Origin of the sequence: Vreelandella venusta, from assembly GCF_015689495.1 — a bacterium.
In the GTDB taxonomy this organism is placed as follows: Bacteria; Pseudomonadota; Gammaproteobacteria; order Pseudomonadales; family Halomonadaceae; genus Vreelandella; species Vreelandella venusta.
This window is the reverse complement of sequence record NZ_CP065135.1, coordinates 1,668,871-1,726,541: the sequence shown is the minus strand read 5'-3', so window position 1 is coordinate 1,726,541 and position 57,671 is coordinate 1,668,871. Positions and strand designations below refer to the sequence as shown.

General features: G+C 51.9%; 49 protein-coding genes (2 of these 49 only partly in view). 18 read left to right on the top strand and 31 right to left on the bottom strand.

All coding sequences use genetic code 11. The features are described 5' to 3' along the window. The 5 genes from IR195_RS08120 to IR195_RS08100 form a co-directional block, all read right to left on the bottom strand. A protein-coding gene (locus tag IR195_RS08120) for an NADH:ubiquinone reductase (Na(+)-transporting) subunit D (protein ID WP_125747345.1) crosses the window boundary here: on the bottom strand, positions 1 to 657 show its 5' portion. Its footprint begins 12 nt before the window's first position; only the first 657 of its 669 coding nucleotides appear in the window; its start codon is at positions 655 to 657; the stop codon falls past the left edge of the window. Between the two features lie 2 nt (positions 658 to 659). Then, the gene (locus IR195_RS08115; protein WP_125747343.1) at positions 660 to 1,481 is read right to left on the bottom strand and encodes a Na(+)-translocating NADH-quinone reductase subunit C; all 822 of its coding nucleotides are present in this window, start codon (positions 1,479 to 1,481) and stop codon (positions 660 to 662) included. After that, positions 1,481 to 2,707 (bottom strand): NADH:ubiquinone reductase (Na(+)-transporting) subunit B, encoded by a 1,227-nt coding sequence (locus tag IR195_RS08110; protein ID WP_125747341.1) that lies wholly within the window; start codon positions 2,705 to 2,707, stop codon positions 1,481 to 1,483. Before IR195_RS08110 ends, IR195_RS08115 begins: the two co-directional genes overlap by 1 nt. Further along, positions 2,707 to 4,056 carry a Na(+)-translocating NADH-quinone reductase subunit A gene (locus IR195_RS08105; protein WP_125747339.1) on the bottom strand — a complete coding sequence of 450 codons (1,350 nt, stop codon included), beginning with the start codon at positions 4,054 to 4,056 and terminating at the stop codon, positions 2,707 to 2,709. Before IR195_RS08105 ends, IR195_RS08110 begins: the two co-directional genes overlap by 1 nt. Before the next feature lie 317 nt (positions 4,057 to 4,373). Then, positions 4,374 to 5,828, bottom strand: a complete 1,455-nt coding sequence (locus tag IR195_RS08100; protein WP_206049251.1) for a glyceraldehyde-3-phosphate dehydrogenase — start codon at positions 5,826 to 5,828, stop codon at positions 4,374 to 4,376. A 251-nt stretch (positions 5,829 to 6,079) separates the two neighbouring features. Between IR195_RS08100 and mfd the strand changes: the two genes are divergently transcribed. Next, positions 6,080 to 9,529, top strand: a complete 3,450-nt coding sequence (gene mfd, locus IR195_RS08095; protein WP_206049249.1) for a transcription-repair coupling factor — start codon at positions 6,080 to 6,082, stop codon at positions 9,527 to 9,529. Positions 9,530 to 9,635: 106 nt separating this feature from the next. Then, positions 9,636 to 10,760 (top strand): L,D-transpeptidase family protein, encoded by a 1,125-nt coding sequence (locus tag IR195_RS08090; RefSeq protein WP_146943798.1) that lies wholly within the window; start codon positions 9,636 to 9,638, stop codon positions 10,758 to 10,760. A gap of 88 nt (positions 10,761 to 10,848) precedes the next feature. On the opposite strand, the gene IR195_RS08085 is transcribed toward IR195_RS08090, so the two are convergent. The 5 genes from IR195_RS08085 to IR195_RS08065 all read right to left on the bottom strand — a co-directional run bounded on the left by IR195_RS08085 (position 10,849) and on the right by IR195_RS08065 (position 18,069). After that, positions 10,849 to 11,112 carry an Lpp/OprI family alanine-zipper lipoprotein gene (locus tag IR195_RS08085; RefSeq protein WP_009723517.1) on the bottom strand — a complete coding sequence of 88 codons (264 nt, stop codon included), beginning with the start codon at positions 11,110 to 11,112 and terminating at the stop codon, positions 10,849 to 10,851. A 222-nt stretch (positions 11,113 to 11,334) separates the two neighbouring features. Then, positions 11,335 to 11,967 (bottom strand): L,D-transpeptidase family protein, encoded by a 633-nt coding sequence (locus tag IR195_RS08080; RefSeq protein ID WP_206049247.1) that lies wholly within the window; start codon positions 11,965 to 11,967, stop codon positions 11,335 to 11,337. Between the two features lie 154 nt (positions 11,968 to 12,121). After that, positions 12,122 to 12,583, bottom strand: a complete 462-nt coding sequence (locus IR195_RS08075) for a DUF6586 family protein (protein WP_206049245.1) — start codon at positions 12,581 to 12,583, stop codon at positions 12,122 to 12,124. Next, entirely contained in the window at positions 12,580 to 15,207 is a 2,628-nt protein-coding gene (gene topA / locus IR195_RS08070; protein ID WP_125747327.1) for a type I DNA topoisomerase, read from the bottom strand. The genes IR195_RS08075 and topA overlap by 4 nt, the downstream gene beginning before the upstream one ends. Before the next feature lie 303 nt (positions 15,208 to 15,510). Next, on the bottom strand, positions 15,511 to 18,069 hold the full coding sequence (locus tag IR195_RS08065; protein WP_206049243.1) for a DUF3141 domain-containing protein: 2,559 nt from the start codon (positions 18,067 to 18,069) through the stop codon (positions 15,511 to 15,513). 227 nt (positions 18,070 to 18,296) lie between these two features. Between IR195_RS08065 and IR195_RS08060 the strand changes: the two genes are divergently transcribed. Beyond that, positions 18,297 to 19,283 (top strand): LysR family transcriptional regulator, encoded by a 987-nt coding sequence (locus IR195_RS08060; RefSeq protein ID WP_146943804.1) that lies wholly within the window; start codon positions 18,297 to 18,299, stop codon positions 19,281 to 19,283. Positions 19,284 to 19,531: 248 nt separating this feature from the next. Then, entirely contained in the window at positions 19,532 to 20,590 is a 1,059-nt protein-coding gene (lipA, locus tag IR195_RS08055; RefSeq protein ID WP_146943806.1) for a lipoyl synthase, read from the top strand. Positions 20,591 to 20,704: 114 nt separating this feature from the next. On the opposite strand, the gene lipB is transcribed toward lipA, so the two are convergent. From lipB to IR195_RS08000, 11 genes are all read right to left on the bottom strand, one after another. After that, positions 20,705 to 21,298 carry a lipoyl(octanoyl) transferase LipB gene (lipB, locus tag IR195_RS08050; protein ID WP_423250121.1) on the bottom strand — a complete coding sequence of 198 codons (594 nt, stop codon included), beginning with the start codon at positions 21,296 to 21,298 and terminating at the stop codon, positions 20,705 to 20,707. A gap of 68 nt (positions 21,299 to 21,366) precedes the next feature. Continuing rightward, positions 21,367 to 21,678 (bottom strand): HP0495 family protein, encoded by a 312-nt coding sequence (locus IR195_RS08045; RefSeq protein WP_206049239.1) that lies wholly within the window; start codon positions 21,676 to 21,678, stop codon positions 21,367 to 21,369. A 136-nt stretch (positions 21,679 to 21,814) separates the two neighbouring features. After that, positions 21,815 to 23,014, bottom strand: coding sequence for a D-alanyl-D-alanine carboxypeptidase family protein (locus IR195_RS08040; RefSeq protein WP_146943808.1), 1,200 nt, complete (start codon positions 23,012 to 23,014; stop codon positions 21,815 to 21,817). Positions 23,015 to 23,083: 69 nt separating this feature from the next. Beyond that, positions 23,084 to 24,046, bottom strand: a complete 963-nt coding sequence (locus IR195_RS08035) for a septal ring lytic transglycosylase RlpA family protein (protein WP_206049237.1) — start codon at positions 24,044 to 24,046, stop codon at positions 23,084 to 23,086. 2 nt (positions 24,047 to 24,048) lie between these two features. Then, entirely contained in the window at positions 24,049 to 25,065 is a 1,017-nt protein-coding gene (gene mltB / locus IR195_RS08030; protein ID WP_206049235.1) for a lytic murein transglycosylase B, read from the bottom strand. 47 nt (positions 25,066 to 25,112) lie between these two features. Beyond that, positions 25,113 to 26,276 carry a rod shape-determining protein RodA gene (rodA, locus tag IR195_RS08025; RefSeq protein WP_206049233.1) on the bottom strand — a complete coding sequence of 388 codons (1,164 nt, stop codon included), beginning with the start codon at positions 26,274 to 26,276 and terminating at the stop codon, positions 25,113 to 25,115. After that, the gene (mrdA, locus tag IR195_RS08020; RefSeq protein WP_206049232.1) at positions 26,276 to 28,183 is read right to left on the bottom strand and encodes a penicillin-binding protein 2; all 1,908 of its coding nucleotides are present in this window, start codon (positions 28,181 to 28,183) and stop codon (positions 26,276 to 26,278) included. The genes rodA and mrdA overlap by 1 nt, the downstream gene beginning before the upstream one ends. Positions 28,184 to 28,218: 35 nt before the next feature. Then, positions 28,219 to 28,686, bottom strand: coding sequence for a 23S rRNA (pseudouridine(1915)-N(3))-methyltransferase RlmH (gene rlmH, locus IR195_RS08015; RefSeq protein WP_125747306.1), 468 nt, complete (start codon positions 28,684 to 28,686; stop codon positions 28,219 to 28,221). Further along, positions 28,683 to 29,069 carry a ribosome silencing factor gene (gene rsfS / locus IR195_RS08010; protein WP_009723533.1) on the bottom strand — a complete coding sequence of 129 codons (387 nt, stop codon included), beginning with the start codon at positions 29,067 to 29,069 and terminating at the stop codon, positions 28,683 to 28,685. The genes rlmH and rsfS overlap by 4 nt, the downstream gene beginning before the upstream one ends. A gap of 107 nt (positions 29,070 to 29,176) precedes the next feature. Further along, positions 29,177 to 29,836: a nicotinate-nucleotide adenylyltransferase gene (gene nadD, locus IR195_RS08005; protein WP_164517078.1), complete on the bottom strand. Its 660-nt coding sequence runs from the start codon at positions 29,834 to 29,836 to the stop codon at positions 29,177 to 29,179. Beyond that, complete coding sequence (locus tag IR195_RS08000; RefSeq protein ID WP_206049231.1) at positions 29,833 to 31,140, bottom strand: glutamate-5-semialdehyde dehydrogenase; 1,308 nt, start codon at positions 31,138 to 31,140, stop codon at positions 29,833 to 29,835. Before IR195_RS08000 ends, nadD begins: the two co-directional genes overlap by 4 nt. 186 nt (positions 31,141 to 31,326) lie before the next feature. Here IR195_RS08000 and IR195_RS07995 point away from each other — a divergent pair, with 186 nt between their 5' ends. The 3 genes from IR195_RS07995 to IR195_RS07985 are packed head-to-tail and all read left to right on the top strand — an operon-like array spanning position 31,327 to position 34,528. Further along, complete coding sequence (locus tag IR195_RS07995) at positions 31,327 to 32,184, top strand: hypothetical protein (protein WP_206049230.1); 858 nt, start codon at positions 31,327 to 31,329, stop codon at positions 32,182 to 32,184. Next, positions 32,177 to 33,109 (top strand): diguanylate cyclase domain-containing protein, encoded by a 933-nt coding sequence (locus tag IR195_RS07990; protein WP_206049229.1) that lies wholly within the window; start codon positions 32,177 to 32,179, stop codon positions 33,107 to 33,109. Before IR195_RS07995 ends, IR195_RS07990 begins: the two co-directional genes overlap by 8 nt. 27 nt (positions 33,110 to 33,136) lie before the next feature. Then, positions 33,137 to 34,528: a bifunctional DedA family/phosphatase PAP2 family protein gene (locus tag IR195_RS07985; protein ID WP_206049228.1), complete on the top strand. Its 1,392-nt coding sequence runs from the start codon at positions 33,137 to 33,139 to the stop codon at positions 34,526 to 34,528. 10 nt (positions 34,529 to 34,538) lie between these two features. Here IR195_RS07985 and IR195_RS07980 read toward each other — a convergent pair whose 3' ends face one another. The 3 genes from IR195_RS07980 to mpl are packed head-to-tail and all read right to left on the bottom strand — an operon-like array spanning position 34,539 to position 37,212. After that, a complete protein-coding gene (locus IR195_RS07980) occupies positions 34,539 to 35,162 on the bottom strand; it encodes a LysE family translocator (protein WP_206049764.1) in 624 nt (207 codons plus the stop codon). Next, a complete protein-coding gene (locus IR195_RS07975) occupies positions 35,162 to 35,830 on the bottom strand; it encodes a flavin prenyltransferase UbiX (RefSeq protein WP_206049226.1) in 669 nt (222 codons plus the stop codon). Before IR195_RS07975 ends, IR195_RS07980 begins: the two co-directional genes overlap by 1 nt. Then, positions 35,827 to 37,212 carry a UDP-N-acetylmuramate:L-alanyl-gamma-D-glutamyl-meso-diaminopimelate ligase gene (gene mpl, locus IR195_RS07970; protein WP_206049224.1) on the bottom strand — a complete coding sequence of 462 codons (1,386 nt, stop codon included), beginning with the start codon at positions 37,210 to 37,212 and terminating at the stop codon, positions 35,827 to 35,829. The genes IR195_RS07975 and mpl overlap by 4 nt, the downstream gene beginning before the upstream one ends. Positions 37,213 to 37,454: 242 nt before the next feature. Here mpl and IR195_RS07965 point away from each other — a divergent pair, with 242 nt between their 5' ends. The 8 genes from IR195_RS07965 to pepQ all read left to right on the top strand — a co-directional run bounded on the left by IR195_RS07965 (position 37,455) and on the right by pepQ (position 46,297). Next, on the top strand, positions 37,455 to 37,841 hold the full coding sequence (locus IR195_RS07965; protein ID WP_206049223.1) for a glutaredoxin family protein: 387 nt from the start codon (positions 37,455 to 37,457) through the stop codon (positions 37,839 to 37,841). Between the two features lie 326 nt (positions 37,842 to 38,167). Then, complete coding sequence (locus tag IR195_RS07960) at positions 38,168 to 39,739, top strand: ABC transporter substrate-binding protein (protein WP_206049221.1); 1,572 nt, start codon at positions 38,168 to 38,170, stop codon at positions 39,737 to 39,739. A 151-nt stretch (positions 39,740 to 39,890) separates the two neighbouring features. Beyond that, positions 39,891 to 40,940 carry an ABC transporter permease gene (locus IR195_RS07955; protein ID WP_089038088.1) on the top strand — a complete coding sequence of 350 codons (1,050 nt, stop codon included), beginning with the start codon at positions 39,891 to 39,893 and terminating at the stop codon, positions 40,938 to 40,940. Further along, positions 40,937 to 41,881 (top strand): ABC transporter permease, encoded by a 945-nt coding sequence (locus IR195_RS07950; protein ID WP_146943816.1) that lies wholly within the window; start codon positions 40,937 to 40,939, stop codon positions 41,879 to 41,881. Before IR195_RS07955 ends, IR195_RS07950 begins: the two co-directional genes overlap by 4 nt. Positions 41,882 to 41,888: 7 nt before the next feature. Beyond that, positions 41,889 to 42,905, top strand: a complete 1,017-nt coding sequence (locus IR195_RS07945) for an ABC transporter ATP-binding protein (RefSeq protein WP_206049219.1) — start codon at positions 41,889 to 41,891, stop codon at positions 42,903 to 42,905. Next, complete coding sequence (locus tag IR195_RS07940; RefSeq protein WP_206049217.1) at positions 42,902 to 43,963, top strand: ABC transporter ATP-binding protein; 1,062 nt, start codon at positions 42,902 to 42,904, stop codon at positions 43,961 to 43,963. The genes IR195_RS07945 and IR195_RS07940 overlap by 4 nt, the downstream gene beginning before the upstream one ends. Before the next feature lie 49 nt (positions 43,964 to 44,012). Further along, entirely contained in the window at positions 44,013 to 44,924 is a 912-nt protein-coding gene (locus tag IR195_RS07935; protein WP_125747280.1) for a LysR family transcriptional regulator, read from the top strand. A gap of 83 nt (positions 44,925 to 45,007) precedes the next feature. Continuing rightward, the gene (gene pepQ / locus IR195_RS07930; protein WP_206049215.1) at positions 45,008 to 46,297 is read left to right on the top strand and encodes a Xaa-Pro dipeptidase; all 1,290 of its coding nucleotides are present in this window, start codon (positions 45,008 to 45,010) and stop codon (positions 46,295 to 46,297) included. Between the two features lie 83 nt (positions 46,298 to 46,380). Here pepQ and IR195_RS07925 read toward each other — a convergent pair whose 3' ends face one another. The 5 genes from IR195_RS07925 to IR195_RS07905 all read right to left on the bottom strand — a co-directional run bounded on the left by IR195_RS07925 (position 46,381) and on the right by IR195_RS07905 (position 51,990). Next, the gene (locus tag IR195_RS07925; protein WP_171880227.1) at positions 46,381 to 46,989 is read right to left on the bottom strand and encodes an OmpW/AlkL family protein; all 609 of its coding nucleotides are present in this window, start codon (positions 46,987 to 46,989) and stop codon (positions 46,381 to 46,383) included. Positions 46,990 to 47,482: 493 nt separating this feature from the next. After that, complete coding sequence (locus tag IR195_RS07920) at positions 47,483 to 47,980, bottom strand: GAF domain-containing protein (RefSeq protein WP_206049214.1); 498 nt, start codon at positions 47,978 to 47,980, stop codon at positions 47,483 to 47,485. 284 nt (positions 47,981 to 48,264) lie between these two features. Beyond that, positions 48,265 to 49,314, bottom strand: coding sequence for a 2,3-butanediol dehydrogenase (locus IR195_RS07915; RefSeq protein ID WP_206049763.1), 1,050 nt, complete (start codon positions 49,312 to 49,314; stop codon positions 48,265 to 48,267). A 26-nt stretch (positions 49,315 to 49,340) separates the two neighbouring features. Continuing rightward, positions 49,341 to 50,117, bottom strand: coding sequence for an SDR family NAD(P)-dependent oxidoreductase (locus IR195_RS07910; RefSeq protein WP_125747273.1), 777 nt, complete (start codon positions 50,115 to 50,117; stop codon positions 49,341 to 49,343). A 58-nt stretch (positions 50,118 to 50,175) separates the two neighbouring features. Next, positions 50,176 to 51,990, bottom strand: a complete 1,815-nt coding sequence (locus IR195_RS07905) for an NAD(P)/FAD-dependent oxidoreductase (protein WP_125747271.1) — start codon at positions 51,988 to 51,990, stop codon at positions 50,176 to 50,178. A gap of 375 nt (positions 51,991 to 52,365) precedes the next feature. On the opposite strand from IR195_RS07905, the gene IR195_RS07900 reads away from it, so the two are divergent. From IR195_RS07900 to IR195_RS07890, 3 genes are all read left to right on the top strand, one after another. After that, positions 52,366 to 54,351: a sigma-54-dependent Fis family transcriptional regulator gene (locus IR195_RS07900; RefSeq protein ID WP_206049213.1), complete on the top strand. Its 1,986-nt coding sequence runs from the start codon at positions 52,366 to 52,368 to the stop codon at positions 54,349 to 54,351. A 102-nt stretch (positions 54,352 to 54,453) separates the two neighbouring features. Next, entirely contained in the window at positions 54,454 to 55,308 is an 855-nt protein-coding gene (locus IR195_RS07895) for an AAA family ATPase (RefSeq protein WP_125747267.1), read from the top strand. 3 nt (positions 55,309 to 55,311) lie between these two features. After that, the gene (locus IR195_RS07890; RefSeq protein ID WP_009723564.1) at positions 55,312 to 56,490 is read left to right on the top strand and encodes a vWA domain-containing protein; all 1,179 of its coding nucleotides are present in this window, start codon (positions 55,312 to 55,314) and stop codon (positions 56,488 to 56,490) included. A 111-nt stretch (positions 56,491 to 56,601) separates the two neighbouring features. On the opposite strand, the gene IR195_RS07885 is transcribed toward IR195_RS07890, so the two are convergent. Together IR195_RS07885 and IR195_RS07880 are read right to left on the bottom strand one after the other, a co-directional pair. Beyond that, positions 56,602 to 57,132 carry a cytochrome b gene (locus IR195_RS07885; RefSeq protein WP_125747263.1) on the bottom strand — a complete coding sequence of 177 codons (531 nt, stop codon included), beginning with the start codon at positions 57,130 to 57,132 and terminating at the stop codon, positions 56,602 to 56,604. 119 nt (positions 57,133 to 57,251) lie between these two features. After that, positions 57,252 to 57,671 carry the 3' portion of a hypothetical protein gene (locus IR195_RS07880; protein WP_125747261.1) on the bottom strand. The gene runs 153 nt beyond the window's last position, so 420 of the gene's 573 nt are visible here — the last part of the coding sequence; the start codon falls outside the window, past its right edge; its stop codon occupies positions 57,252 to 57,254.

Below are 57,671 nucleotides of genomic sequence, written 5' to 3'. Positions count from 1 at the left end.
CTTCGGCTTGGTGTTGTGCTTCATTTTGAACTCGTTCTCTTCTACCTGCTCAGGATTAACTGAACGTAAAACCCAGATCAGCAAACCGATAATGAAGAAGGCAGAGGGCGGCAGGAGCAATAGACCATTGGGCACATACCAACCACCATTTTGCACTGTAGGCAGGACGGTAAAGCCAAAGATACTGCCAGCACCCAGTAACTCACGGAAGAAGCCAACAACCATTAGGATAAAACCGTAGCCCAAGCCGTTACCGATCCCGTCAAGGAACGACATGCTCGGCGTATTGGACATCGCAAAACCTTCCGCGCGGCCCATTACGATACAGTTGGTGATAATCAGGCCCACAAAGACTGACAGCTGCTTAGACATTTCGTAAGCGTAAGCTTTGAGGATCTGGTCAACCACAATAACCAGCGACGCAATAATGGTCATTTGAACAATGATACGGATCGAAGACGGAATATGGTTCCGGATCAACGATACGAACAAGTTCGAAAAGGCCGTTACAAAAGTAACCGCTAGCGCCATTACCAGCGATACGCTCATGCTAGTCGTAACCGCTAGAGCAGAACAGATCCCCAGGATTTGTAGCGCAATGGGGTTGTTCTTAAAAATCGGCGCCGTTAAAACACTTTTTGCATTTACATCCGCCATGATCAGGCCCCCTCAACATCGTCGAAGTCGGTATCGGTGTCTTCGGCATCTTCTGGTTCAGTACCACTGCGGAAGTTAGCCAAATACGGACCGAAAGCCTCTTCGCTGAACCAGAACTGCAGCATGTTGGTCACGCCGTTACTGGTTAGCGTTGCACCAGAAAGCGCGTCAACCTCGTGCTCGTTGCTTGCGCCGCCTTTGGTCAGGTGGATTTCCGGAGAGAGGTCGCCCTCTTCATCGTAAATCTTCTTACCTTCCCATTGAGCTTGCCAACGCGGATTATTTACCTCAGCACCAAGACCCGGCGTTTCGCTATGGTCGTAGTAAGTGATACTAACGATGGTATTACCGTCGCCTTCAACCGCGAGGAAACCCATCATGCGGCCCCAGAGTCCTTGCCCACGAATGGGCAGAACAATTTGCTCGGGGTTTTCAGCATCGCCGACAAGATAAACAGTCGCGAAGTTCTCAACACGAGACAAGCCTGCAATGTCACGATCACCGGAAAGCGTACGCCCCGTTGCAGGATCACGAGATGCTTCGAAACCGTCGAAGGTCGCTGGGTCGAATTGATCGGTGTACTCACCGGTATCAAGCTCAACGACACGTGCCGTGATTTGCGTGCTGAACGCTTCCTCAACATCCATGCCAGGCTCATAGAGACCTGCCACATTTAGAATGTTGGTTTTACGATCCAATTCCTGGTTGAGCTGCTGCATAGGGCGCAACGCTACGGCAGCCGTCGAAACGATTACCGAGCACACGATACACAGCGAAAACGCTACGGTTAGGATCTTTTTGATGGAGTTGTTACCTTGAGCCATTAGGCATTCTCCTCGGCCGCTACGCCAGTCCGCTTGAGACGGCGTTTAATATTGGCCTGGACGAACATGTGGTCAATCAGCGGCGCAAATAAGTTAGCGAACAGAATGGCCAGCATGATGCCCTCAGGGAAGGCAGGGTTTACCACGCGGATCAGCACGGTCATCACACCGATCAACGCGCCAAACACCAAGCGCCCCTGGTTAGTCATGGAAGCAGACACCGGGTCCGTTGCCATAAACACCATGCCGAAAGCGAAGCCACCAATCACCAAATGCCAATACCAGGGCATTGCAAACATGGGGTTGCTGTCAGAACCAATCAGATTAAACAGCGTACTGGTGGCGATCATACCCAGGAGAACCCCCAGCATGATTCGCCATGACGCGATACGCGTCCACAGCAGTACTGCCGCACCGATAAAGATCGCCAGCGTCGAGACCTCACCCACTGAACCTGGGATAAAGCCAAGGAAGGCGTCCCACCAGCTCATAGTATCAGTCAGCGCAGTCATGCCGTCTTGGAACGCCATGGAGAGCGCAGTTGCACCCGTGTAGCCATCCGCGGCTACCCATACGGCATCCCCTGAGATTTGCGCTGGGTAGGCAAAGTAAAGGAACGCACGTCCAGTCAGCGCGGGGTTCAAGAAGTTTTTACCCGTGCCGCCGAAGATCTCTTTACCGATTACCACACCAAAGGTGATACCCAGTGCAACCTGCCAAAGCGGAATAGTCGCCGGCAGAATCAGCGCAAACAGCACCGAAGTGACGAAGAAACCTTCGTTAACCTCATGGCCACGTTTGATAGCGAACAGTACTTCCCAAAAACCACCCACCGCAAAGGTGACAAGATAGATTGGCAGGAAGTAGGTCGCACCGAGGACAAAGTTAGCCCATAAGCTGCTGGGGTCATGTCCACCCGCCAGGGTCATCATGATCGCTTCACGCCAACCGTTCATTGATGCATAGCCTGCATCAATAGCGGTATTGGCCTGCCAGCCGGCGTTCCACATGCCGAAGAACATCGCCGGGAAAGTACACAGCCAAACGGTGATCATGATGCGCTTTAGATCGATACCGTCACGCACGTGGGCAGTGGTTTTTGCAACGCTGGGGGGCGAATAGAAAATAGTATCTACCGCTTCGTAGAGCGGGTAGAACTTTTCGTACTTACCACCTTTATGGAAGTGCGGCTCGAGATTATCGAGTGTTTGTCGAATACCCATCATCAGGCCTCTTTCTCGATCATGGTGAGATTGTCACGCAGGATAGGGCCGTACTCGTATTTGCCTGGGCAAACATAGGTACACAGTGCCAAATCCTCTTCGTCTAACTCAAGACACCCAAGTTGCATGGCAACTTCAATGTCACCCACGATCAGCGTGCGCAGCAGCTGTGTTGGCATAATATCCAGAGGCATAATGGCTTCATATGCACCGATCGGCACCATGGCACGTTCAGAGCCATTGGTTGACGTGGTTGGTGCATAGTTGCTCAGGCCTTTAATCTTAGAGATGTAAATGCCCATGATTGAGTGCCGATTAGCGCCCGTAGACATCCATCCAAAGAAGGTGCGCTTGTTACCTTCCTCAAGCAAGCTTACTTGGTTATGGAAACGTCCCAAGTAAGTCAGGCTTCCTTCGGCAGAAACACCAGAGAACACAGAGCCTGAAATAACACGGGTGTCATCGGGCTTGATGACCTCACCTGCTAAGAGCTCCTCCGTACTGGCACCAATGCGGGTGCGCAATAAACGAGGATTTTCAGCACGCGGGCCGCCGACAGCAATGATACGGTTCGTATCAAGTTTGCCTTCAACGAACAGCTTGCCGAACGCAATCACATCCTGATAGCCGATGTGCCACACTTTCTTGTGCAAGGCTACCGGTGAAAGATAGTGAATATGCGTCCCTACCAAACCTGCCGGATGTGGGCCAGCAAAGCTCTCAGTCTTTACACCGCTGACATTACCACCAGGAATGGAAGCATTAGCCCCCGTGCACAGAAAAACGTTGCCCTCGGTCAGGCGGGTTAGCACCTTGAGGCCGTCTTCAAATGCTTGAGGGTTTTCGTTGATCACTACCGCAGGGTCAGCGCTAAGTGGATGAGTATCCACAGCAGTAACAAAAATATCGGTAGGTGTGCTGTCGATAGCTGGCGTGCGAGAGAAAGGACGGGTGCGCAAAGCAGTCCAAAGCCCTGACTCAACCAGTTGATCAACAACAGACTGACGTTCAAGCTGCCCTAAAGCGTCACGATCATGAGAAGCAAATGTCATCGCTTCTTCATTTTCATCGACTTTAATAACGACAGACAGCAGACGTCTCTTTTCGCCACGGTTAATAGCCACGACTTCACCGCTGGCGGGCGCGGTAAAGCGCACACCATCAATTTTCTTATCGGTGAAGAGTAATTGGCCTAGTTTGACCTTATCCCCTTCCTGAACTTCCATCGTCGGCTTCATGCCAACGTAGTCGGTGCCCAGGATTGCCACGTGGCGCACAGGCCGCGCATCTTCAATACGCTGCTCGGGCGCTCCCGTGATGGGGAGATCCAGGCCTTTTTTGACTTCGATCATAGTCTCGCCCAGTTGATGGATCGGATATACGAAGGTAAGGGGTTCGAATGCTTATTTCTGTTCAGTAAATTCTTATTGTCTGTTCAGATTGTTACCAGTCAGGCTCAAGCACGCTTGAACCACCCCGAAAAATCCATCGTATTATAAAGATAAGCGCGGCCAATGACCACATCCGTGACAGTCGCCTAAAGTGCTATAGACGCTCTAGCAGGCCTTGTTTTGAACACAAAAAAAGCCACCCGGAGGTGGCTTTTAGTACGACTTAGCGGTTAAAAGCGCTTTAACTGCTGCTTAAAGGCCATTAATGCTCAAACGACTCAATGCGGCAACTTCAAAAACTTCACATTAGACATGTGCTGAAGAATGCGAATAACTTGGCAGCTATAACCAAATTCATTGTCATACCACACATAAACGACGGCGTGATTACCGTTTGCGATGGTGGCTTTAGCATCGACAATACCCGCATGACGATTGCCGACAAAGTCAGACGATACAACTTCCGCTGAATCAACGAAGTCAATCTGCTTCTGGTAGGAGGAATCAATCGATACGCGGCGCAGATAATCATTCAACGCCTCAGCATCAGTGCCCTTTTCCAAGGTTAAGTTCAAAATAGCCATAGAAACATTGGGCGTAGGAACGCGAATGGCGTTACCTGTGAGCTTACCTTCAAGTTCAGGCAGCGCTTTTGCGACCGCTTTTGCCGCACCTGTTTCGGTCAATACCATATTCAGCGCCGCACTACGTCCACGACGGTCGCCTTTGTGGTAATTATCGATCAGGTTTTGGTCATTAGTGTAGGCGTGCACGGTTTCTACGTGCCCTGTCACCACACCAAACTCATCATTTAGCGCTTTTAGCACTGGCACGATGGCGTTGGTAGTACAGGAAGCGGCCGACACGATACGGTCATTATCGCCAATTGTTTCATGATTAATGCCGAATACGATATTTTTGATATCGCCTTTGCCGGGAGCCGTTAATAAAGCTTTCTTCGCCCCCTTGCACTCAAGGTGCTGACCCAAGCCTGCTTCATCGCGCCAGATACCGGTATTATCAACAATCACCGCGTTGTCGATACCGTAAGCAGTGTAATCAATTTCACTCGGTGAGTCGGCGTAAATAACCTGAATCACATTACCATTGACAATAAGTGTACGCGCTTCAACGTCGACGGTAATGGTGCCATCGAACGGCCCATGCACCGAATCGCGACGCAGCAAGCTGGCACGCTTTTCAAGGTCTTTTGCCACATCACCGCGGCCACGCACAACAATGGCCCGCAATCGCAACAGATTACCGCCGCCCGCTTTTTCGACCATTACGCGTGCCAACAAACGGCCAATACGGCCAAACCCGTAAAGTACCACGTCTTGAGGCTCGCCCTTACTACCATTCGGCTGAAAGCCATCAATAATCTCAGCAAGCTCTTTACGCAGGAAAGCATCAAGATCACCACCACCCTGGCGCTTAAAGTTAACCGCCAGCTTGCCAACGTCAACATGCGCAGGCCCGAGGTTCAGCTCACTCATCGCTTTTACGATAGGGAACGTATCTTCAACAGATAGCTCAGTGCCTTCAATTTTGCGTACAAAGCGGTGATCTTTGAGGATGCGAATAACTGACCGCTTAATCAGGGAGCGACCGAACATAGTGGCAACAACATTGTTCTGGCGATACAGCTGACCCACCAGCGGAATCATTTGCTCAGCCAGAGCTTCGTTGCTTTGCCATTCCTGAAAAACGTTTTCGAGAGCTTGCTGACTCACGTGCGGCCTCATTGGGTAGTGAAAAGAAATTTCTTAGAACATTATCCTGGGCTTACCAACATGCCGCAATGAATGGATAGTCGCACAACATGTAGGGGTATTACAGAAAAAGCGGATTGACTACAAACCACAATAGTGCATCAAAACCACAAAACTCACTTAACGAGTAGTTGCTTTGCACAGCCCTCTGCCTGAAAGTACTGATCGTGTATGATCCAGATTCCGTTTCAGCACAAAACGATACCGTGACTATGTCCTCTTTCTCTCTGCTCGAACCACCCCAGCCCAAAGGGATTCGCGATACGCTTTACCTGACAGCGCCGCCGGGCAGTGCAACTGCCCTGGCTCTGGCTCAGGTTGCGCTAAGCGCACCATTATTGGTGATTACGCCGAACACTGCCAGTGCGCAGCGCCTGGAACAGGATCTGGCGTTCTATAGCAATGTTCCCGTGCTACCTTTTCCAGATTGGGAAACGCTGCCTTATGACAGCTTCTCCCCACATCAGGATATCATCTCGTCACGCCTACGCACGCTGCGCTTACTGCAGGATGGCGTTCGCGGCATTGTGCTGGTGCCAATCAATACGCTGATGCAGCGCCTATCTCCCGTATCATACATTGCTGGGCGCGTTATGACGCTAAAAGCGGGCGCTACGCTAAATCGGGAAACATTTCGCGAATCGCTATCGCGGGCGGGTTATCGTGCCGTTGAAACGGTCTACGAGCCTGGCGAATACGCCATGCGCGGCGCAATCATCGACCTTTTCGCCATGGGCATGGATGAGCCAATTCGTATTGACTTGTTCGATGACGAAATCGATACGCTACGCCATTTTGACCCTGGCAATCAACGCTCTACCAATAAAGTTGATGTGATTGAGCTACTCCCAGCCCACGAGTACTCACTCAGCCGCAGCGCCATTGCTTGTTTTCGAGAACAGTTTGAGACGCTTTTTGATGTTGATCCACGCCAGTGCCCTCTTTATAACGATGCACTGAAAGCAATTCCCTCCCCGGGTCTAGAGCAATACTTGCCACTGTTCTTCGAAGAAACCGCTTCTTTATTTGAGCATGTTACCGATGACACCCGTGTGGCACTACTGCCCGGGGTATTCGAAGCCGCTGAACAGCACTGGCAGTCTATTGAGTCACGCTATGAAAACTTAAGGGTTGATCCAACACGCCCTCTATTACCCCCCGCTCGCGCGTTTATCCCCGTTAATGAAGGTTTTTCAGCGATCAAAGCTCGCCCCCGAATCGAGCTAACCGAAGACAACACGCAACGCCATGCCCTGCAGCCAAAAGCCCAAGCACTCCCCTCGCTGGCTATTAACGCTCGAGCCAAAAACCCCCTTAACGAACTGGCTACTTTTCTGGATGAGCAGCACGCCACACGGGTACTGTTTGTTGCCGAGTCACGGGGACGCAGAGAAGCGTTGGAAGAAGTACTGACGCCGCTTAAATTAAACCTGCCCCATATCGACAGCTTCCAGGGCTTTTTAAGCAGTACTGATAACATTGCCATCACTGAGAGCTTGGTAGGTAGCGGCTTGTGGCTTACCGAGCCGAACGTCGCCGTTATCAGCGAGACTGAATTATTTGGCGATGTAGTACGCCAGAGCAGACGGCGAGAAAAAGCCACCGACGACAACGAATTGGCCGTGCGTCATCTATCGGAATTACGAGAAGGCGCACCGGTTGTTCACCAAGCACACGGCGTCGGCCGCTACCTGGGGCTGGAAACCCTTGAAGCTGGCGGTCAAGCTAACGAATTCCTGGCGCTTTCATATGCCGACGGTGCCAAGCTTTATGTTCCAGTCGATAGCTTGCATCTTATCTCTCGCTATAGCGGCGCCGATGACGAACTCGCCCCGCTGCACCGACTAGGCTCAGATCAGTGGGAAAAAGCACGCCGTAAAGCGGCTGAGAAAATCCGCGACACTGCCGCCGAGCTGCTCGACATTTATGCTCGGAGAGAGGCCCAGGAAGGGTTCGTTTATGATACGCCGGGCGATGAATATGTTCGCTTCTCTGCCAGCTTCCCGTTTGAAGAAACCCCTGACCAGCAGGCAGCCATTGAAGCAGTGATAAACGACATGGTCTCTCCGCAGCCCATGGATCGCGTCGTGTGTGGCGATGTAGGCTTTGGTAAGACCGAAGTCGCCATGCGTGCCGCCTTCCTGGCCGTTCAGACCGGTCGCCAGGTAGTGGTGCTTGTGCCCACCACACTGTTAGCTCGCCAGCACTTTGAAAACTTCCGCGACCGCTTTGCCGACACTGCTGTGAATATTAGCCTTATTTCACGCTTTACTAGCGGCAAAGAAATGACGCAAACCTTGGAAAGCATCAAAAATGGCCAAACCGATATCGTAATCGGCACCCACAAACTGCTATCTAAAAGCGTTGAGCTGCCCAAAATGGGGCTTTTAATTATCGATGAAGAGCACCGCTTTGGGGTCGCGCAGAAAGAGAAACTCAAAACGCTGCGCGCCGAAATCGACATTCTGACGCTTACCGCAACACCGATTCCGCGCACCTTGAATATGGCCATGAGCGGCATCCGAGACCTCTCAATTATTGCCACCCCGCCTGCGCGGCGTTTATCGGTCAAAACCTTTGTGCAACAGCGAGATGACAGCGTCATTAAAGAGGCGCTGCTGCGTGAAATATTACGCGGCGGACAAGTCTACTTCTTGCATAACGAAGTTAAAACGATTGAAAACACTGCCGAACAAATCCGCGAACTGGTGCCAGAAGCGCGGGTTGCTGTTGCTCACGGCCAATTACCCGAGCGCAGCCTTGAGCGGGTAATGTCAGACTTCTATCATCGCCGCTTCAATGTGCTAGTGTGCTCTACCATCATCGAAACTGGCATTGATGTGCCCAGCGCCAACACGATTCTGATTGAGCGCGCCGACAAGTTTGGCCTAGCCCAGCTACACCAGCTGCGTGGCCGGGTTGGGCGAAGCCACCATCAAGCATATGCTTACCTACTAACACCTCCCCCCAAGGCAATGACACGGGATGCCGTGAAACGCCTGGAAGCGATTAGTGCTTCTGACGATCTCGGCGCTGGTTTCACTCTAGCAAGCCACGACATGGAAATACGTGGCGCAGGCGAGCTGTTAGGCGACGAGCAGAGTGGCCAAATGGAAACTATCGGCTACTCGCTTTACATGGAAATGCTAGATCGCGCCGTAAAGGCGATCCGTGCAGGCAAAACACCTAATATTGATGCCCCCTTCAACACTGGCGTCGAGATTAGCCTCAACCTGCCAGCGTTGATTCCAGATGACTATCTTCACGACGTACAGCAGCGCCTGGTGATGTATAAGCGTATCGCTAATACCCAGAGCGACGCTGAGCTTAAGGAACTACAAGTCGAGCTTATTGATCGCTTTGGACTCCTTCCTCAGCCCTTGAAGAACCTGATACGCCAGACCAGACTCCGCCAGCGCGCTGAACAACTAGGCGTAGCGCGTATTGAAGCCGGTGAAAACCGTGGACGAGTTCTTTTCAACAGCACAACTCAGGTCGACCCATTAACGCTTGTTACCCTCATTCAAAAATCGCCACAGCACTACCGATTGGATGGCTCAGACACTTTACGATTTGAATTCCCAATGGAAACTAGCGAACAGCGTTTTGACAAAGTCGAAGCTTTGCTGACAACACTCAATCAAAAAGTAGCGGCGGCGTGAACCTTGGGGCAAACTTGTATGAAAGCCCTACGCACGGCCCTTTAACTGCCGCCCACGACAATGCTAGTTTGCAGTGATGTGGCGCATACATTTATTAGGAACCACCATGAATATTCGTAAGCTATATAACGCCTGGGGCCCGACAAGCTTAGCTGTCTTACTGACAGCAAGTCTCTCCACCCCCATTTATGCACAGCAGTCAACTGACGCGGCTGAAAGCGCTGCCTCTCCTTCAGAAGAGACGCTGACCAGCGCTGACCAACCCGCAGAGCAAAGAGAACTCCCCCGCGGCCATTTTCGCCTTCCTGAAGAAGGCGACATTATTGGAGAACACTACACCGTCGTCGTAGAAGACCCTGAAGACACCCTCATCGATATCGCACGACGCCATAACATTGGCTACGAAGAGATTCGTATGGCCAATCCAGGCGTCAGCATGTGGGTACCTGGGGAAGGCACAGAAATCGTTATACCGGCGCGCTATATTTTACCCCCCGCCCCCCGCGAAGGCGTGGTGGTAAACCTGTCTGAACTGCGGCTTTATTATTATCCAGCTGACAACCCCGGCATTGTTGAAACCTATCCTGTCAGTGTTGGCCGTGAGGAGTTTGCCACACCGGTCGGCATTACCCGCACGACAGTGAAGGTAAAAGATCCTGCCTGGGCGCCGCCAGCCTCTATGCGTCGCGAAGCCGCTGCACGTGGCGAGCCAGCACCTTCTATTGTGCCTGCCGGCCCCAACAATCCACTGGGGCGTCACGCTATATTGCTGGCGATGCCTAGCTACCTGATTCATGGCACCAACCGCCCTGAAGGCGTGGGCATGCGAGTTAGCCGCGGCTGCATTCGCATGTACCCTGAAGATATTGAGTCGCTCTATGAGCGCATGCCTAGCGGCACGCAGGTTAACTTGATGGATGCACCGTTTAAAGCAGGCTGGGCAGCAGACGGCACACTATTCGTTCAGTCTTACCCTCAGCTTGAAGAAAACGTTGGCGATTTTGAGCCCCTGCTCAACGCCATCGAACGAGTAAGCGAACTTGCTGAAGACCAAGCAGAAATTGACTATGCCCAGGTAAAACTTGCGGTGGAAAACCCGGATGGTCGTCTTATAGCGCTTTATGGCCCCCAGGCACCAGCGCCAACGCCTACTGAAGAGCCTGTCGAGCTTGATGGATTATTCGAAGAAATTGAACTCACCACAGCGACACAAGCCGAGGAAGAGGCATAACCTTAGTAAAAATAAAAAACCCCGCCGAGGCGGGGTTTTTTTACATCTACAGCAACTCTAAGTTTTAACACTTAGAGTCCAGGCAGAATTACTTCTGCATGGAACGCTGGAACATGCGGTTCATTTCTTCACGGTTCTGCTGAGACATCTGCAGAGCAGCTTGCGCGTCGCGCTGAGCTTGGTTAGCAGTGTTCATTGCTTGTGAAGCCATGCTGCGTGCTTCTGCGGCATCAGCCTGTGCAGATTCAGCAGTCATGCGAACTTCTTCCAGGGCGCTGGTAGAAGCACAGCCAGCCAGGATTGCCAGAGAAGCGGCAGCGGCAGTCATCTTCAGAGCAGTCTTCAGAGTCATAATGTTCTCCTTGAGTCTTCCTTGGGTACAACGTTAAGGGTATGACAAATTTAAGGCTAAAGCGTTAGCTCAATTTTGTCTACCTGCGGTGCAGGTTCTTTACAGCGACTTGTACCATGGCATTACACCAATGCACGCAAGTCAAACGCTGTTTTATAATAGACCACAGCGCTTGTCTATAGCCACGTATTTAAAACCTTTAACTTCCTTCAGCGACATAGCCTATCGGATCACTACGCGAGTGCCAACACCTACCAGCGATGCAACACGCTCAATTTGCTCGTTGGTGACAGCAACACAACCCTGAGTCCAGTGGAAACGGCCATGAATATCTGGATCACCCTCACCAATGCCATGTATGCCAATGGCGCCGCCCAGCGCCGTATTCTGAGGCGGTGAGCCGTGACGCTGATAGTGATCAAAATAAGCATCGTAATCTGCTTGGGAATAAATGCCTTTTTCGAGCGCCATTCGCGCATGAGGTGGCGTAGGATAGTCGATACCAATAAAGATATGCCACTGACTTTCGTAATTAAATCGATTAATTCGAAACTCACCAAGCGGTGTCACGTTATCACCACGGACACGCTGGGTTTTCGCCCCGCCTCGCCCAAGGGATATGGGCGCGTAGTGCTCAACCAATGCATTACCACGGTAGACACTCAACGTGGCGTCTGTGTCATCAATTAACACCCATAGTTCATTACTGTGACGCGGAATACTCGCACGCGAAAGAAGCGTCTCAACCAGATCTGTGGGTTCATAATTATTTAAGGTACCGGAAGCTGCTGCACTGGCCACAGCAGGCCAGCCCAGCGCCAACGCTAAAAAACGGCGACGATCTACAGGCATCATTATCGCTCTCTATACAGGCCAGCATCACCAGCCAACAAAGCATTTGTGGAAGTTGTTATACCTTATTCTCACACCAAATGTCAGCGCTTTCAAAAAAGCCCAATCACCCAGCAATAATTCTACGTAAACATGATGCCAAACAGCTCGCCAAGCATTACCACTCTTGGCTAGTTTCACGTAGCGCTGCAATATCTCGCTTTGCAGCATGAAGGTTAACTAACAGCTGGTCAGCAACACTCTCTTGACTGCCGACAGCAATCATTGAGGGGTTCTGTACGGTGTGCTTACTGACCCCTTCGTCACTGTGCAGCTTCTCAACGAGTCCTATCAACCAGTGCAACCAGCTATCCGGCTGGTGCAACAAATCTCTTAAGCGTTGCAGTTCAGCAACGGCGGGGCCTTGCTCATTAAGGAGCACTTGCCAGCCATGCTCGTTAAGACGTGCATGCTCGGTCACTTCTTTGAGCAGCGAATTTAATGCCAGCTCAAAGAGCGCCAAGGCGCTCTCTTCAATCGCCATTTGACGAGCCTGAGCATGTTCGTCATCACCTGTTGGAAGACCAACCAAAAGCTCAGCCTGATAAAGCAGTTGGTTGGTACGAGAACGTGGGCTCACTTGCGTTTATCCTCCACGTGCCACTTACCCGCCTCAAACGTCGCTTTCCAGCCGGTTGCTTTGCCTTCTTCATCGGTCATCACGTACTGCTCTTTATTTTTCCGTGAATAGCGAATTTGCGCAGGACGGCCATCCGGGTCTTCGCTGGGCGCCTTCAAGATAAAGTGATACTTTTCCGGCAGTTCGTCGGCATGGGCTTTTAACTCTTTTACCAGCGGTGGACGAGTTTCACGGTTTTTAGGGAACTTGCTAGCCGCTAAGAACAAGCCGCTGGCACCATCGCGCAGTACGTAGTGATCTTCTACCTTCTGGCAGGCCAGCTCCGGCATGGGAATGGGGTCCATTTTGGGCGGTGCCACTTCACCACTACGAAGCAACTTGCGGGTGTTTTTACATTCACTGTTGGTGCAGCCGAAATATTTGCCGAATCGGCCTGACTTAAGCTGCATCTCAGAACCACACTTATCACATTCGATAATGGGGCCGTCGTAGCCTTTAATTTTAAACTTACCGGCTTCCACCTCATAACCATCACAATCAGGGCTATTGCCGCAAATATGCAGTTTACGCCCCTCATCGATGAGGTAGTTATCCATGGCAGTTCCACACTTCTGGCAACGACGCTTGGCACGGAGTGCGTTGGTTTCTGCTTCTTCGCCCGCATCTTCTGCAACAGCTTCTTCACCAGGAATTAAATCAATGGTGGTTTTACAGCGCTCTTTGGGCGGCAAGTTATAACCACTGCAACCCAAGAACACACCGGTGGAGGCCGTCCGAATCTGCATTTTACGGCCGCAGCTTGGGCAATCAATATCCGTAGGAACTGGCTGATTAGGGCGCATTCCTTCGTCGCTCTCGGCTTTGCTAAGCTCCTGGCTGAATTCACCATAGAAAGCATCGAGCAAGGCTTGCCAGTTACGCTCACCTTCCGCAACTTCATCCAGGCTATCTTCCATTCGAGCCGTGAACGAATAATCCATCAAATCGGGGAAAGACTCTTTCAGTCGTTCGGTGACAATATCACCCAGCTTTTCAGCGTAGAAGCGGCGATTTTCAAGCTTTACATAGCCACGATCCTGAATCGTGGAAATGATGGCAGCATAGGTAGAAGGACGGCCAATGCCCTGCTTTTCGAGCTCTTTTACTAAGCTGGCTTCCGTGTAACGCGGAGCCGGCTTGGTAAAGTGCTGTTGAGGGTCAAGCTTTTCAAGCGCCATCGCCGTACCCTTCGGTAAATCAGGCAGGCTTTGGTCTTCATTTTTACCCGATGGCTTCATCACCCGCGTGTAACCATCAAACTTGAGCACTCGTCCTTTGGCGCGCAAGTCGTAGCCATCAACCTCAACGCTCAGCGTACTGGAAAGGTACTCAGCAGGCGTCATCTGACAGGCCACAAATTGACGCCAAATCAGCTCGTAGAGGCGCTCTGCGTCGCGCTCCATACCAGAGAGATCGCTTGCCTTGCGCTCAACGCTAGAGGGCCTGATCGCCTCGTGGGCTTCCTGGGCGCTCTCTTTACTGCTGTAGCGATTAGCAGACTCTGGCAAATAGCGTGCACCGTACTCATCACCAATAAACGAGCGAACACTCTCTACCGCATCCTTTGAAAGATTGGTGGAGTCGGTACGCATGTAGGTAATGTAGCCAGCCTCGTAGAGGCGCTGGGCCATGGTCATGGTTTTCTTAACAGAGAACCCTAACCGACCACTGGCAGCCTGCTGCAACGTTGAGGTAATAAACGGCGCGGTAGGTTTGGAGCTTGTCGGTTTGTCTTCACGGGAGGTAATCGCAAGCTTGGCTTTGCGCAGTTGCTCAATGCGTGCCAGCGTGTCCTTTTCAGAGGTAGGACGGAAAGGTTTGCCATCCTGACGCACCAACGCAAACCTGACTAGCTCACCCTCTGGAGAAGCGAGATCTGCGTGGACATCCCAAAACTCTTCAGGAATAAACGCACGAATTTCTCGTTCCCGCTCAACGATCAGGCGAACCGCGACCGACTGAACACGGCCTGCTGATAAGCCCCGGGCAATCTTGGCCCACAGCAACGGTGAAAGCATAAAACCAACAACACGGTCCAAGAAGCGGCGCGCTTGCTGCGCTTCCACCCGGGGAATATTTAGCGCCCCTGGCGACTTAAACGCATCCTGAATGGCATTTTTGGTTATTTCATTAAATACAACGCGCTTATAGCGGCTGTCATCACCACCAATCGTTTCGCGCAAATGCCAGGCAATTGCTTCCCCTTCGCGGTCCAAATCCGTTGCGAGATAAACAGCATCCGCTTTTTCAGCCAGCTTCTTTAATTCAGAGACGACTTTTTCTTTACCAGGGAGCACTTCATAGCGCGCTTCCCAGCCGTTATCAGGGTCGATGCCCATCCGCCGAATTAACTGATCATGGGCCTTACGTTTTTTATACTCTGCTTTCTCTTCCGCCGACATCTTGCGTGTTGCCGCAGCCTGGCGAGCGCGCTCCTTCGGGTCGGAGGCTGCCTTACCTGAGCCGCTGGTCGGCAGGTCACGGATGTGACCCACGCTCGACTTGACGATGAAATCGTTGCCGAGATACTTATTGATCGTCTTCGCTTTCGCAGGCGACTCGACGATGACCAGTGACTTGCCCATAGTGCTCCACTTTCCTAATGCTCAGGCGCTATCGCCTATGCTCTGAATACGTTGTCGCCTATCGTTATCACTTGACGACCATGAGAAAAATGCGCCTACCCTACCCCAGGCCCGCAACAAGCGCCAGTAACAAGCGACGCATAAGTAACAAACTATTGCGGAACCGCGAGGTGTCTATCCGTATTATTTTTCATAATGAAGTAGCTAGACACTAGACTGCCAATACGCAGACGGCAACCCAAAATAAGCAAACAAAAAAACGCCCCTGTATCAAAACAGGGGCGTAGACAAACGTTACAACACTTAGCGCTTGCGCGGTGGTTTCCTACGCGACGCCGCTCTCGGCTGAGGCTTGCCTGCTGCTTTAGCTGCATCTGCTGCTACATTATTAGAAGCAGGCACCGTTTCGGTAGCAGCACGCTGGGTAGTATCCTTTTCCGTCGATACTTTCTCTGTCGACACGCTTTCAGCTTCTGCCACTACGCTTTCAGCTGGAGCGCTTGCAGCGGTTTGCGTATCAACAGCCACCTTCTGGTCACCTGCTTGCTTAGTGTCAGTAGCTGGTGCGCTCAAGGCTTTTTGTTGAGTAGCTTTTGGTTGAGTAGCTTGCTGCGGCCTCGCCTGATCAAACAGCGTCTTCACCTGTTCAAAACGCTCTGCTGCGTGCTCGGACAACTCACCGCTTGCGGCGAACACATGCTCAAGGTGTTCAATATGACCATCGATGTCACTGCTGCTTTGCCCTTTTAATAGCTCGGGCAATGAGGATAGCGCTCGCTCACGATCTAATTTCAAGATAAAGAACTGGTCACGCACCAAACGCTTAAATTCACTCAAGGTTGAACCAGGCTCTAGCTCAGCACGGGAAGCACGTAACCGTTTAAAATTGCGCTCATCGGTCGCTGGCGTTCCGCCTAACACATAGATAACCGACCGCATGACCGCCTCGTGGGGGCCACCCTTAGCTATGTTATTGCGCAGCTCATTTTTGCGGTTTTCAACAAAACGTTGGTGCTCTGGCTCAGCTCCAGGACGACGACGATGCACATGGGCATCGCCATACAAACCTACCGCTGCTTGTAATAGAGGCTGCCCGTATATGTCCATAAACAGCCGCTCTATCGTGCTATCGCGCAAATCCCGCACGGCATTTAGGTTGGCGACGATTTGATCAGAGCACATCGTTTCTAATGCTTTGAAAACATTATCTTGCCCCACTTGCTGACGATGACTGCGCACTGCTTCAGCCATCACCGGCAACGGAACCGTTAGCGGATTACGATCAGATAGAAGCTTGTAGCCTAACCGGATAGGATGCATACGACGAATCCAGCGTGCGGCCTCTGGCGTCATCACAGCCTGCACCCAGGGTTGAACGTACAACCGATAGAAACCAAGATTGATCTCAGAAATACGTGCAACCGTTGCAAACCGGCGATCATCCTCTGGGATATGCATTACATCCTGATCCAGCTCTTCGAAATTACGCGATGTAAACTCAAGCAAATAATCACGCTCAAGCAACTCCGCATCATCTCGCTCGCTGGCATGCGAGACTGTTGTCTCATACAGCCCAGGCGGCATAACGTCGATATAATCCATGTTAGCCGTGAACTCAGCATGCTCCTTGCGCGACACGCTACCGGAAACAAAAATCCCTAAGTGCCCTGTTGTATCGTGCATGCAGTACACGATCGTCTGTTCGTTGGCGATGATATCTTCTTCGCCTTCATATAAATCACGAATCCAACCCAGCGCCTGAGGCGGCGGAGTTATATCGTCACCACGCGAACAGAACACAACAACAGGTGAGCGCACATTGCGCAGATCAATACGGCGACCATCGCGGGTCACTAGCTGAGCCGTCGAGAGGCGATTACCAACAAATAGGTTATCGACAATATATTGAATCTCTTGGCCACCTAACACAACGTGACCACCCCACCAGCGCTCGAACTCTAAATAGCGCTTGGACTCGGTATCGATGTTGTCATACAGGTGGTACTGCTTTTTCCAGTAGGTATTAGCTGGGTTGAGGCGTTCGAAGTTCTGTACTAACCAAGCACCATCAAACAGGCCGTTACCAATGTCGCTAGTTAAAGCAGTAATCCAGCTTCCTCCGGTCATGCCACCGGTGTAGCGCATGGGCGCTTTACCGTGCTCCCCGGCCCAGTAAGACAGTGGCGCACCGGCAATAAGAATCGGACCGAACACATCCGGCTCAAGTGCCGCGGCCATCATTATTTGCCAACCCGCCTGGCAGTTACCCACTACCATTGGTTTTTCAGCTGTTTCCGGATGTAGAGCGATAACATGACGCAAAAACGCGATTTCCGCTTCTACCACATCCTCAACGGTTTGACCCGGCTCGGGAAAAGGCAAAAAACCAATAAAATAGCAGGGGTGACCAGCCTTTAGAGCAACACCAAGCTCACTATCAGGCTTGAATCCGCCAATACCAGGGCCATGACCTGCCCTGGGGTCTACGACAACAAACGGTCGTTTTGCAGGATCGATTTGAATATGGCTGGGAGGAAGAACTCTCAGCAGCTCATAATTGGTTGGATGTGGAAGCGTGCGTCCATCAATAAGCACCTCTGTATCAAACCCAAGCACGTTCGGCTTAGTTTGCTCCATATGCTCAAGATACTGATTTCCGCGTTCGCGCATAACATCCCAATACAGGACGCTACGCTCAATACTGTCACGCCAATAGCCAGCTGCAGCCCGTCCGAATCCGAACGGATCTACCATGCTAGTAAAGGCCTCGCCGACCGGGAATGGAGCTATTTGATCAGACGCTCCTGGCCACAGGTTTTTCAGCGGGCTGCCCGGCAGCAAAGGATGAGCGAGAAAGTTCATAAATTCTCCCATTGGGCCGATGCAAAGCATCCGTCCCGAAACGTTGTTGCTGCAATGCAATATAGTTTAGGCCACTCGCTGCATAACGTCGATGCTTACCTTTGCAAATTCATCATTGTTGTCATAAAGACGCCGCACATCATCGGTGGTAGCATTTCCAACATAATGTTGAGATTTTGTTTTGTGGCACTTTCTATTCTTCGGAGGGTGTATACCTAGAGGTTGTTATGTCATCCCTTACACTACTCAATCGTTTGACCTTCCGACAATTACAGGTATTCCAGGCAGTCCACCGCCAGCGCTCCTACTCGCGCGCAGCCGAGCAGCTAGGGCTTACACAACCTGCCGTTAGCGCACAAATACGCCAGCTAGAACTCGCCCTTGGTCAACCACTGTTTAAATATGCCGGTAAAACGCTTCACGTGCTACCTGCCGCGGATACCCTAGCGCTCTCAACACGTGAAATTTTCGGACAGCTCTCTAGACTGCAAATGAACCTCTCAGAGATTAATGGCAGCATTAGCGGTGAGCTAAACATCGCGGCAGTCTCCTCCGCCCAATATGTGGTGCCTTATTTATTAGCGCGGTTTCGAGCACGCTATCCCGACGTTCGTATTCGTCTAAAGGTATGCAACCGCAGTCAAGCGCTTGAAAGACTGGCAGAACAAAAAGATGATGTCGTGATTATGGCCATGGTGCCTGAAGACGACGATTTAGTAGTCATGCCCATTCTTGAAAATGAACTTATCGCTCTCGTATGGCCAGACCACCCACTGCTTCACATGAAAGCCCCCACACTAGCCGACTTTGCGCGCCATTATGTCTTGATGCGTGAGCCAGGCTCCGGGGTGCGCATCGCCTTTGAGCAACTGGCTGTTGATCAAGAAATCGGTCTTCCCCACCGCATTGAATTAGGCACTAATGAAGCCATCAAGCAAGGCGTTATGGCCCACCTAGGCGTTGCCGTTTTGCCCCGTTTAGCGGTTCAGCTAGAACTAGAGCAAGGGCTATTATCAGCACTCCCTTTGCCCAACTTTCCCATTCGGCGCTCGTGGTGCACGGTGTATCGTCGCGATCATTTTCCGACACCAGTCGCGGATCTTTTTTTACGCTTCACCCGGGAACACCTGCCAGATTTTGGTCGGCATTTTCAAGCTCCCTCTAGCCCACTGCCCAGCCACGGCGTTTCCTGCCTACCTTTACTATCGATATAGCGGGTCATCGGCTAGCTAGGCTGCCTGTTTAGCGGTTCGATGAAGGAGGCTTAGTGTCTTGTTAACCAACAGATATGTTACATTAGTCTACTACCTACGTATCATTCAGAATCTTCAGGATTTGGCATGTATTCGCGCAGGCGATCCAACTGTCAACGCCATGGCATATAAACGCCATCGCAACAGCATATGGTTAGACGCCACGACGTTTGGGCATTGCCTGCCGCACAGTAGAGAGGCTCTTTCCTATGAGCAATAACCCAACAACGCGCGTCCCTAGCGGCGAAAAATTCCGCAATGAGCATGGCATGTCGGTCATTAAAGACGGCATGAAACAGCGTAAAGCGTCGCCAGACGAAGCGTCTCCCAGCCTTGACCGCAAACCTAAATGGCTGCGCGCACAGATTCCTGGGGGCGAACGCTTCGAAGCCGTCAAAAAGAATGTCTCTACGCACCGTCTTAGCACTGTCTGTGCAGAGTCGCACTGCCCCAATATGGGCGAATGCTGGAGCAATGGCACCGCCACTATTATGTTAATGGGGTCTGTGTGCACACGTGCCTGCCGTTTCTGCGCAGTGGACACAGGCAACCCAAAAGGCTGGCTGGATCTAGAAGAACCGGAAAACACCGCAAAATCAGTCGAGCTGATGGGGCTGCGCTACATCGTATTGACCTCCGTTGATCGAGACGATTTGGACGACGGCGGCGCCACGCACTACGCCAACTGCATTAAGGCTATTAAATCTCGCACGCCAGAAGTGGTTGTAGAGGCTTTAACACCCGATTTTGACGCTGATACAGCTGCCATTGAGCGGGTAGTTGATTCCGGATTGGAAGTGTTTGCACAGAATGTAGAGACGGTAGAGCGGCTAACCAGTAAAGTGCGCGACCCACGTGCAGGTTATCGCAAAACGCTAAATGTCTTAGCGCATGCCAAGCAGTATCGTCCCGATATAATTACCAAAACAAGCTTGATGCTTGGATTAGGCGAGACGGACGAAGAGATTCTTAAGACCTTTGATGACCTGAGAGAGATTGGCGTTGATATCGTGACGCTTGGGCAATATTTGCGCCCAACCAAAAACCATCTAGCCGTAGAGCGCTGGGTCACCCCAGAAGAGTTTGATCGCTATCGCGTGCTTGGCCTCGAAAAAGGCTTTATGGAGGTGCCGTCTGGGCCGCTAGTACGCTCTAGCTATCGCGCTGACCGTGTTTTTGAGAAAAACAACCTTGGCCTCGCGTCGCCTGCTGCGGTTCCAGGCCATGAGCCTGATGCTAACCGTATTCCTGCGTTTAATGTTGGATAAAGCGTCTAGGCTAGCGGCCTTTTATTGACTATTTTGGCTAGCTCTATTCATTCACTATCTGCACGCAATTGGCACGGCTAATTCAGTTACCACAGTGCCTTGCGTGCAGATAGCTCATGATTTGATAGGCGATACCGCTACCAACTGACGATCCAACCGCCGGGCTAGTGCAGACGCTAGTTGATCACCGACCTGGTGAACGGCAGGCAGCGCCACTAAATCAGCCAATCGCGTTACCTGCATACCCGCATAGCCACAGGGATTGATACGCCCGAAGGGAGATAAGTCGCCATCTACGTTTAGTGCAACCCCGTGATAACTTGCCCCCCGCCGAATTCGTAACCCAAGCGAGGCGATCTTCGCTTCACCTTGCAGCGTATCAACATAGACGCCAGGTGCATCTGGCTTCGCCCAGGCAGAAACGCCATAAAGCGCAAGTACGTCAATCACTGAATTTTCGAGCGCAGTTACTAGCTGACGAACCCCGATCTTGCCACGGCGAACGTCCAGCAATGGATATAACACAACTTGACCTGGACCATGGTAGGTTACCTGCCCTCCACGATCCGCTTTCACCACAGGGATATCACCAGGCATTAACACATGCTCTGGTTTGCCTGCCTGACCTTGAGTAAAAACGGGATCATGCTCAACTAGCCAGAATTGATCAGGCGTTGTCTCGTCCCGCGTATCAGTGAGTTCGCGCATCGCGCTCCACACCGGCAAATAGGCACGATGGCCAAGCTGGTGCAGCTCAATAAGTTGACTAGCCAAGGTTACACCACCATGTGTACGCGACCTGTCGCCTTCAAGTCATCGAACAGCTGTTGCAGCTGATGCTCGCCAGTGGCCACAATAGTGACACGCACAGATTGAAAACGTCCGTTACGGCTGTCGACGACCTGAAGTGACGTCTCATCAAATTCCGGAGAATGTTTAACAATCACCTGACACACACAGGCTGGAAAATCCTCAGCGGCGTCGCCAACAACTTTCAATGAGTAATCGCAGGGAAAAGTGATTTTAGGTGGCTCATTGACTTGAGGCTGACGTAAATCTCTTAGCCCATTTTTCGCGCCTTTTTTCATAGCTCACCTTTACACGCAATATAGTGATATTTTTGCTCAGGGTACGAATACAGTAAAGCCTTATAAGATTAGTAGCTTAAGCGCAAAAAATTAGAAATCCTGCGCTTAAGCTCGCAGCTACTAATCGGTAAAGCTACTAATCAGTAAAGCTACTCAACAAACCACTGAAGAAACGCCTTACTTGGTCAAATAGGCGCTTAAACAAGCCACCCTCTTCAACACTTTCTAGTGCCACTAGCTGGCGCTCGCCGACCATTTCTTCGCCTAAATATACTTCTAGCGTACCGACATCATCACCTACGGCAATCGGTGCTTGAAGATCCTCATCCAGGTTCAAGCGAGCACGCAACTCTTCGTTGCGGTTGCGCGGAAGCGTCATAAATACTTCGCCGTCAACGCCAACACGCAGTTCATTGATATCTCCCCCCCACACACGCGGCGTTGCAAGCACTGCACCACGCTCATAGAGCTTCATCGTTTCATAGAAGCGGAAACCGTAACTAAGGAGCTTTTGCGTCTCCTGAGCTCTTGCCTCCTCTGAATTAGTGCCCATCACGACTGAAATTAGCCGCATGCCATCACGCTCGGCCGAAGAGACAAGACAGTAACCCGCCTCCGTTGTCCAACCGGTTTTCAGACCATCGACACTCGGGTCACGCCACAGCAAGCGGTTGCGGTTTGTCTGATCGATACCACCAAACGCGAAGTTGCGCTGAGAGTAAATCGTATAGTGCTCGGGGTAATCATTAATAATATGCTGTGACAACAGTGCCATATCACGAGCAGTGGAGTAGTGATTCTCGCCAGGAAGACCTGTCGGGTTTTGGAAATTCGTATTGTGCATCCCTAAGCGCGTAGCATGCTGATTCATCAAATCGGCAAATGGTGCCTCACCACCCGCTAGGTGCTCAGCCATCGCCACGCTAGCATCGTTACCCGATACAATAATAATGCCATGCAGCAGATTATCGACCGAGACCTGGTCGCCTACCTCGATGAACATCTTGGAGCCGCCAGTACGCCAAGCTTTCTCACTGATATTAACCATATCCGTCAAGCTAATTGTACCGCGATCTAACTCACGCTCGACCAGATAGGCGGTCATGAGTTTAGTCAGGCTGGCTGGTGGTAAGCGTTCATCAGAATTATGTTCAGCAAGAATGCGACCGCTGTTGGCATCCATCAGAATCCATGAGCTCGCCGCCAGCTGAGGAGCGGAAGGAATAATCGTTTGCGGCTGTGGTATCACCTGGGCCACGGCCGGTGAAGACACCACAGCAAAAACCGCAAACAAGCAAAGCCCTGCGGTACGGCGAATAGACATCAATACATTCATTTCTTACTTCTCACAACAAAGAAAAAACGACAACGAAGCACGTTTAATTTAGCTAATAATTGGGGAGAGCTATCTCACGATAAACACTTGTGGGAAGCCCGCCCGACGGAGTTCTTCACGTGCTTGGGTTTCCTGCTTAGGACTCACTGGCCCAACCTGCACACGATGCACGTCTGCATCACTCATCACCCGTACGCTATGCGGCAGCTCACTGACCAAACGTTGCTGTAGCTGCTGGGCTCCCTCTTCACTGCCCAATGCCGCAATTTGTAGATAAATAGCGTCATCTGCTGCCACTGACCGCTGATCAGCCGCATCTCGAACAGGCCGTTCATTCACAGTAGAAGATGGCGAAGGCCCCCCATCAACTGGCTGGCGACTTCTACCTTGCTGAGCCAGCCATTGCTCAGGCTCGATCGCCTCGACCCGAACGGCTCCCGTACCATTATCTAAAAAGCCTAGCCGTGCAGCCGCTGCATAGGAAAGATCTATTTCACGGTCGCTATGAAACGGCCCCCTGTCGTTGACGCGGACAATAACAGATTGACCGCTGTCTAAACTGGTGACACGAGCAAAGGTTGGCAATGGCAGTGAGCGGTGAGCCGCAGACATTTTATACATGTCATAAATCTCACCGTTTGATGTGGCATAGCCATGGAATTTTTCACCGTACCAGGAGGCCGTGCCTTGCTTCACATAGCCCGTTGCATCCGGCAACACATGATAGGTTTCACCCCACACTTCATAACTGGAGCGATTGCCGGAGCGCGATAGCGGTTCTATGCGCGGCTCAGCGTTTGGCACCTTGCTCACATCCGGCGGCTCTAACGGATAGGCATCGCCCGTCATTGCATAGCGCTCTCCCGATGATGCACCACCACTACTTGCTCCACTGCTGGGCGCACCGCTCGTACTCTCAGCAGGCTTACTAGCGCTATTTTGTTGAGCTTCATGGCTGGCACAGCCGCTAACCAACGCTATGATGATCACCGCACCACCTATGCCACGAGCCTCAGACAGCACTGTTCTCATAGTTAGCCCTCAACCTGCCGTGCAATCGCCTCTGACAGCTCAGTCACTGCCATTGCATAGAGGTGGCTGTGGTTGTAACGGGTAATAACGTAAAAGTTATACTCCCCCAAGCGATATTGAATACTATCATCGGCAAGCTCGAGCCTTAAAGGCACCACAAGCAGCTCTGAATCCAGCGCATTCTGTGGTTCAATGCCAGCTTCAATCGCTTCAGACACAGTCACTTCAGGCTTACTGGTTTGGTTAATAGGAAGCGTCTCAGGCGCTGAATCAGGGCCATCGGCCTCATGATAAATTGCCCCATCACGCTGCCAACCATGTACCGCAAAGTAGTTCGCCACACTGCCAATAGCATCGACCGGATTCTCCCATAAATCTCGTTTACCATCACCGTCAAAATCGACCGCATAGGCTTGATAACTTGTGGGAATAAACTGGGGATACCCCATTGCGCCGGCATACGAACCATACAGCTCGTCAACCTCAACGCCTTGCTCATGAGCGATTTTCAAAAAAGCCGCCAGTTCGCCGCGAAAAAAGCTACCGCGAACAGGATGATTGAAGGCTAATGTTGCTAACGAGTCTAATACGAGGTGGCTGCCTTTATGCTTACCGTAATAGGTTTCAACACCAATAATGGCAGCAATGATCTCTGGCGGGACACCATACTCGTCCTCAGCCCGGATAAACGCATCCTCATACTCACTGATGAACTCGGCTCCCTCCTCAATACGTTGCTGGGTTAAAAATATATCCCGATACTCATACCAACGTAAGCGACGTTCAGCCGCGCCTTCCATCGCATCCAAAACAGATTGGCTAAAGTTGGCCTGATTCAGGGCATCAGTTAGCCATTGTCGAGGAATTCCTTGTGCTGTTAACTCGTCAACCAACTGTTGACTACCTTCGTGCTGCTGCGGATCAAAGGGCGACGCGTCATCAGCCCATGCAACCGTGTAGGAGCACGCCAATAACACAGCTGCCACGCAGCCACTTGCTTTACTTCGGGCCCATTTCATTAACTTACAACTCCTGTGAAAAAGCACCGCTACTTATCTATTCGATACTAGCGCGGCAACAACCGCCGATGGGCATGTATTGACATGAGAATACCGAACCCCGCCAGCAAGGTCACGCTGGAAGTCCCACCATAGCTCACTAGCGGCAGCGGCACGCCAACAACGGGCAAAATACCACTCACCATGCCGACATTGACAAATACATATATAAAAAATGTCAGGATAATACTGCCTGCAAAAAGTCGCCCAAAAGTGTCCTGGGCAGACGCTGCTAGCCACAGTCCACGTCCCACAATCATGACATACAGAGATAGCAGAACTAGCATTCCCACTAGGCCAAACTCTTCACCTAGCACGGCAATAATAAAATCTGTATGGCGCTCAGGCAGGAATTCTAATTGAGACTGAGTACCCTCAAGCCAGCCCTTCCCCCATAAGCCACCGCTACCTATTGCTGTTGTTGATTGAATAATATTCCAACCCGCTCCTAAGGGGTCACTGTCCGGATCCAGGAACGTTAAAACCCGTTGACGTTGGTAGTTGTGCATATTCATCCATAACACAGGAAGCCCCGCTGCAATTAAGGCGCCAATCAAACCAATCAAGCGCCAGGACAAACCTGCCAGAAGCACAACAATCACCGCCGCACTGGCCACTAAAAGCGACGTTCCAAGGTCCGGCTGAATAGCCGTAAGTACCACCGGCAAGCCGATGATCACCGCACAAACAAAAATATGCTTGAAGCGTGGCGGTAATTGGCAACGATTCAGATAGGCGGCCACCATCAGTGGCACCGCTAGCTTCATCATCTCAGATGGTTGAAATCGAATAACGCCCGGTATTTCCAGCCACCGCTTTGCCCCCATTCCCACATCGCCAGCTATCTCCACTGCCAACAACATAGCTAAGCCCAGACCGTAAGCAAAGGGAGCCCAGCGCAGAAACGTGGAAGGCGACAATTGAGCAATAACCACCATAACCACAATGGCAACACCGAAACGTATCGCTTGCGCAATTACCGTATCAATACGCTGCCCGGAAGCGCTATAAAGCACTAACAAACCGCCCCCCATCAGCAACAACAGCAACCCTAGCAACCACGGGTCCAGGTGAATCCGCTCCCAGATGCTTTTGCGCCTAGCAATACCGCTATCTGGCGGGCGTACGGGATAACGACGTAGTGGGCGAGAGAGGGTTTGCCATGAGCTCATTAATTGCCCTCCACTCTGGCGGTATCTTCTACTAGCGCTTCTTTAACTTCCTCAGCGTCTGGCGCATCGTCTCTTAGTATCCATGCATCGGTCATCGCACGCGCCAAATGGGCGGCATGCGTACTGCCACCACCAGCATTTTCAACAATAACTGAGACCGCAATTTGCGGATCATCGATGGGCGCAAACGCCATAAAAAGAGCGTGATCGCGCAGGCGCTCCTCAAGTTCTGCGGCGTTGTAACGCTGATCTTGGCCAAGCGAGAATACCTGAGCCGTGCCTGATTTCCCCCCCATACGGTACTCTAGCCCCACCCCGGTGCGGCGTGCCGTGCCTTCTCTCCCGCTGAGCACTTTTTCCATGCCGCTGAAAACACGGTCCCACCAATTGTCATTATCCAACTGAATATCGGGCAGCGTATCTGGCAAATCCAGCGCTAAGGGCTCGTCGCCTATTGCTAGCGCAAGGCGTGGTTTTACCCAATGACCGCGATTAGCCAATGTCGCCGTTGCACTCGCTAGCTGTAACGGAGTTACCTGCCAATAACCTTGCCCAATCCCCACCGAGAGTGTTTCACCGGGATACCAAGGCTGATTAAAACGCGCCCGCTTCCAGTCACGAGACGGCATCAAGCCGGTACTTTCGCCCTGCACATCATGAGCAACACGTTGGCCAAAACCAAAGTTGGTCATTTGTTCATGCAGGTTATCGATCCCAAGGTCATGGGCTAGAGTGTAGTAATAAGTGTTGTTTGAAACGGCAAGAGACCGCTCCATATCTACCCGGCCGTGCCCCCAGCGTAGCCAATTACGATAGCGGCGAGAGTCGTTGGGCAACTGATAAAAACCAGGATCATTAATCGTGCTATCGGGAGTGACAACCCCCTCTACGAGCCCCGCAAGTGCCAAAAAGGGCTTAATGGTTGAGCCTGGTGGATAATGGCCACGAATTGCTCGATTAAATAACGGGAGGTCGATATTTTCCTGTAAGCCACGATAAGAAGCGACATCAATTCCCGTTACAAACTGATTACTATCAAAACCAGGCGTCGATACCATGGCCAGGATTTCACCTGTCCCAGGAACGATAGCAACGATAGATCCACGCCGATCATCTAACAGCTCGTAAGCGAGCATTTGCATTGACTTATCAAGCGTTAATGTAAGATTCGCCCCAGGTACCGGATCAGTACGGCCCAGCTCTCTGAGTACACGCCCACGTGCGTTCGTTTCAACTTTACGCAGCCCAGCCTGCCCGTGCAGCTCTGTCTCGTAAAATCGCTCAATCCCCGTTTTACCAATAAAGTGCGTTCCCGCATATCGCCCAGCATCTAGGGTTTGCATCTCTTCTGCGTTGATACGTCCGACATAACCCAGCGAATGAGCCATCATTTCGGCATCAGGATAGTAGCGAAGCAGTTGTGCCTCTACTTCGACCCCTGGTAGACGATGTCGATTCACCGCTAGCCGGGCGATTTGATCTTCACTCAAATCGCTCATTAAAAGCGCTGGCTGGAACGGGCGCTGGCGCTGCCGGGAACGGACATTAAACGCTTCAATATCTTCTTCGGGTAGATCTAGAAGCTCAACTAACAACGCCAGCGTTTCATCTAAATCATCAACCCGCTCGCGCACCAATGTGAGGTTATAAGTAGGGCGATTTTCGGCAAGAAGGACGCCGTTGCGGTCGTAAATCAATCCCCGGTTGGGGGGCAGCGGTTCAACACGGACACGGTTTTTTTCAGAGCGAGTACTGTATAAGTCGTGCTGAACGATCTGTAAGTAAGCCAGACGCCCCGTCAGCAGCCCCGTCAAAACGACCACCACTAAGACGGCAAGTAGCGCCCTGACACGAAAAATGCGCAATTCTTGCTCAGGGTTTTTAAGCGTGTCATGGCGCTTAGGCATGGGTAAAGATGACTCTCAAATCAGACAAAAAGCAGTTATCGATGATAGGGATGACCTACTAGCAGGGTCCACGCCCGGTAAAGTTGCTCAGCCAGCATGATGCGTACCAGAGGGTGCGGTAATGTGAGGGGCGATAAAGACCACGCTTTATCAGCCATTGCTGAAAGGGATGGCTCTAAGCCATCAGGCCCTCCCACCAACAGCACGATATCTTTGCCCAACATGCGCCAAGCGTCGGCTTCGTCAGCAAGTTGCTCGGTACTCCAGGTTTTACCCTTAACCTCAAGTGCCACGACATACTCATCGCCACGCAGTTTGTCACGTATACGCTGAGCTTCTTGCGCACGCGCTTTGGCTATATCGGCATTTTTGCCGCGCTGACCCAGTGGAATCTCTTCAATTTCAAGCGAAAAGTCTCTAGGCAGCCGTTTGCGGTAGGTTTCAATGCCCTCCTCAACCCAGCCAGGCATTTTGGTGCCCACCGCTAACAGCCGGATCTTCATGACATTGTGGCTCGCTCTTCAAACCGCTTCAGCGACTCACTAATAGCCCCAGCGTCATTAGGCAGGTCTGCCCATAAGCGCTCAAGATCATAGAGGGCTCGAGCTTCAGGCAACATAATATGGACAACTACATCGCCTAAGTCGACCAATACCCAGTCAGCATTATCGCCACCTTCAACCCCACGAGGCGAAAGCCCTGACGCTTTAGCCTTTTCAACAACATTTTGCGCTAAAGCAGCCACGTGGCGAGTAGACGTACCACTGGCGATCAGCATCAAGTCAGTGACTTCAGTCAGCTTGGAAACATCTAACTGCGTAATATCTCGTGCTTTAAGTTCTTCTAGGGCATCAACCGCTAGATTTTTAAGTGTATCGATGTGCATGGCTCCTAAAGGCAACCCCTTGTTGTCGCAAGCTCAGCAAAAGCAAGCTCGGTGATAGTCAGTCAATCAGCCGGCCATTGTAACGGCTTCTTTCCTGACTGCCAGTGCTATTCGCCAGAATGATAGAGGCCATGCCGCAGAATGGCTTCCTCAACGGCCTCAGGCAGTAGATAACGAACGCTTTCGCCCTTTTCTAAACGCTCTCTAATATAAGTAGCCGAAATCGCCATCATGGAGGGCAAAGCCAGCGTCAGAACATTACCATTAGGACTTCGCATCAGTTCATCTACACTATCGACTTCACGATCACCCACCAGTTCCCTTAATGCTTCAGGCCAGCATTCGTTATAGCCAGGTCGAGCGATTACAACGAGGTGTGCTAAGGAGAATATCTGATTAACTTTGTACCATTTGGCTAACCGCAGAAAAGCATCGAACCCGATAATCATGACGAGACGCGCACTATCGCCATACGCTTGCCGCAGCTCGGCAAGCGTATCCACACTGTAAGAAGGCCCTTCGCGGCGTAGCTCCCGGTCATCAGCCATCACACTAGGCGTGTCGCCAATACCTAGCCTTAACAACTCAAAACGCTGCTCCGGTGATACCTGAGGCGTATCGCGCAGCGGCGGCTGAGGCGCGGGAATCATGTGCAAACGATCCAGCTCAAGGGCTTCACGAACCTCAACGGCACTTCGCAAATGCCCCAGATGCACAGGATCAAAGGTGCCCCCCAGCATGCCTATTCGCATGGGTGTTGAACTCATTGCCTGATTTGCCCATCACCAAAGACGACATATTTTTGCGTTGTAAGCCCTTCTAACCCAACCGGCCCTCGAGCATGTAACTTATCGGTTGAGATACCAATTTCAGCGCCCAGTCCATACTCAAAGCCATCAGCAAAGCGCGTTGAGGCATTTACGATGACTGAGCTTGAGTCGACCTCAGCCATAAAGCGTCTCGCTAGACTGATGTCTTGAGTCACGATGGCGTCAGTATGGTGGGAGCCATATTGCTCGATATGCTGAATCGCCTCATCCATGCCATCAACGACCTTAATCGCTAGAATAGGCGCAAGGTACTCAGCGCCCCAGTCTTCTTCGGTAGCCAACGCCGCTTGGGGCAGCAAAGCTTGTGTACGCTCGCAACCGCGTAGCTCAACATGGTGCTCGGCGTAGGCACGAGCCAACTCTGGCAGCACGATGTCAGCAATCGGCGCATCCACTAGCAGCGTCTCCATCGTATTGCAGGTGCCATAGCGATGCGTTTTGGCGTTCACAGCGATGGCCAACGCTTTAGCGGGATCGGCCGTAGTGTCGATGTAAACGTGACAAACCCCATCGAGGTGTTTAATGACCGGCACCGTTGCTTCCCGGGAGATGCGCTCTATTAGCGACTTTCCACCTCTTGGAATTATGACGTCGACGTACTCGGGCATGCTAATCATCGCACCCACTGCAGCGCGATCAGTGGTGGCAACAACCTGAACGGATTCAGCTGGCAAGCCAACCTCAGCTAGCCCCTCCTGAATACAACTGCTAATCGCCGCATTTGACGCACTGGCCTCAGAACCGCCGCGTAGTAAGCAAGCATTACCCGATTTTAAGCACAGGCTTGCTGCCTCAAGGGTAACGTTGGGACGAGATTCATAAATAATGCCAATAACCCCAAGCGGCACGCGCATTTTGCCAACTTGAATGCCGCTTGGGCGGTAGCGCATATCGTCAATTTCGCCAACGGGGTCTGGCAATGCAGCCACTTGGAGAAGGCCTTCAACCATGGCATCAATTCGCCCATCATTAAGCGCCAGACGATCAAGCAAGGCAGTGTCTAAGCCGCTTTCTTTGCCACGCTGCAAATCAAGCGCGTTCGCTTCTAGTATTAATTGCCTAGATGCCGTCAGGCGTGATGCCATTGCTTCAAGCGCACGGTTTTTTAATCCCGTATCAGCGCGGCGCAACTCTCGAGCAGCCGCCCTAGCGCCTTGACCAAGCACCTGGATATAAGCGGGCACATCCCCCGCAGCTAATTGCTGTAGGGCTACGTTTTGGCGTGCGTTTGAACCGCTCATACTTTCTCCCTGTCTTATCGCCTATGCAAGGCAAATTGCATTCTATGGTAGTGGTACTAGGTGTTTGGCAGTATGTTACGCCATTAGAGCGTTATACTGATGCTGTTAATGATTACATTTCGATGCCCACGCCTAGTCAAAGTGTTGCATGGGCAACCCTGAATTAAAGGTGAATAGTAAGCCACCATGCAAAGCAAGTACAAAATACGCCTACTGAGAGCTAACTTGTTCGCAGCGGCGTTAGCATTAGCGTACTGGACATATATGGCGCAGCCAGTGGCCGCGCTAGTACTCTGGTTGTCTGTAGGCTGGCTTTTTGTTACTGCGCTATTGCTCGATTTTAGCCATCGTCGTTCTAAAGCCCTACCTTGGCAAGTAATCACCGGGGCGCTACTGTTGGGGCTGATTGCCGTGGCTCCAGAACGCCATAGTTTTTTAATATGGGCTTGGGCGGCAATGTTCATGCTGCCTCAGCAACGCTGGGTGGCCGTATTCAATACCTTCGCTGCGTTGATTAGCTGGTCATTAATTGCCCCTCTTCTTAGCTTACCCGAAGCGCTACTACTGTTGGCGACATTGATCACGCTAGGCGTACTATCCAGTGCCAAAGCGTGCCAGTTAATCGATATTAACGGCTCCATTCGCAAACGCCTTAGGCTAATCCCCGGGCTAAATCTATGGCCAAGCGGACAGCTGCTGAGAGACCTGAGCCGTGAACAGACCCGCTCTGAACGTGAAGCCATCTATGCAGAGTTATTAATTATTCAAGTGAAACGCCATCAGCTTTGGTCGACGGCGCAAAAATTATGCAACCTCATATACAGCTTCGAACACGTTTATCGCTTAAATAATCAGACGCTTGCCGCTTTGATGTTGTCACATAATGCCAAAGAAGCCGCCCATCGCCGCAAGCTTCTCTGTGCAGGCCTCCCAGAAACACAGCACTCCCACCACCTACCACTCATGGATATAGAGCTATCACGCCTATCCGTCGAGGCGTTAGTTCAGCTCCCGCTTCAACAACGGAAAGCTAACGATGATTGATCAACCGCGGCAAAGACACCTGATGACGTTTGCTTACACCGTCAGTGTGGTTCTAGTAGCAGGGTACACATTCTGGCTTTATAGCATGGGAAATTATCATGACCTCTTAGTGCCCATGTTTGTGACACTGCTGCTACTTACTGCGTTGTTAATGCACCACAGCCAAGCGTTAAACCCTGTTGTTCCCCGCGCTATTTTGTTAGGCAGCAGTTATGTGATTACCCTGGCCGCTTTCTACCATAACCCTAGCACCTCGACGATTTGGATCGGACTGCCCACAGCCGCTGCCTTTTTTTTACTACCGCTATCGAGCGCTTTATTACTAACGGTATTGTCCAGCCCCCTGTGGTGGCTACTAACCCGTCACAGCGATGCAGCCTCAGAGACAGTGATTGCTTATATCGCGCTCACCCTGCTGATGGCCCTACCGCCATGGGAGCACGCACGCCAGAGAGCATTGTTGAGGGCAACAGACCCCAACGACAATGATTGCAATGCCTACCATATTGATACGCTTAAAGAGCGACTACACAATGAGTTCCTGCGCGCCGCAATGCTTAACAAACGCTTGGCGGTCTTAGTGATGCATTTACCCCAGCTTGATATGGCGGAAGAACAGTTTGGTTCACGTGCAAAGACAGCGCTGCTAGGGGCTCTTTGTAATGAAGTAAATAGCCGTTGTCGCGACCACGACCTGTTAGGCCGAGCAGATAACGCTACGTTCTGGCTAGTGCTGCCTGACACAAGTGAGAGCGGTGCCATGTTGGTGCGCGAGCGGCTTCAACGCGCATTATCCCAACGTGTTCTAGTGGAAACTGGGCAGCTAGAAACCCGTATTGCTGTTTGCCTGCCATGCCGAAATGAGAGCTTTGAACGCTATATCAGTCGCTTGGAAGCTCGTGCCAACGCATTATCTATAGCCTAATGCGGATCCAATGGAGCAGTATTTTTCATGGCTGATACACTTTTTGCCCTGTCACTTTCGCCAGCCATGTTATTACTGTTGGTGGCACTAATTTCACTGTTTGAATCCCTTGCGCTCGTTGGCTTACTGGTCCCTGGTGTTGTGTTGATTACCGCTGCTTCGTCCGTAGCGGGGCATGAAGCCATTGACCTGCCATGGCTAATCGGCGCTGCGTTAATAGGCGCCATTTTGGGGGATAGCATTAGCTACCTGCTCGGCTACCACCATCGTGAGCAGGTCACTAATCGCTGGCCTTTATCCATGCATCCAGAATGGCTGGAACGCGGCGCACGTTTTTTTAACCGTTATGGTGTCCATTCCGTCTTTATTGGCCGATTCGTAGGCCCAGTCCGCCCAATTATTCCGCTTATTGCAGGTATGATGCGGATGCCAAAGCGCACTTTTTTGTGGGCCAACGTCACCTCCGCAGTCCTGTGGGCTCCCGCTTATGTGTTGCCTGGCTACTTATTAGGAAGAACCTGGCAACAGCACCTCAATCTCCCCCAAAATATAGAAACAGCAATCATTACATTAAGCGCCAGCATCGTCGTGCTGGCAGTGATTTTTTCCTGGGGAAGAGCCCAGGTTGGACGCCACGGATTCATTTACTTAGCGACAGCACGCCTTATTCGCCGTACCCCCTTTATGCGTCGGTCGTGGCTCTCAATGAGCCTTAACGATGAAGTGCCGCTAGCCTCGTTACTGCTGTTTTTGATCACACTGGCAGGTGTCTCAGCCTGGACCCTGCTAGTCATCCACCATCAAGGCCCACTAGCGCTAGACCTACAAGCACAGCGGCTGTTTAGCTGGTTAACCAATGAACCACTTCAGTTAACCAGCCTAGTTTTGGCTAAAATAGGGGATGCACTTGGGGTTAGCGCACTGCTTCTGCCTTTGGCAGTTTGGCTTATACACCATAAACGCATGGATGTTCTCTGCCATTGGGTCTTTGCTATCGGTGGCGTTGCGCTACTTAATACGGTCGGAAAAATGGTTTTTGAACGTACTCGGCCAGCAACACCAGAGCACTTAATTGGCTCATTTTCATATCCAAGTGCACACACTTCCACGACGGTTGTTATTGTGGGGCTAGCTGCGGCTTTCATTGCAGCAGAATTGCACCGCAAACAACGCGTTTGGATTTATTGGCTGGCTATTGTCTTAGCAACTCCCATGGCGTTATCGCGCTTGATATTAGGCGTTCATTGGCTAAGTGACCTCATCGGCGGTGCGCTCTTAGGTTTACTGATATGCGCCCTCACTCGGCTGAATTGGCAGCGGCGCGTTAGAGCTCCGCTACCTCCTTGCCCATGGGGCAAACTCGTGGCTTCCACCACCGCGCTGCTAGTTTTGCGGATTATGCTGATGCCACCTGTCTAGCCATTCGCGGTTATCCCAGGGCCAGCCAGATTCCCACTCCAATCATTAATGTCCCGGCAATTCGATTAAGTAACCTTACATTGCCGCTTTTGCCCAGCACTTTGCGCAACGTTTTTCCTCCAGTGGCATACACCAGCATACTGGCAAACTCGATTACTAAAATAACTGCAATCAGCAGGCTTAACTGAGGCGCAAGGGCTCGGCTACTATCTAAAAACGGCGGCAACAGCACCATGAAAAAGGCCCAGCCTTTAGGGTTGGCCACTGCCGTGACTAACCCCTGAGCGGCCAACTGCACTCGTCCTGCAGCAGGTCCGGCATTAAGCTCGGCAGGAATAGCCATGCGCCCTCTAGAGCGCCACATCATAACGCCCAAATAAGCTAGGTAAGCGCCGCCTACCCATTTAAACGCAATGAACAGCTCGGGCTGACGTAGCATTAACGCGGCCACACCAGCGCCGGCAGCGGCTGCCACAATACCTACACCAACTAACTCCCCTACCATCATCCACAGTGTTCGCTTCACTCCCTGAGTCATCCCCAGCACCATGGCCAGCGTCATACACATCCCCGGCGTTAGTGAAACGAATAAAAAAGTGGGTACAAACACTGACAGCGTCGCCCATGACATCATCATTGCTCTTCCGTGTTGTTTACGTCGTTATCTGTATCGCGTGAGATAGCTTCATAGCCCTCTCCCCAACGCGGTACCAGACGGTGGGTGATACCTAGCTGATTGAGTATTCGGGCGACCACAAAGTCGATCAAATCTTCTATCCGTTCTGGGCGATGATAAAAACCTGGAGCCGCAGGTAAAATCACGACCCCCAAGCGGCTTAGCGCCAGCATGTGCTCTAAGTGAATGGGCGAAAATGGACTCTCACGCGGCACCATGACTAGTGTCCGCCGCTCTTTTATAGCAACGTCAGCGGCACGCTCAATTAAGTTGTTGCTCGCGCCTGTTGCAACGGCAGACAACGTACCGGTAGAGCAGGGACAAATCACCATCGCAGAGGGAGCCCCAGACCCCGATGCAACGGGCGCCATCCAGTCTTCACGACCAAAACAGCGGATTTGACCGGGCTTGGCACCACTCTGCTCAGTAAGCGCCTCGACTAAGCGCTTTGGCTGGGCAGGTAACGACACATCCGTCTCAGTGGCAATGACCATGTGCGCCGCTTTTGAAATCATCACCCATACTTCATGCCCAGAGGCCACCAATACATCGATCAAGCGCAGGCCATATTGCGCCCCCGAAGCACCTGTCAGCGCCACTGTCACCGGAGGTTTAAAGTCTGTCACTTAGCTTGCTCCTTGGCAGACAGCGCACTCAATAGACGCTGGTGAACGCCCTCGAAACCGCCATTGGACATTACAACAATATGGTCGAGCGGAGTCGCTTGAGCCACAACCGCATTAACAAGTGCATTAATATCGCTATATAACTCGGCGTGTTCGCCTTGCTCAGCCACTAACGTCTCCATGGACCAGTCAAGCCCTGCTGGTTGAAACCAGAACACTGCATCCGCTTCGGCAACGCTCTCGTTTAGTCGAGCACGTAGAGCGCCTAAACGCATGGTGTTGGAGCGCGGCTCAATCACTGCGAGCAGCCGCCCTTTTGTGGTGGCAGCTCGCAGCCCTTTTAAGGTCGCTGCAATCGCAGTTGGATGATGAGCAAAATCATCGATGACTTGCACACCGTCCACTTCACCAATGATTTCCTGACGTCGACGGGGCGTCTTAAAACGCGCCAGAGCCGCACAAGCGCGAGCGAGATTCACACCGCAACGGCTCGCTGCAGCAAGTGCCGCAAGTGCATTGCGCGCGTTGTGCTCACCGGTTAACGACCACTCGACCACGCCGTCCTCTTCGCTGTTTTCCCCAATGTGGAGTACCTGAAAGCGACTACCATCTTCACGCTCCAAACGCAGCTGCCACTCGCTGCTGGCTAAAGTGCCGAAATGCTCGACCGACGACCACGCCCCCATTTCCAGAACACGCTCCAGCGCTGGCTGTTGATCAGCAACCAGCAAGCAGCCTTGGCTCGGCACAGTTCGCACCAAATGGTGAAACTGGCGTTCAATCGCCGCAAGGTCAGGGAATATATCGGCATGGTCAAACTCCAAGTTATTCATCACCGCAATTTGGGGGCGGTAGTGAACAAACTTAGAGCGCTTGTCAAAGAACGCCGTATCGTACTCGTCAGCCTCGACAATAAAGGGACTGTCGTGATGGCCTAAGCGTGCTGACACGCCAAAATTACGCGGCACGCCGCCAATCAAAAATCCAGGCGTTAAGCCAGCGCTTTCCAATAGCCATGCCAAAAGGCTGGCAGTGGTGGTCTTACCGTGAGTACCTGCAACGGCAATGACTTGCCTGCCAGGCAGTACATGTTCAGCCAACCACTGAGCGCCAGAAGTATAGGGCAAACCGCTATTTAGCAACGCCTCGACTTCGGGATTACCCCGCGATAGCGCATTACCGACAATGATAAGGTCAGGTTGCTCAGCAAGGTTTTCAGCGCGATACCCTTCCATCAAGGTGATCCCGGCCTCTTCCAACTGGGTACTCATGGGAGGATACACATTCGTATCTGAGCCGCTCACCTGATGCCCTAACTCCCGCGCCAGCAAAGCCAGGCTGCCCATAAAAGTGCCGCAGATACCCATAATATGCAGACGCATAGGTGAAGCGCTCCTTACTTAACCAGTTAACTAAGCTGCTGAGACTAGCATGCAACGTTAACTGGCTCATCTAGTTCAAGGCAGGTCTGGGCTTTAAAACTAGCGCCAAGGCTCGTTCAGAAGTGACAAAACGCCCAGTTTGATGCAGGATGCGGCTACCTTTTTGCTCATGATCTGTTAGACACGATCATTCATACATATCCTATCGCTGACCAGTGTCAGTGCTAACGAGGGAGCTTACGATGCGCGTTTTAATTCGCTATTTCTTCAGAGGTGTTCGCCTTATTCTAGCCCCCGTCATGTTGATCTCTGAGAAGCTTTCAACCCCAAAAGCGGTAGAGCGTACCGAGGAAGAGCAAGCCAAGGTCGATGCTGCCTGTGAACACTTAGCCCTCTACCAGTTTCGGACGTGCCCTTTCTGCATCAAAGTACGCAAAGAGATCGCCCGCCTGGGACTTAAGATTGAACTGCGCGATGCCCAGCTAGATCCAGCTCATAAAAAAGCCCTTCAAGAAGGCGGTGGCAAGGTGAAAGTTCCTTGTTTAAAAATCAACCATGAAGACGGCCGTGAAGAGTGGCTCTACGAGTCAGATGCCATTAACCGCTGGTTGCACCAACATTTCGCTTAAAAATACCTTTATACAGATGCCGCTATTGAGCAGAAGCGCCTTAATAGCGGCTCACCCCCCTACACCTTCGTCTAATCTCCTTTCCTCTTAATGCCGTGCCCAGCCCTGTCATTCAGCAGATGAATGATACCTCTCATTATTTCGATTGTATGACGTGCCTCCCTCTCTCTATGTTTACAGAGAACACAATATCGTTAGAACAGCTTACAAGCTGACCGTGTCTGTTTTGCTGGCTTGCAAACGCAACCAGTTTTAAAACACTCCGTTTTAAAACACCCTGGCGTTAACCAGCAAAGTGAACAACAAACAATACAAAGGGAAACATTATGACGTTCAAGAAAACGCTACTGGCTTCTGTTATTGGTGCTGTGGTTGCAGGCACGACGATGCTACCCATGACCGCAAGCGCAGAAACCCTGCGCATTGGTTACTCTGCCGATCCAGAAACTCTCGATATCCACGAGCAGTTATCTGGTGGCATGTTGCGCCTTTCACACTTAGCGTTTGACCCACTGGTACGTTGGACAAAGGATTTTCAGTTTGAGCCGCGTCTGGCGACCGAGTGGGAACAGGTAGACGAAACCACAACACGCATGACGCTGCGTGAAGGCGTCAAGTTCCACTCTGGTAACGCGTTCACCGCCAAAGACGTGGTATGGACCATTGAGCGTCTCAAAGAGAGCCCCGATTATCGCGCTATTTTCGAGCCTATCGCAGGCGCCGAAGCAGTTGACGATTACACTGTCGAAATTACCACCACTGAGCCCTACCCACTACTGCTCAACCTTGCTACCTACATTTTCCCTATGGATAGCGAGTTCTACTCGGGGGAAACGGAAAACGGCAATGCAAAAGCAGAAATCGTAAAAGCGGGCAACTCATTCGCATCGCGTAATGCATCGGGCACAGGCCCATTTATTATCACTGAACGCCGCCAAGGTGTCCGCGTTGATTTTGAACGCTTTGAAGATTACTGGGATACCGAAAGCGAAGGCAACGTTTCTAAAATTGTGCTGACGCCTATTGCTGAGAATGCCTCACGCGTGGCGGCACTGCTGTCAGGCGGCGTTGACTTTATTGATGCCGTACCGCCCAACGATCTGGACCGTGTTCGCGAAGCCGATAACGCCAACCTAGTAGAAGTGGATGGTACGCGCATCATCGGCTTCCAAATGAACGAAGAGCGCGTTGAAGCCTTCCAGGATGCTCGTGTGCGTCAGGCCGTTGACCTGGCGATTAACCAAGAGGGTATTGCCGACCGCTTAATGCGCGGTTTCGCCACGCCTGCAAGCCAGTTCTCTCCCGAAGGCTATTCAGGCCACAACCCTGACTTAGTGCCTCGTTATGACATTGAACGTGCCAAAGAGCTGATGGCAGAAGCGGGCTACGAGGAAGGGTTCAGCGTTGACATGATCGCGCCCAATAACCGCTATGTGAACGATGCCCAGATCGCTCAAGCAGTGGCAAATATGCTGGCACAAATTAACATTAACGTTAATCTGCGCACCATGCCCCTCGCTCAATACTGGCCTGAGTATGATGAGCGCGCTTCCGACATGGCGATGATTGGCTGGCACGCTGATACCGAAGACACCGCCAACTTCTTCCAGTACCTCTCTTTCTGTATTGATGAAGAGACTGGCGCTGGCCAGTACAACTACGGCAGCTACTGCAACGAAGAAATCGACGCACTTGTGACTGCGGCAGATAGCGAAACCGATCTCGAAAAACGCAATGAAATGCTACGTGAAGCCGAAGCCATGCTTTATGAAGACGTGGGCTACATCACGCTGCATTGGCAGAACCTTGCCTATGGTGCAGCTAACGGCGTTGATATCGAGCCAGTTGTTAACGCCCTAGACTTCCCCTATCTAGGTGACCTGGTAATTAGCCGCTAATTACCACGCTTACTTTCACACCTGCAAGGATGCTTCGTTCCCCAACGCCTTGGGGGACGAAGCGTTGTATGTGGTTAATAGCCTCATCATAGGCTTCGCCCTAACTTGCAATTAACGCTCTATTAAACCTATTACATAGGTGGCGTACGCCATGATTGCTTTTTTAATCAAGCGCCTGATGCACGCGATATTGGTGATGTTTGTCATCAGTGTACTGGCCTTCGCCATCCAGGATAACCTGGGTGACCCTGTACAACAGATGGTCGGTCAGTCGGTTCCCGAAAGCGAGCGTGAAGCCATTCGCGAGCGCTTGGGCTTAAATGATCCATTTTTAGTTCAGTATGTACGCTTTGCGAAAAACGCCGTTCAAGGCGATTTTGGTGACTCATATTTTTATCGTGAACCTGCGTTAGAGGTTATTGCCCGGCATTTGCCCGCAACCCTTGAGCTGGTGTTCGCAGCCACGCTGATTATTGTGCTTTTCTCAGTACCGATTGGCGTTTATAGCGCGATAAAACCTCGCTCACCTATATCACGTTTTTTTATGGGGGCTTCGATCATCGGCATTTCGATACCGGTGTTTTTGACCGCCATCTTATTGATTCAGATTTTTGCGATTGGCATCACTATCACGCCGTTTCCTGAAAGTACCAGCTGGGGAGCCTGGCTCAATGGTCTGCTATCGACAGAGGGCAATATGCCGTCGTTTGGTCGCGGCTATGATTTAGTGCATGTGGTAGGCCACTGGGACACTAACTTAGCCACCTGGAGTGGTTTACAGCACCTAGCATTGCCCGCGATTTCATTGGCATCAATTATGTTACCGCTGTTTATCCGCCTGATTCGTGCGGAAATGATGGAAGTGCTGCAATCAGAGTACGTGAAATACGCCCGCGCCAAAGGTATTTCAATGCGACGCGTTTACTTTGTACACGCGCTCAAAAACACCATGCTGCCGGTTATCACCGTTGGTGGCGTACAGATAGGCACCATGGTGGCTTACACCATTTTGACCGAAACCGTTTTCCAGTGGCCGGGCATGGGACTAATGTTTCTTGATGCCATTAATCGTGCCGATATACCGCTGATTGTTACCTACCTGATGATTGTCGGCGTCATTTTCGTGGTGACGAACACCATTGTGGATTTGATCTACGGCTTCGTTAACCCCACCGTAAAACTGACAGGTAAGCCCGCATGACAACGCCCACAACAACGACTGCACCTAGCCGCTGGGAACGCCTGCGCGACTCCTACTTATGGTACAGCTTTAAACGCGACCGCACGGCTCAACTGTGCCTCGCGATGTTTATTTGCCTAGTTATTGCAGCGTTTTCAGCGCCATTGCTAGCCCCTACCGACCCTTATGATCTGGCTCAAATCGACATTATGTCGTCCGAGCTGCCTCCCTTTTGGATTGAGGGTGCCGATGAGCGTTATAGCTTAGGCACCGACGCTCAAGGGCGCGATTTATGGTCGATTATTCTCTACGGCACTCGCGTATCGCTACTAATTGGCTTTGGCGCGGTCATTCTTCAAGCGCTGCTCGGTGTAACGTTCGGCCTAATGGCAGGCTATCTAGGCGGCCGCGTCGATGCGTTGTTAATGCGCTTGGCCGATATCCAGCTGTCATTTTCTACCCTGATGGTCGCTATCGTGGTGGGCGCTCTAGTGAAAGCCACCATGGGCAGCGCGTTTTACAGCCAATATGCCGTGCTCATGCTTATTTTGATTATCGGGTTAGCCGAATGGCCGCAGTATGCACGCACGGTGCGCGCTTCAGTACTGGCTGAGAAAAACAAAGAGTATGTTGATGCCGCACGCGTCATGGGTCTACGTAGCAAACGCATCATGTTCCGCCATGTGCTACCTAATACCATGTCACCGATTTTTGTTATCTCAACGGTGCAAATTGCCAACGCGATTATCTCAGAGGCTGCACTGTCATTTTTAGGCTTGGGAATGCCCGAAACCCACCCGTCGCTTGGTTCACTCATTAAATCGGGCTTTGATTATATCCAATCAGGGTCTTGGTGGATCACCCTGATTCCTGGAGCAGTACTCATTGTGCTGGTGCTGTCTATCAATCTATTGGGCGATTGGCTACGTGATGTCATGAACCCACGACTCTATAAAGGCTGAGGACACCATGGCACTACTTGAAGTCTCTCAACTCGATGTACGTTTTGCCCTTCGCCAAGGTGAAGTGCGCGCTCTACGCGATGTCAATTTCACCCTGGAGCGCGGCGAGCGCTTAGGCATCGTAGGCGAATCTGGCGCGGGTAAATCTGTGGCCGCCTTCTCGCTACTTAACCTAATCGCCAAACCCGGCTTTATAGCGGGTGGCAGCATAACGTTTGAAGGTCAGACGCTTAACGCCATGTCTGAGCGCGGCCTGCGCAAAATACGCGGTAACCGCATCTCGATGATCTTCCAAGATCCGATGATGACACTAAATCCCGTGCTCTCGATTGGTGAGCAGATGGTCGAGTGCTTAAAAGCCCACCGACGCATCTCCACCAAAGAAGCCCGAGCGATTGCCCTGGATAAGCTGCAGCAGGTACAAATCCCCTCGCCAGAAACACGCTTGGATCAGTACCCTCATGAGCTTTCCGGCGGTATGCGTCAGCGTATTATTATCGCCATCGCCCTACTGCTCGACCCCGATATTATCATTGCCGATGAACCGACTACCGCCCTGGACGTGACCATCCAAGCGGAAATCATGGCGCTGTTGCTTGAGCTATGCGAACAGCACAACGTGGGTCTGATTCTCATCACCCACGACCTGGGGGTAGTGAGTCAGGTCACCCAGCGCATGCTGGTTATGTACGCCGGTCGCGTTATTGAGCAAGGCCTCACACGGGAAATCATCAACGATCCTCAGCACCCCTATACCCAAGGGCTGATCAACGCGTTACCGCAAATGGCGACCCCAGGTGAAAAGCTCAACCAGATCCGTGGCAGCATGCCATCACTCTCCAACTTACCTGGCGGCTGCGCGTTTCACCCTCGCTGCGACTTCATCAATAGGGCAGATGGACAACCACGCCCTGCCTGCACCCAGCAAGTGCCTGAATTCGTCGAATCCGGCAATTGCCGTGTCGCCTGCCATATGGTGGCTGAAATGCTTGAAGATCGTCGCCTGAAGGAGGAAACGTCATGAGTGCTCAGGTCGAAACTCGCAACGCTGCGCCCACGCAAAATGAAGAGAGCAGCGAATCGTTGCTACAAATTCGTGGCCTTAAGAAGCGCTTTTCATTATCAGGGGATTTTTTGGAGCAGCTGCGCTTTAAAGGCGGCAGACTAGTGCGTCACCAAGAGCATGTTCATGCCATTAATGGTGTTAACCTTGATATTAAACGCGGCGAAGCGCTGTGCGTGGTGGGTGAATCTGGCTGCGGTAAGTCCACCGTAGCACGCACGGTAATGGGCTTACTCACCCCCACAGAGGGTGAGATTCGCTATGACGGGCAACGCATTGATAATTTGAGCTCTCGCCAGCTGCTACCTTACCGTAAGCGCATGCAGATGATTTTCCAAAATCCTTATGCCTCGCTTAATCCACGTATGACGATTCAGCAAACGCTGGAAGAGCCGCTACGCTTGCACCACCCAGACTGGAACCGTGACAAGATACTCGACAAGGTCAAGGACGTTATGGGTTCAGTGGGGATAGATCCCGACTGGGGCAAGCGCTTTGGGCATGAGTTTTCCGGTGGTCAGCGCCAGCGTATCGCCATAGCACGCGCCCTAGCCGTTGACCCTGAGTTTATTGTTGCCGACGAGCCCATATCGGCACTGGATGTCTCCATTCAGGCACAAGTACTCAACCTGCTGATGGAAGCGCAACAAGCGCGTAACCTGACCTATCTATTTATCACTCACGATTTGGCAGTGGTCGAGCACTTTGGCACCCGCGTAGCAGTGATGTACTTAGGCACGGTGTGTGAAGTGGCCACAACGGCAACGCTATTTGCTAAACCGCGCCATCCCTATACCCAAGCGCTACTATCCGCGATTCCCCGCTTAAAAGATGACCGCCCCCAGCATATTCGTCTTACCGGAGAAGTGCCCACGCCGGTCAACTTACCGAGCGGTTGTGTCTTCCATGGCCGTTGCCCCCATGCCAACGCCCGCTGCCATCAGGAAATCCCGACCCTGCAAACACAGGGTGACGGCACTCGCGTTGCGTGCCACGCTGTTGAAGAAGGCCGGCTATGACGCCAATTTTAACGACAGCATCACGTTTGGCAGGACGACGAGGTAAGGCATGGAAATTCGCTGGCTAGAAGACTTTATCGCCCTGGCCAGAACGCGACACTTCTCTCGCGCAGCGGATGAACAGCACGTCACGCAGCCCACCTTTTCCCGGCGCATTAAATTGCTAGAGGAAGAGATGGGCGTGACGCTGATCAACCGACAGACGTTGCCACTTTCGCTAACCCCGGCGGGAGAGGAGTTTCTGACACTGTGCGAACAGGTAACTGATCGTGTGCGCTTAACCCGTGACCGCGTGCGAGAAATCAGCGCCGGACAGCAGCGCCGTATCATGGTGGCTGCTCCACAGAGCCTACTCCCGCAGTTTTTGCCAGAATGGCTTGCTGCTACGGGTTGGCAGGAGCGCATACAGCCCTATTTGCGAGCAACCGGGTGGGCGGCTAGCGACTATTTTCAAGCGCTTGGCCGAGCAGAGTGCGATCTTGCTATCTGCTATTGGCCAATCGGACGTTGCGATTTAGACATTGATACCAGTGCCTGCACGTATCGGGTGATTGGCCACGAGCGCTTGATTCCTGTCACAGGCCTGGATGCGAATGGCACACCTTGCGCGTTACTCCCCGGCTCACGCCAACACCCCACACCCTGCCTAGCTTATCCAAAGCGCGGCTTATTGGGCTCAGCGGTAAAAGCGCACCTCGCCCGCTTACCGCAAAGCACCTATCTCACGGCGCAAAGTGAAAACCTCTATGCGGCGGGTATTAAAGAGCTGGTGCTTCTAGGCTACGGCATGAGTTGGTTACCCGAACGCAACATTGCCGCTGAGCTATCCAATGGCACATTAATCAGAGCTGGCGATAGCCGTTGGGATGTCCCGATGGAGCTGCGACTATACCGGCATCAAAATCAGCATCACGCAGAGCTGGATAGCCTGTGGAGTGAGCTCGCTCCACCGCGCAATTAAGCCAGTCGTTAAGGTTATTAGCCGACTTGTTACCATCATCAGGGTTTATGGCCGAGCCGTACTGAAAAAAGGACACTACTTGAATGTCAGCTTCATTATTTAACCTGCAGCGCGAACACCTTGCGCATTTACAGCAAGCCTATGCAGACCTGTTAACAAGACACGGTCTCGATAGCTTAGCCATCTATAGCGGCCACGCCAGTGCACACTTTGGCGACGACCAAACGCCAACCTTCCAAACGTACGGCCATTTTATGCACTGGGTAGGCATGGCCGATATTCAGCATAGTTGGCTGGTGATTCAACCCGGCAAGCGCCCGCAGCTGTATTTGTATGCGCCGGCAGATTTCTGGCATTTGCCTACTTGCCTGCCTGAAGAGCCATGGGTAACTGAGTTTGATATCCATCTATGTAGCGAAAAGGCCACACCAGCGTTAGCGGGTCGCGCCGCAGTGATCGGTGATATCGAGGCCACCACACGCCTAGCACTAGACGCGCAGTATCAGCCCGAACCACTGGTTAGAGCCCTTGATGAACTGCGCATGTTTAAGACTGCTTATGAAATAGCCTGTTTAAGCGAAGCCAACCGGCTTGCCATCGCAGGGCATCAAGCCGCCCAGGCTGCTTTTATTGGCGCATCAGCTGAGCTAGATATTCAACTGGCCTATCTGGCTGCCAGCAGGCAGCGGGAATCTGATGTCCCCTATCAGAATATTATTGGGCTAAATGATCATGCGGGCGTATTACACTACCAACACTATGATCTAAATAGCCCTACGCAACGACATAGCCTATTGGTTGATGCTGGTCGCCGTTTTCGCGGTTACTGCGCTGATATTACACGCACTTATGCAGGCCCTGACGCGCCGAGCATCTATCGTGACTTAATTGATAGTATCCACCAGTTAAAAGACACGCTGGTGGAAAGCGTTGCTCCAGGCGTCGATTTCATTGCCCTACATGAGCAAATGCATGGTTTGTTGGCAGATATTCTTATTGCCAATGACCTTTTTCAGGGCAGCGCAGAACAGGCAATTGATGAAGGAATCACGCGAGCTTTTTGCCCGCACGGTTTAGGCCATTCGCTGGGGCTGCAGGTTCATGATGTGGCAGGGATTCGCCATCCAGATGGAACGCCCTCACCCGCTCCTGAGCAGCACCCAGCGCTACGTTTAACCCGTACGCTGCGCCCTGGCATGGTAGTAACGATAGAGCCTGGGTTCTACTATATTCCTATGTTGCTAGCCCCATTGCGCGACAAAGCACTACCGATTAACTGGAAAGTCGTTGACTCGTTAGCCAACTGTGGCGGCATCCGTATTGAAGATAACGTCGTTGTCACAGAAAGTGGCTTCCAAAACTTAACGCCTTAACCAAAAAACGCCCGACCCAAGGATTAACTCCCCAGGCCGGGCGACTTTCAGATTGAGGGCAAGATCACCCTGCACACTTCTCGTTAGAAGCGGTAAGTAACGCCACCACCGATAGTAACGGGTTCCATGTTTACTTTACCGACCTTGTTACCAGCTGCATTGATGTCGGCATTCACGTCTGCATAGCTAACATAACCGTTTAACATGATGTTATCAGTAACCGCTAAATCAACCCCCGCCTGACCAATCGCGCCATAGCTTTCATCAACGCTTAAGCCAGTGGGCTCGCCGGAGAAGCGAGTATAGTTCAAGCCAACGCCTACATAAGGCTGAACCTTAGAGTCCAAACCACCCATCGGATAGTAGTTAACCAACAGATTAATCGGTAGGCGATCTACGCTGCCTGCGCTGCCACCAGGACGTGTGTTGAGGTCGTGTTCAAACTTCTCGGAGCTGTTCAGTTCAGCGCCAAGCTTATCGGTGAACAGGTAACCCGCGCCAAACGTAAATCCTCGCGCGCTTTGAACGTTTAAATCTGCCGCGCCAACATTGCCATTTCCAGAACCCGTATCCGTTTGGGCGACACCACCACGTACGAAAACGTCACCTGCTTCGTAAGCGAGCGCTGCTTGGCTGGCGATCAATGCGCTAGCGGAAAGGACAGCAGCAGATACTAATTTTAATTTACTCATCAGGGTCATCCTCTTACATCTTGCTTGGGATTGGTGCCGGTAACTCCAGCTACTTATACAATATATACCAATCGAACAGCGTTTCCAAACTTGTTGTGTTATTTTAATATAAGTTTTACAACTAAAGGGCTGCCGTCAAGCTGAGTCGGTTATAAGCGTCAGGTACAAAGCACAGACAAAAAAAGTCCCCCGAAGGGGACCCAGGTGGAGCACGCCAGCTCACTCGGTGTATCGCTTACCAATCTCTGTTGGGGCGATGTAGCAAAGAAGGAAGAGACACCCGTTTAACGCAGGAACTCTGTTCATTTGCTTCTTACCTAATACATAGCGAACCGCGTGCCAATTTAAATTTTATCAATCAAAAACAATAGCTTATTAAACATTAAAACTAAATACTTGTCGTAATGCATTGTTATCAATGCCAAAGCGCACCATCTATGAGCATGGCAGGCTGGTTTTGCCTCATAACGAATCGCTCTATGATAAATTATATTTAGCATTGTCTAGAGCAGTGCTTCGAGTGTGATCGGTTGATCTCATCTTCAGCACATGCCGCTAAATCTCTTAACACCTGACGCTGCTGCTCACTTAAACGTCGTGGCACGGAGTCAATAAGACAAAACGTGCCTACCTTGAAGCCATTCGTCGTTGTCATCGGTACGCCCGCATAGAAACGTATCCCTCGATGCGCTTTTACCAGAACAAAGTCTTTAAAACGGCTGTCTTGGCTGGCATCTTCAATCTCAAAAATTCCTTCTTCCTGAATGGCATGGGCACAAAACGACTCTGTTCGACACGTTTGGGTAAGCGCGATCCCTTGTCGGGATTTAAACCATTGGCGATCTTCATCGACTAACGTTACCAGCGCAGCCTCCACACCAAAAAACTGGATCGCCAGTCGAGCAATTCTATCGAAACGCTCTTCAGGAGGGGTATCCAAAAGCGCCAGTTGGCGCAATTCCCGTAGCCTTGCCTGCTCACCCTTTACCATGGCAACACCCTCTTCTTAGGTAATGGATAGCGTCATTCATGCAGCAATGCTGCTTAAATCATTTTTATTAGTAAAATGTATGCATTAATTCAGCTTTTGTCGCTGGTTTAGCTTTTTTTACAATCACACTCCATGCCCCATAAAAAATATCTTTTTATTATCAATAAGTTATAAGAAAATCATTGTTAAACTAAAAACGTAGACTGCCGCGTCAGCAGCTAATGTTAATTTACAATCAAAAAAGGCCATCATCAGATGGCCTTGGGTCGTTACTCGCAGCACCGCTAGGGCGTGACGATTATTTTCACCTGCGCCTTATCACTTAACAGCGCCTCGAATCCCTCTTCAACAATATCTGCTAGCGGAATACGCTGGGTTACCATATCTTCAGCACGGAAGTAGCCTCGCTGCATGAGTGCCATGACCGCAGGGTAAACATGGCGATAGGCAATAATGCCTTTCATGGTACGCTCTTTAATGACCAGATCGTTGGGATGGAAACTGGCCTCCCCTTCCCAAATACTGACCACGATCACTTCTCCGCCTTCGTGAGTACTGTGCACCGACTGATTCAATACGGCGGGAATCCCGGTCACTTCAAACGCTACGTCAACACCACCGTTGCTCAATATGTGTAGCTTAGCCACTGCATCTTCTTGCTGCGGATCGACCACGATAGCGCCAAGCGCTTCGGCTTTCGCTTTACGTGAAGGCGCTACCTCGACGGCGTAAATTTGCGCGGCGCCTGCCGCTTTTAGTGCCTCGATGGTCATTAAGCCAATCGGGCCCGCGCCAAATACTGCTGCGCTATCACCTGCCTTCAAACTACTTTGACGAACGGCATGCAAAGCAACCGCCGCTGGCTCTACCAGTGCCCCTTGCTCGAAGCTGAGGTCATCCGGCAGCTTATGCACCATATGCTCCCCCATCACGGTGAACTCCGAGAAGCCACCGCCGCCACCAGAAAGGCCATGGAAACCCAATAGCGGCGTGAGGTTGTAGCGCTCCATCTGATAAGCACCGTTCTGGTTAGGTGAAAGAATCGGTTCTATGGCGACGCGATCTCCCACTTTCACTCGGGTTACTTTGTCGCCCACCTCAACCACTTCACCAGCGAATTCGTGCCCCATGATAATCGGTGCTTGCTCACCGCTAATGGGGTGAGGCTTATCGACCGGAATAAAAATCGGCCCAGCGGCGTATTCATGCAAATCGCTACCACAAATACCACACGCCGCCACCTTAACTTTTACCTCATGAGGGCCGTTAATCGTCGGTATCGGCATTTGCTCTACACGGAGATCTTTCGCCGCATACCAAACCGCTGCCTGCATAGTGCTCTTTTCGTCGTTGCTATAGGTCACAGAGAGAATCCCCCATCTACGGCAATTGCTTGCCCAGTTACGTGTTCGGCGCAAGCCAGATAGACCACCAGCTGCCCCATGTCCTCAGGCGTTTGCGCTTCGCCCTGAGGCAGTAAGGTTTTTTGATGCCTCTCCCAGGAGGCCTGCTCAGTTTCCCCCTCTTCACGCCATCTCCCAGCAAGACCATCTTCTCCCCGCCACATACCAGTGCCGACAACCCCTGGGCATAGCGCATTGACTGTCACGCCATCGGATGCGACTTCCTTAGCGACAGCATTGGTAAAGCCAATGACCGCAAACTTAGAAGCGGAATAATGGGAAAGATTAGGAAACCCAACCTTGCCAGCGATGGAAGAGACGTTGACTATCCGCCCATATCGGCGTGGCCGCATGACTTCTAACTCAGCCTGTGTACACAGAAATGTACCTTTAGCATTGACCGCCATAACACGGTCCCACTCCTGCGCAGACAGCTCCTCAACCGAATGAATGCTGATAATTCCTGCGTTATTGACAGCAATATCTAGTTGCCCGAAATATTCTTGCACCGCCTGTATCAGCATATTCACCGACTCGGAGGACGAAACATCGACCTGTAGCGCAATACTACGACGGCCAAGCGCTTCGACCTTAGCAGTCGTTTCTTCTGCAATTTTAATATCCAAGTCGGCGACGGCCACATCCGCACCAGCTTTTGCCAGTGCCATCGCAATACCCTGACCTATGCCACGCCCTCCGCCAGTGACTAATGCTGTCTTTCCATTCAATTGCATGAGCGTCTCTCCTCTTTAATTAATTGAACCGAGTCGGTATACCGACTCGCATAAACGCTCAGCCCAAGTGATGAACTGGCTGCAGGCCATAGACAGGGGTATCTAGCCCTTCCATGCGTGCTTTTAACTGCAGCGCTAAATAACGTGAGTAGTGCCGCGACTGGTGTAGGTTGCCGCCATGGAACCACAGTGCCTCTTGCTGAGTGGGCTTCCACATATTGCGCAGCTCTCCTTCCCATGGACCCGGGTCTTTGGTGGTGTCGGAACCTAGCCCCCAGCACTTGCCGACTTTATCGGCCACTTCTTGAGAAATAAGCCGCGCCGCCCAGCCATTCATCGAGCCATAGCCGGTGGCATAAACGATCAAGTCAGCATCAAGCTCGCTGCCATCGGTAAGCGTGATGGAGTGCGGGTTAATTCGTTCAATGCCCACGCCGCTGCGCAGCTTGATGTCGCCACTGGCCACTAGGTCACAGGCTCCCACATCGATGTAATAGCCTGAACCGCGGCGCAAATATTTCAAAAACAGCCCGGATTCATCGTCACCGAAATCGAGCATAAAGCCTGCGCTCTCAAGCTTTTGGTAAAACTCGGCGTCACGCTTTTTAATCGCTTCAAAAGCAGGGCGCTGAAAATCCGGTAATACTTTGTACGGAATCGAGGCAAACACTAAATCGGCTTTCTCATGGGTTAATCCATTCGCCACAGCCTCTTCCGAATAAAGCGGTCCCAGCACCTCCTCCATCAATGAATCCGACTTCACAATATGAGTAGATGAGCGCTGCAGCATAGTGACATCAGCATCGTGCTCCCATAACGCGGCGGCAATGTCATGAGCCGAGTTATTAGAGCCTACGATGACGCACTTCTTACCTTTGTAGGCATCCGGCCCCGGATGCTGGCTAGAGTGCTGCTGTTCGCCTGCAAAATTTTCCGCTCCTGGGAATTTAGGCACATTGGGCATTCCAGACATACCGGTAGCCATTACCAGTTGCTTGGGCCGTAGCGTGATCTCTTCGCCGTTGCGCTTAACCTTAACTACCCACTCACCTGCGGCTTCGTCGTAGCTAGCATTCTGACACTCGGTGGAACTCCAATAATTGAGCTCCATCACTTTTGTGTACATTTCCAGCCAATCACCCACTTTGTCTTTCGGGGCGAATACCGGCCAGTTATCTGGGAAAGGGATATAGGGAAGGTGGTCGTACCACACTGGATCGTGCAAGCAGAGTGACTTATAGCGCTTACGCCAAGAGTCTCCCGCGCGCTCGTTGCGCTCAATGATGATCGTTGGCACACCCAGTTGCCTGAGCCGTGCGCCTAAACCAATACCACCCTGGCCACCGCCAATAATCACGCAGTAAGGCTGCTGGGTATAGCCTAGCTCTGCTTCTTCACGCTCCCGTGACTCCAACCACGTTTCACGCTGCTTATTGGCACCGTGCTCAGCTCCTTTGGGACGATGGTGATTGCACTGCTCAGGGTAGTCGTTCAGTGCTTGCATGGTAGTTAACAACGTCCAGCACTTGCCTTCTTTAAGGCGCAAATAGCCTTTACCGCGGGCAACCGCTGTATTGAAATTAAACCACGCATCGTAGATATCGCCGTTTTCAGTGGCCTCGCCTTCTAACTGCCAGTCCGTAGGCTGTGCGTTATTGAGCGTGGCATTGAGCATGGCCTGAATTTCATCTTTGCCTTCACAGGTTTTTAAATTCCAGGTAAACGTAAGAAAGTCACGCCAGTAGCACTCGTCTCCAAACAGCGACAGTACTCGCTCAATATCCTGGGTTTGAAGGGCAGTATCGAAATCCTGCAGCCACGCTTGAACAGTCTCCGTGGGGGTTTGCTGGACTTGTGCCGTTATCTTTGACATAGCGGGTACTCCATGTGCATTTGTTATTGTTGAGTTAACTGTGATGCACCCAACCCTAAGCAGCTACCGTGCCAAACAGCCCGAAAAGCACATCAACAAGCTGAAAAATAAACAAAAAATACAGCCTTAATGAGGTACAAGGCAGTGATAAGGCGTAGCGAGGGTCTTTTGCCATGGGTGGCAAAAGTAGCGCCCTCGCCTAGCCTTTTCACGTACTGAGTAACCAATAGGGAGTCATGTACACCTGTCACGCTGTTTACAGCTAAACGTTACAGGTGTAACGCACGACTAACGGCGTAAGCAGACCACGTTGACTCTGGGGGTAAAGCGCATAGGCTGAAAGAACAATAACGACAGCGCCCAACGAGTAACGCCATGCTGCACTCCACGTTTGCACCTACACGGCTTCAATCTGAACAACGTCAACATATCGAGCATATTTTTCAGCTCGGTGAAGGACTCGATACACCCAGCTTGCCTGCGCAGGCCCCCATTCGTCGCTCCTGGCTGCGCTGCCTGAACGAGTATCAGCTAGACCCCACTCATCCACGCCCTGCACGGGTCGTGCCGCAGCAAACATTGATTGAGCACCGCGAGTCTGTTGATGAGTTACTGCATGTCGCCCGCGCCGGGGTCGATCAGCTTTACGGCCAAATAGCACAGCTTGGCTACGTACTACTCGTCACCGACCACCGCGGCATTACCGTTGAGTTTCGTGGCGACCCCAACCAGGACCAGCAATTACGCAAAGCAGGCCTCTACCTAGGGGCAGACTGGGATGAACGCTTTGCTGGCACCTGTGCTGTTGGCACCTGTTTGCATGATCGTCAAGCCATCATCTGCCACCGCCAAGAACACTTCGATGCATCCCATATCTCGCTGACCTGCACCGCTGCTCCTATTGCAGACCCTCAGGGTAATGTGATGGCTGTGTTAGACATTTCCGCGCTGCAGTCGCCTACCCAGCACGAAAGCCAGAATTTCAGCCTATCGCTGGTAACGCTTTATGCGCGCATGATTGAGGATGCCTATTTTCTGCAGCGCTACCGCGACTGCCTGATGGTGCGTTTAGATACCTCGCGGGAATTTGTCCACGTCAACGGGCGTGGTTTGATCGCTATTGAAGAGAATGGACAGGTCATCGCTGCTAACGCCGTAGGCCGCGAGCTAATCGCCGAACACCAGCATCGCTGGCCCCCTTGGTCGGCAAATCACACTCCTATGCTGGGTGAGCTATTCGAGTGTGAGATCGCCGATATACTCAGTATTAATAGCGGTACTGATGATCAATTGCGTGCCTTCCGCGCTCGCGCCAGCAACACCATCCACTTTATAAGCTTGCTGGAACCCCGCCGCCCCCGCATGGCGCAACGGGCAACACCGCTTTCTTCTGAGCTGCCGGCCCCCTTAGCCCGGCTGGGTGCCGACGACCCTGCGATGCGCAAAGTGCAAAAGCTAGCCGACCGCTTGCGCAATGAAGCTAACGTGAACGTACTGATTAGCGGCGAAACCGGCACCGGCAAAGAGGTCGTTGCACGGGCACTTCACGAAAGCGGCAACCGCGCCAAACAACCGTTTATTGCCGTCAACTGTGCAGCCATTCCCGAGTCACTGATTGAAAGCGAACTGTTTGGTTACGAACCAGGCGCCTTCACCGGTGGCCGTTCAAAAGGGATGCGCGGGCTTATTCCACAGGCCCATGGAGGCACGCTGTTTTTAGACGAAATCGGTGATATGCCGTTAGCGCTGCAAACCCGACTGTTGCGCGTGCTGGCCGAACGGGAAGTCATGCCGCTGGGGGCTAACACGCCAGTTAAAATCGATATTCGCGTTATTACAGCCACCCATCGCCATATCGAAGAAATGATCCAGCAAGGGGAATTCCGCGAAGACCTCTATTACCGGCTCAACGGTGCTCAGCTGCGACTGCCCGCGCTACGCGAACGCGCCGATAAACTGTTTGTTATTCGCCGCGTGTTTGAAGACGTCGCCGCCGAGCGCGCCACGCAAATATCGCCGCGCCTGCGCGCGGATGCCATCAGTGCGCTACTCGCGTACTCATGGCCCGGCAATATTCGTCAGCTCAAAAATGCCCTCGCCTTTGCCCTCGCCACCTCAGAAAGTGACGAATTAACCGTTCACGACCTGCCAGAGCAGTGCCTTAGTCAACGTATTACTCACAACGCAACAGCTCAACTTGACACAAACGCCAATGAGTCACTTTCAAATTCGCTTATCCACCGACTCAAGCAGCATCACTGGAATATCAGCGCGGTTGCCCGTGAGCTAGGCGTTTCGCGTCCCACGGTATACCGGCAAATGCAGCGCCAGGGGATTGTGCCCCCCAACAGGCAGGACTGAAAGCCCAACGCGCTATCGACGAGTTGGCCTTGGGGTTTACCCTCACGTACACTTGTTTGAATCTATTTTTATAAACTCGTTTCGACAAGCCGAGGCTCTCCCATGGCGTTTGACTCAACCTCCTCTTACATTGCCACTGATGCGCTCAAACAGGCAGTCAATGCTGCCGTTGTGCTGCAGCGCCCACTGCTGATCAAAGGCGAACCCGGTACCGGTAAAACACTGCTGGCCGAAGAGCTTGCTGAATCCCTGGGCACCAAGCTGATCACCTGGCATATCAAGTCCAGCACCAAAGCCGCCCAGGGACTTTATGAGTATGATGCCGTCAGCCGCCTACGCGATTCCCAGCTGGGCGTTGAAGGGGTGGAAAATGTCGGTAACTACATCAAACCTGGCAAGCTGTGGGAAGCCTTCACCGCGGGCGAGCGCGTGGTGCTGCTGATTGATGAAATCGACAAAGCGGATATCGAGTTTCCCAACGACCTGCTGCAAGAGCTGGATCGTATGGAGTTTCATGTTTATGAAACCGGTGAGACCATTCGCGCCGAACAACGCCCAATTATCGTGATCACTTCGAATAATGAAAAAGAGCTGCCCGACGCTTTCCTGCGTCGCTGCTTTTTCCATTACATCGAATTCCCCGACCGCGAAACTATGCAGGCGATTGTGGATGTCCACTTCCCAGATATCGCCCCCAGGCTGGTCGGCGAAGCCTTGGAAGTGTTTTTCGATCTGCGCAACGCCCCAGGGCTCAAGAAAAAACCCTCTACCTCAGAGCTGGTGGATTGGCTCAAGCTGCTAATGGCCGACGAACTGGCCCAGGAAGCGCTCTATCACCGCGACCCCGCCAAAGCTCTGCCGCCGATGGCCGGCGCGCTGGTTAAAAACGAGCAGGACACTCACCTACTAGAACGCCTGGCGTTTATGATGCGTCGCCAAAAGAGTACGGGGCGCTAAGCCATGTTTATTGGTCTGTTTGATGCCCTCAAACGTGCCGGTGTGCCCGTTTCTCTGCGCGAATTACTTGATCTTCACGCCGTGGTCGAACGCGGCGTCGTGTTTGCCGATATGGAAGCGTTTTATCAAGTGGCGCGTACTGTCATGGTCAAAGATGAGCGCTACTTTGACCGCTTTGACCGCGCCTTTGCCGCCTGGTTTAAAGGCCTTGAAGACATGGATTCGGCAATTGAGGCGCTCATTCCCGATGAGTGGCTACGGCGCGAATTTGAAAAACAGCTCAGCGACGAAGAGAAAGCTAAAATTGAATCACTGGGTGGTCTTGAAGAGCTGATCGAGACCTTTAAAAAGCGCCTGGAAGAGCAAAAAGAGCGCCACGCGGGTGGCAACAAGTGGATTGGCACGGGTGGCACCAGCCCTTTTGGGGCATATGGTTACAACCCTGAAGGGATACGTATTGGCCAGGATGGTTCGCGCCACCGTCGCGCAACCAAGGTTTGGGACGAGCGGCGTTTTCGCGATTACGATGACTCGCTTGAGCTGGGCACCCGCAATATCAAAATGGCCTTACGGCGGCTACGCAAGTTCGCCCGTCAAGGAGCGCTGGACGAGTTTGATGTTGACAGCACCATCCGCGAAACTGCACGGGATGCGGGGCTACTCAATATCCAAATGCGCCCCGAACGCCATAATGCGGTTAAGGTGCTGCTGTTTTTGGACGTCGGCGGGTCGATGGATGATCATATTCGCGTCTGCGAAGAGTTGTTCTCAGCGGCACGCTCCGAATTCAAACACTTGGAACATTACTACTTCCACAACTGCCTCTATGAAGGGGTTTGGCGTAATAATATGCGTCGGAGGAACGAGCGCATTCCAACCATGGATGTGTTGCACACCTACGGGGCAGACTATCAGGTAGTGATTGTCGGTGATGCCGCCATGTCGCCTTACGAAGTCACTCATTCGGGCGGCAGCGTAGAACACTTCAATGATGAACCCGGAGGCGTGTGGCTAAAACGTTTGGCTGACACGTTTCCACGCTTGGCATGGTTAAACCCCATGCCACCCCGTGCCTGGGAGTACACCTACTCGACCCAGTTAATTCGTGACGTAATCGATGACCGCATGTACCCCATGACCATGGAGGGCCTGGAGACAGCGATGCGCGAGTTAGCTAAGTAGTAATTCATCGCAAGGAACGGCATTACCATTGCATCTGAAATGGTAATCAAAAAAGCGGCGCGTTCGGTGGAACGCGCCGCTTTTGCACACCTAATCGACTAGCTTATCTCACTAAGCCATGCGTGAAAGCACATCATGGTTGGTCAATTTACGGTGCAAAATTGCCATCACCACATGCCCCACACTCAGCGCCAGCAGTGCCCAACCAAGTTCGCCATGCAGCAAACCGCCAAGCTCTGTCATCCAGGCAATTTTTTCACCATCAAAACCTGGCATTAGGTTGACCCCAAATACATCCAGCGCACGACCTGAACCATACTGACGAATCAGCGCAATCGTGGGCACCGCAATCATCAAACCATACAGTGCCAAGTGCCCCAATTTTGCCATTACACTAACTGACGCCGGGCGACGCGAAGCGTTAATTAGCGCCCAGGTGCCTCGCACGACAACAAGCACCAAGAGCGTAACGCCCACTTGGCTATGAGTCCCCCATAAAAAAGACTCAAGCGGAGTGTCTTCGAAAAACAGCCGCGCTGCAGCACTGCTGAATTGCCATACAAATAATAGTGCCATCCCCCAGTGAAGCAGGCGGCTGACTATTCCATAGCGTTTATTAGTATCCATCATTGCTAGCGCCATACGCTTTTCCCTTTAAGTAAAGATCAAACATGCCGCTATTTTACCCAGGAAAACAGACAACATCATGACACCAGCGTGCAAGTTTGTTGCATAAAATGGAACGCTGCGTTGTTTTTAGCCTACAGCGTGGTCGGAAAGTTGTTTAAACCTGACAAAAAAGCCTCTTTGGCCTCAGTAAATGCAGCGGGGTCATGCTTAAATCGACGCAGTATTAGCGCTTCATCAAGGCTCAAGGTCGCTGTCAGGTCACTACTCTGCTTAGCAGGGTGGCGAGCGCCTAAACCAATGCGTTGCCCCTTTCGTTGCCCCTGCGCACCATCAAACCAGCGCTTAAACCCGCACTGCTGATAGAACGCTTCTTGGGTGGCATCACTGACCTCAACGCGCAGCGGGGCTTTGAGGCTTAACTCGCTGATTAAACGTGCTTTAGCACCATCAACAAATTCGCAAGCGTGGGTTACCGTCATCCCCTCGCCAGCCTCATCCAGCACCAGTAAGACTAGTGCCAGGGGTTTACCATCGCCATCGACACCCGCCAA

Excerpts from the sequence above, each read along its gene's own strand:
- IR195_RS08045 (WP_206049239.1), bottom strand. The coding sequence starts at position 21,678 with ATGAAAAAAGGCGCGAAAAATGGGCTAAGAGATTTACGTCAGCCTCAA.
- IR195_RS08115 (WP_125747343.1), bottom strand. The coding sequence starts at position 1,481 with ATGGCTCAAGGTAACAACTCCATCAAAAAGATCCTAACCGTAGCGTTT.
- rlmH (WP_125747306.1), bottom strand. The coding sequence starts at position 28,686 with ATGAAGATCCGGCTGTTAGCGGTGGGCACCAAAATGCCTGGCTGGGTT.
- IR195_RS07900 (WP_206049213.1), top strand. The coding sequence starts at position 52,366 with ATGCTGCACTCCACGTTTGCACCTACACGGCTTCAATCTGAACAACGT.
- IR195_RS07925 (WP_171880227.1), bottom strand. The coding sequence starts at position 46,989 with ATGAGTAAATTAAAATTAGTATCTGCTGCTGTCCTTTCCGCTAGCGCA.
- pepQ (WP_206049215.1), top strand. The coding sequence starts at position 45,008 with ATGTCAGCTTCATTATTTAACCTGCAGCGCGAACACCTTGCGCATTTA.
- mltB (WP_206049235.1), bottom strand. The coding sequence starts at position 25,065 with ATGAAATGGGCCCGAAGTAAAGCAAGTGGCTGCGTGGCAGCTGTGTTA.
- lipA (WP_146943806.1), top strand. The coding sequence starts at position 19,532 with ATGAGCAATAACCCAACAACGCGCGTCCCTAGCGGCGAAAAATTCCGC.
- IR195_RS08060 (WP_146943804.1), top strand. The coding sequence starts at position 18,297 with ATGTCATCCCTTACACTACTCAATCGTTTGACCTTCCGACAATTACAG.
- IR195_RS08090 (WP_146943798.1), top strand. The coding sequence starts at position 9,636 with ATGAATATTCGTAAGCTATATAACGCCTGGGGCCCGACAAGCTTAGCT.
- topA (WP_125747327.1), bottom strand. The coding sequence starts at position 15,207 with ATGGGCAAGTCACTGGTCATCGTCGAGTCGCCTGCGAAAGCGAAGACG.
- IR195_RS07935 (WP_125747280.1), top strand. The coding sequence starts at position 44,013 with ATGGAAATTCGCTGGCTAGAAGACTTTATCGCCCTGGCCAGAACGCGA.
- IR195_RS07960 (WP_206049221.1), top strand. The coding sequence starts at position 38,168 with ATGACGTTCAAGAAAACGCTACTGGCTTCTGTTATTGGTGCTGTGGTT.
- nadD (WP_164517078.1), bottom strand. The coding sequence starts at position 29,836 with ATGAGTTCAACACCCATGCGAATAGGCATGCTGGGGGGCACCTTTGAT.
- rsfS (WP_009723533.1), bottom strand. The coding sequence starts at position 29,069 with ATGCACATCGATACACTTAAAAATCTAGCGGTTGATGCCCTAGAAGAA.
- IR195_RS07995 (WP_206049230.1), top strand. The coding sequence starts at position 31,327 with ATGCAAAGCAAGTACAAAATACGCCTACTGAGAGCTAACTTGTTCGCA.
- IR195_RS08110 (WP_125747341.1), bottom strand. The coding sequence starts at position 2,707 with ATGATGGGTATTCGACAAACACTCGATAATCTCGAGCCGCACTTCCAT.
- IR195_RS07885 (WP_125747263.1), bottom strand. The coding sequence starts at position 57,132 with ATGGCGCTAGCAATGATGGATACTAATAAACGCTATGGAATAGTCAGC.
- IR195_RS08080 (WP_206049247.1), bottom strand. The coding sequence starts at position 11,967 with ATGATGCCTGTAGATCGTCGCCGTTTTTTAGCGTTGGCGCTGGGCTGG.
- IR195_RS08000 (WP_206049231.1), bottom strand. The coding sequence starts at position 31,140 with ATGAGCGGTTCAAACGCACGCCAAAACGTAGCCCTACAGCAATTAGCT.
- lipB (WP_423250121.1), bottom strand. The coding sequence starts at position 21,298 with ATGCGCGAACTCACTGATACGCGGGACGAGACAACGCCTGATCAATTC.
- IR195_RS07950 (WP_146943816.1), top strand. The coding sequence starts at position 40,937 with ATGACAACGCCCACAACAACGACTGCACCTAGCCGCTGGGAACGCCTG.
- IR195_RS07990 (WP_206049229.1), top strand. The coding sequence starts at position 32,177 with ATGATTGATCAACCGCGGCAAAGACACCTGATGACGTTTGCTTACACC.
- IR195_RS07910 (WP_125747273.1), bottom strand. The coding sequence starts at position 50,117 with ATGCAATTGAATGGAAAGACAGCATTAGTCACTGGCGGAGGGCGTGGC.
- IR195_RS07955 (WP_089038088.1), top strand. The coding sequence starts at position 39,891 with ATGATTGCTTTTTTAATCAAGCGCCTGATGCACGCGATATTGGTGATG.
- IR195_RS07915 (WP_206049763.1), bottom strand. The coding sequence starts at position 49,314 with ATGCAGGCAGCGGTTTGGTATGCGGCGAAAGATCTCCGTGTAGAGCAA.
- rodA (WP_206049233.1), bottom strand. The coding sequence starts at position 26,276 with ATGAGCTCATGGCAAACCCTCTCTCGCCCACTACGTCGTTATCCCGTA.
- IR195_RS07965 (WP_206049223.1), top strand. The coding sequence starts at position 37,455 with ATGCGCGTTTTAATTCGCTATTTCTTCAGAGGTGTTCGCCTTATTCTA.
- IR195_RS07905 (WP_125747271.1), bottom strand. The coding sequence starts at position 51,990 with ATGTCAAAGATAACGGCACAAGTCCAGCAAACCCCCACGGAGACTGTT.
- IR195_RS07890 (WP_009723564.1), top strand. The coding sequence starts at position 55,312 with ATGTTTATTGGTCTGTTTGATGCCCTCAAACGTGCCGGTGTGCCCGTT.
- mrdA (WP_206049232.1), bottom strand. The coding sequence starts at position 28,183 with ATGCCTAAGCGCCATGACACGCTTAAAAACCCTGAGCAAGAATTGCGC.
- mpl (WP_206049224.1), bottom strand. The coding sequence starts at position 37,212 with ATGCGTCTGCATATTATGGGTATCTGCGGCACTTTTATGGGCAGCCTG.
- IR195_RS07980 (WP_206049764.1), bottom strand. The coding sequence starts at position 35,162 with ATGATGTCATGGGCGACGCTGTCAGTGTTTGTACCCACTTTTTTATTC.
- mfd (WP_206049249.1), top strand. The coding sequence starts at position 6,080 with ATGTCCTCTTTCTCTCTGCTCGAACCACCCCAGCCCAAAGGGATTCGC.
- IR195_RS08105 (WP_125747339.1), bottom strand. The coding sequence starts at position 4,056 with ATGATCGAAGTCAAAAAAGGCCTGGATCTCCCCATCACGGGAGCGCCC.
- IR195_RS08035 (WP_206049237.1), bottom strand. The coding sequence starts at position 24,046 with ATGAGAACAGTGCTGTCTGAGGCTCGTGGCATAGGTGGTGCGGTGATC.
- IR195_RS08085 (WP_009723517.1), bottom strand. The coding sequence starts at position 11,112 with ATGACTCTGAAGACTGCTCTGAAGATGACTGCCGCTGCCGCTTCTCTG.
- IR195_RS07920 (WP_206049214.1), bottom strand. The coding sequence starts at position 47,980 with ATGGTAAAGGGTGAGCAGGCAAGGCTACGGGAATTGCGCCAACTGGCG.
- IR195_RS07985 (WP_206049228.1), top strand. The coding sequence starts at position 33,137 with ATGGCTGATACACTTTTTGCCCTGTCACTTTCGCCAGCCATGTTATTA.
- IR195_RS08040 (WP_146943808.1), bottom strand. The coding sequence starts at position 23,014 with ATGAATGTATTGATGTCTATTCGCCGTACCGCAGGGCTTTGCTTGTTT.
- IR195_RS08065 (WP_206049243.1), bottom strand. The coding sequence starts at position 18,069 with ATGAACTTTCTCGCTCATCCTTTGCTGCCGGGCAGCCCGCTGAAAAAC.
- IR195_RS07895 (WP_125747267.1), top strand. The coding sequence starts at position 54,454 with ATGGCGTTTGACTCAACCTCCTCTTACATTGCCACTGATGCGCTCAAA.
- IR195_RS07940 (WP_206049217.1), top strand. The coding sequence starts at position 42,902 with ATGAGTGCTCAGGTCGAAACTCGCAACGCTGCGCCCACGCAAAATGAA.
- IR195_RS07945 (WP_206049219.1), top strand. The coding sequence starts at position 41,889 with ATGGCACTACTTGAAGTCTCTCAACTCGATGTACGTTTTGCCCTTCGC.